At 71.1% G+C, this 55,156-nt stretch carries 56 protein-coding genes and 1 pseudogene (1 of these 57 cut by a window edge); 37 read left to right on the forward strand and 20 right to left on the reverse strand.

Annotated features, from left to right (window positions below; genetic code table 11):
• Window positions 1-420 precede the first annotated feature (420 nt).
• The 5 genes from ACFQSB_RS23880 to ACFQSB_RS23900 all read left to right on the forward strand — a co-directional run bounded on the left by ACFQSB_RS23880 (window position 421) and on the right by ACFQSB_RS23900 (window position 6,648).
• Window positions 421-2,481 carry a glycoside hydrolase family 6 protein gene (locus tag ACFQSB_RS23880; RefSeq protein WP_380829212.1) on the forward strand — a complete coding sequence of 687 codons (2,061 nt, stop codon included), beginning with the start codon at window positions 421-423 and terminating at the stop codon, window positions 2,479-2,481.
• A gap of 250 nt (window positions 2,482-2,731) precedes the next feature.
• Complete coding sequence (locus tag ACFQSB_RS23885) at window positions 2,732-3,421, forward strand: HEAT repeat domain-containing protein (RefSeq protein WP_380829213.1); 690 nt, start codon at window positions 2,732-2,734, stop codon at window positions 3,419-3,421.
• A 6-nt stretch (window positions 3,422-3,427) separates the two neighbouring features.
• Window positions 3,428-4,432 (forward strand): MerR family transcriptional regulator, encoded by a 1,005-nt coding sequence (locus ACFQSB_RS23890; protein ID WP_380829214.1) that lies wholly within the window; start codon window positions 3,428-3,430, stop codon window positions 4,430-4,432.
• 360 nt (window positions 4,433-4,792) lie between these two features.
• The gene (locus ACFQSB_RS23895; RefSeq protein ID WP_354930830.1) at window positions 4,793-6,235 is read left to right on the forward strand and encodes an MFS transporter; all 1,443 of its coding nucleotides are present in this window, start codon (window positions 4,793-4,795) and stop codon (window positions 6,233-6,235) included.
• Window positions 6,232-6,648, forward strand: coding sequence for a MarR family winged helix-turn-helix transcriptional regulator (locus ACFQSB_RS23900; RefSeq protein WP_354840680.1), 417 nt, complete (start codon window positions 6,232-6,234; stop codon window positions 6,646-6,648). Before ACFQSB_RS23895 ends, ACFQSB_RS23900 begins: the two co-directional genes overlap by 4 nt.
• Window positions 6,649-6,802: 154 nt before the next feature.
• Here ACFQSB_RS23900 and ACFQSB_RS23905 read toward each other — a convergent pair whose 3' ends face one another.
• The 5 genes from ACFQSB_RS23905 to ACFQSB_RS23925 form a co-directional block, all read right to left on the reverse strand.
• The gene (locus tag ACFQSB_RS23905; protein ID WP_380829215.1) at window positions 6,803-7,099 is read right to left on the reverse strand and encodes a hypothetical protein; all 297 of its coding nucleotides are present in this window, start codon (window positions 7,097-7,099) and stop codon (window positions 6,803-6,805) included.
• 221 nt (window positions 7,100-7,320) lie between these two features.
• Window positions 7,321-8,697 carry a hypothetical protein gene (locus ACFQSB_RS23910; protein ID WP_380829216.1) on the reverse strand — a complete coding sequence of 459 codons (1,377 nt, stop codon included), beginning with the start codon at window positions 8,695-8,697 and terminating at the stop codon, window positions 7,321-7,323.
• A gap of 343 nt (window positions 8,698-9,040) precedes the next feature.
• The gene (locus ACFQSB_RS23915) at window positions 9,041-9,397 is read right to left on the reverse strand and encodes a dienelactone hydrolase family protein (RefSeq protein WP_380829217.1); all 357 of its coding nucleotides are present in this window, start codon (window positions 9,395-9,397) and stop codon (window positions 9,041-9,043) included.
• Window positions 9,398-9,811: 414 nt separating this feature from the next.
• A complete protein-coding gene (locus ACFQSB_RS23920; protein ID WP_380829218.1) occupies window positions 9,812-10,975 on the reverse strand; it encodes a family 2 encapsulin nanocompartment cargo protein polyprenyl transferase in 1,164 nt (387 codons plus the stop codon).
• 261 nt (window positions 10,976-11,236) lie between these two features.
• On the reverse strand, window positions 11,237-12,646 hold the full coding sequence (locus tag ACFQSB_RS23925) for a family 2B encapsulin nanocompartment shell protein (RefSeq protein WP_380829220.1): 1,410 nt from the start codon (window positions 12,644-12,646) through the stop codon (window positions 11,237-11,239).
• A gap of 739 nt (window positions 12,647-13,385) precedes the next feature.
• Here ACFQSB_RS23925 and ACFQSB_RS23930 point away from each other — a divergent pair.
• The 15 genes from ACFQSB_RS23930 (at window position 13,386) to hypE (ending at window position 27,856) form a co-directional block, all read left to right on the forward strand.
• On the forward strand, window positions 13,386-15,395 hold the full coding sequence (locus tag ACFQSB_RS23930; protein WP_380829221.1) for an erythromycin esterase family protein: 2,010 nt from the start codon (window positions 13,386-13,388) through the stop codon (window positions 15,393-15,395).
• Window positions 15,396-15,489: 94 nt separating this feature from the next.
• Window positions 15,490-16,194 (forward strand): dienelactone hydrolase family protein, encoded by a 705-nt coding sequence (locus ACFQSB_RS23935; protein ID WP_380829223.1) that lies wholly within the window; start codon window positions 15,490-15,492, stop codon window positions 16,192-16,194.
• Between the two features lie 97 nt (window positions 16,195-16,291).
• A complete protein-coding gene (locus ACFQSB_RS23940; protein WP_380829224.1) occupies window positions 16,292-16,903 on the forward strand; it encodes a D-sedoheptulose-7-phosphate isomerase in 612 nt (203 codons plus the stop codon).
• A 63-nt stretch (window positions 16,904-16,966) separates the two neighbouring features.
• Window positions 16,967-17,752, forward strand: a complete 786-nt coding sequence (locus tag ACFQSB_RS23945) for a D-sedoheptulose-7-phosphate isomerase (RefSeq protein ID WP_380829226.1) — start codon at window positions 16,967-16,969, stop codon at window positions 17,750-17,752.
• 10 nt (window positions 17,753-17,762) lie between these two features.
• A complete protein-coding gene (locus tag ACFQSB_RS23950; protein WP_380829227.1) occupies window positions 17,763-18,839 on the forward strand; it encodes an NADH-quinone oxidoreductase subunit B family protein in 1,077 nt (358 codons plus the stop codon).
• A gap of 40 nt (window positions 18,840-18,879) precedes the next feature.
• Window positions 18,880-20,667 carry a nickel-dependent hydrogenase large subunit gene (locus ACFQSB_RS23955; protein ID WP_380829229.1) on the forward strand — a complete coding sequence of 596 codons (1,788 nt, stop codon included), beginning with the start codon at window positions 18,880-18,882 and terminating at the stop codon, window positions 20,665-20,667.
• Window positions 20,654-21,235: a NifU family protein gene (locus ACFQSB_RS23960; RefSeq protein WP_380829230.1), complete on the forward strand. Its 582-nt coding sequence runs from the start codon at window positions 20,654-20,656 to the stop codon at window positions 21,233-21,235. Before ACFQSB_RS23955 ends, ACFQSB_RS23960 begins: the two co-directional genes overlap by 14 nt.
• Window positions 21,232-22,170 (forward strand): DUF5947 family protein, encoded by a 939-nt coding sequence (locus ACFQSB_RS23965; protein ID WP_380829232.1) that lies wholly within the window; start codon window positions 21,232-21,234, stop codon window positions 22,168-22,170. The genes ACFQSB_RS23960 and ACFQSB_RS23965 overlap by 4 nt, the downstream gene beginning before the upstream one ends.
• Window positions 22,163-22,795, forward strand: coding sequence for a DUF6084 family protein (locus tag ACFQSB_RS23970; protein ID WP_380829233.1), 633 nt, complete (start codon window positions 22,163-22,165; stop codon window positions 22,793-22,795). Before ACFQSB_RS23965 ends, ACFQSB_RS23970 begins: the two co-directional genes overlap by 8 nt.
• Entirely contained in the window at window positions 22,792-24,243 is a 1,452-nt protein-coding gene (locus tag ACFQSB_RS23975; protein ID WP_380829235.1) for a hypothetical protein, read from the forward strand. The genes ACFQSB_RS23970 and ACFQSB_RS23975 overlap by 4 nt, the downstream gene beginning before the upstream one ends.
• Window positions 24,240-24,893 (forward strand): hydrogenase maturation protease, encoded by a 654-nt coding sequence (locus tag ACFQSB_RS40485; RefSeq protein ID WP_459117352.1) that lies wholly within the window; start codon window positions 24,240-24,242, stop codon window positions 24,891-24,893. The genes ACFQSB_RS23975 and ACFQSB_RS40485 overlap by 4 nt, the downstream gene beginning before the upstream one ends.
• A 15-nt stretch (window positions 24,894-24,908) precedes the next feature.
• Window positions 24,909-25,301: a hydrogenase maturation nickel metallochaperone HypA/HybF gene (locus tag ACFQSB_RS23990; protein WP_354840723.1), complete on the forward strand. Its 393-nt coding sequence runs from the start codon at window positions 24,909-24,911 to the stop codon at window positions 25,299-25,301.
• Window positions 25,276-25,527, forward strand: a complete 252-nt coding sequence (locus tag ACFQSB_RS23995; protein WP_354840726.1) for a HypC/HybG/HupF family hydrogenase formation chaperone — start codon at window positions 25,276-25,278, stop codon at window positions 25,525-25,527. The genes ACFQSB_RS23990 and ACFQSB_RS23995 overlap by 26 nt, the downstream gene beginning before the upstream one ends.
• A gap of 5 nt (window positions 25,528-25,532) precedes the next feature.
• Window positions 25,533-26,660: a hydrogenase formation protein HypD gene (gene hypD / locus ACFQSB_RS24000; RefSeq protein ID WP_380829236.1), complete on the forward strand. Its 1,128-nt coding sequence runs from the start codon at window positions 25,533-25,535 to the stop codon at window positions 26,658-26,660.
• A complete protein-coding gene (gene hypE / locus ACFQSB_RS24005) occupies window positions 26,657-27,856 on the forward strand; it encodes a hydrogenase expression/formation protein HypE (protein ID WP_380829237.1) in 1,200 nt (399 codons plus the stop codon). The genes hypD and hypE overlap by 4 nt, the downstream gene beginning before the upstream one ends.
• 79 nt (window positions 27,857-27,935) lie before the next feature.
• Here the strand turns inward: hypE and ACFQSB_RS24010 are convergent, their stop codons facing one another.
• Complete coding sequence (locus tag ACFQSB_RS24010; protein WP_380829238.1) at window positions 27,936-28,436, reverse strand: MarR family winged helix-turn-helix transcriptional regulator; 501 nt, start codon at window positions 28,434-28,436, stop codon at window positions 27,936-27,938.
• Window positions 28,437-28,514: 78 nt separating this feature from the next.
• On the opposite strand from ACFQSB_RS24010, the gene ACFQSB_RS24015 reads away from it, so the two are divergent.
• Window positions 28,515-29,045, forward strand: coding sequence for a cupin domain-containing protein (locus ACFQSB_RS24015; protein ID WP_354840737.1), 531 nt, complete (start codon window positions 28,515-28,517; stop codon window positions 29,043-29,045).
• A 156-nt stretch (window positions 29,046-29,201) separates the two neighbouring features.
• Window positions 29,202-29,570, forward strand: coding sequence for a hypothetical protein (locus ACFQSB_RS24020; protein ID WP_380829240.1), 369 nt, complete (start codon window positions 29,202-29,204; stop codon window positions 29,568-29,570).
• 68 nt (window positions 29,571-29,638) lie between these two features.
• Here the strand turns inward: ACFQSB_RS24020 and ACFQSB_RS24025 are convergent, their stop codons facing one another.
• The 4 genes from ACFQSB_RS24025 to ACFQSB_RS24040 form a co-directional block, all read right to left on the reverse strand.
• Complete coding sequence (locus ACFQSB_RS24025; protein ID WP_380829241.1) at window positions 29,639-30,730, reverse strand: hypothetical protein; 1,092 nt, start codon at window positions 30,728-30,730, stop codon at window positions 29,639-29,641.
• A 63-nt stretch (window positions 30,731-30,793) separates the two neighbouring features.
• Window positions 30,794-31,258 (reverse strand): GNAT family N-acetyltransferase, encoded by a 465-nt coding sequence (locus ACFQSB_RS24030; protein ID WP_380829243.1) that lies wholly within the window; start codon window positions 31,256-31,258, stop codon window positions 30,794-30,796.
• 71 nt (window positions 31,259-31,329) lie between these two features.
• Window positions 31,330-32,412, reverse strand: coding sequence for an HD domain-containing protein (locus ACFQSB_RS24035; protein ID WP_380829244.1), 1,083 nt, complete (start codon window positions 32,410-32,412; stop codon window positions 31,330-31,332).
• On the reverse strand, window positions 32,400-32,729 hold the full coding sequence (locus tag ACFQSB_RS24040) for a PadR family transcriptional regulator (RefSeq protein WP_380829246.1): 330 nt from the start codon (window positions 32,727-32,729) through the stop codon (window positions 32,400-32,402). Before ACFQSB_RS24040 ends, ACFQSB_RS24035 begins: the two co-directional genes overlap by 13 nt.
• Window positions 32,730-32,892: 163 nt before the next feature.
• Between ACFQSB_RS24040 and ACFQSB_RS24045 the strand changes: the two genes are divergently transcribed.
• The gene (locus ACFQSB_RS24045) at window positions 32,893-33,567 is read left to right on the forward strand and encodes an SDR family NAD(P)-dependent oxidoreductase (RefSeq protein ID WP_380829247.1); all 675 of its coding nucleotides are present in this window, start codon (window positions 32,893-32,895) and stop codon (window positions 33,565-33,567) included.
• Between the two features lie 74 nt (window positions 33,568-33,641).
• Here the strand turns inward: ACFQSB_RS24045 and ACFQSB_RS24050 are convergent, their stop codons facing one another.
• Window positions 33,642-34,655: a glycoside hydrolase family 11 protein gene (locus ACFQSB_RS24050; RefSeq protein ID WP_380829249.1), complete on the reverse strand. Its 1,014-nt coding sequence runs from the start codon at window positions 34,653-34,655 to the stop codon at window positions 33,642-33,644.
• Window positions 34,656-34,822: 167 nt separating this feature from the next.
• Here ACFQSB_RS24050 and ACFQSB_RS24055 point away from each other — a divergent pair, with 167 nt between their 5' ends.
• On the forward strand, window positions 34,823-35,110 hold the full coding sequence (locus tag ACFQSB_RS24055) for a hypothetical protein (RefSeq protein WP_380829251.1): 288 nt from the start codon (window positions 34,823-34,825) through the stop codon (window positions 35,108-35,110).
• Between the two features lie 131 nt (window positions 35,111-35,241).
• Window positions 35,242-36,273, forward strand: coding sequence for a cellulose binding domain-containing protein (locus ACFQSB_RS24060; protein WP_380829252.1), 1,032 nt, complete (start codon window positions 35,242-35,244; stop codon window positions 36,271-36,273).
• A gap of 46 nt (window positions 36,274-36,319) precedes the next feature.
• On the opposite strand, the gene ACFQSB_RS24065 is transcribed toward ACFQSB_RS24060, so the two are convergent.
• The gene (locus ACFQSB_RS24065; RefSeq protein WP_380829254.1) at window positions 36,320-37,309 is read right to left on the reverse strand and encodes a DUF2332 domain-containing protein; all 990 of its coding nucleotides are present in this window, start codon (window positions 37,307-37,309) and stop codon (window positions 36,320-36,322) included.
• A gap of 34 nt (window positions 37,310-37,343) precedes the next feature.
• Here ACFQSB_RS24065 and ACFQSB_RS24070 point away from each other — a divergent pair, with 34 nt between their 5' ends.
• Window positions 37,344-38,435, forward strand: a complete 1,092-nt coding sequence (locus tag ACFQSB_RS24070; protein ID WP_459117353.1) for an LLM class flavin-dependent oxidoreductase — start codon at window positions 37,344-37,346, stop codon at window positions 38,433-38,435.
• A gap of 12 nt (window positions 38,436-38,447) precedes the next feature.
• On the opposite strand, the gene ACFQSB_RS24075 is transcribed toward ACFQSB_RS24070, so the two are convergent.
• The 3 genes and pseudogenes from ACFQSB_RS24075 to ACFQSB_RS24085 all read right to left on the reverse strand — a co-directional run.
• A complete protein-coding gene (locus tag ACFQSB_RS24075) occupies window positions 38,448-38,672 on the reverse strand; it encodes a DUF397 domain-containing protein (RefSeq protein WP_380829256.1) in 225 nt (74 codons plus the stop codon).
• Window positions 38,660-38,989 carry a DUF5753 domain-containing protein gene (locus ACFQSB_RS24080; RefSeq protein ID WP_380829257.1) on the reverse strand — a complete coding sequence of 110 codons (330 nt, stop codon included), beginning with the start codon at window positions 38,987-38,989 and terminating at the stop codon, window positions 38,660-38,662. Before ACFQSB_RS24080 ends, ACFQSB_RS24075 begins: the two co-directional genes overlap by 13 nt.
• A 16-nt stretch (window positions 38,990-39,005) precedes the next feature.
• Window positions 39,006-39,533: pseudogene (locus ACFQSB_RS24085) on the reverse strand (Scr1 family TA system antitoxin-like transcriptional regulator); the annotation flags it as partial.
• A gap of 213 nt (window positions 39,534-39,746) precedes the next feature.
• On the opposite strand from ACFQSB_RS24085, the gene ACFQSB_RS24090 reads away from it, so the two are divergent.
• From ACFQSB_RS24090 to ACFQSB_RS24105, 4 genes are all read left to right on the forward strand, one after another.
• A complete protein-coding gene (locus ACFQSB_RS24090; protein WP_380829258.1) occupies window positions 39,747-40,157 on the forward strand; it encodes an ATP-binding protein in 411 nt (136 codons plus the stop codon).
• A 38-nt stretch (window positions 40,158-40,195) separates the two neighbouring features.
• Window positions 40,196-40,633: a DUF4328 domain-containing protein gene (locus tag ACFQSB_RS24095; RefSeq protein ID WP_380829259.1), complete on the forward strand. Its 438-nt coding sequence runs from the start codon at window positions 40,196-40,198 to the stop codon at window positions 40,631-40,633.
• 268 nt (window positions 40,634-40,901) lie between these two features.
• Entirely contained in the window at window positions 40,902-42,446 is a 1,545-nt protein-coding gene (locus tag ACFQSB_RS24100; RefSeq protein WP_380829260.1) for a cellulase family glycosylhydrolase, read from the forward strand.
• A 55-nt stretch (window positions 42,447-42,501) separates the two neighbouring features.
• The gene (locus ACFQSB_RS24105; RefSeq protein WP_380829261.1) at window positions 42,502-43,377 is read left to right on the forward strand and encodes an alpha/beta fold hydrolase; all 876 of its coding nucleotides are present in this window, start codon (window positions 42,502-42,504) and stop codon (window positions 43,375-43,377) included.
• Between the two features lie 126 nt (window positions 43,378-43,503).
• On the opposite strand, the gene ACFQSB_RS24110 is transcribed toward ACFQSB_RS24105, so the two are convergent.
• The 3 genes from ACFQSB_RS24110 to ACFQSB_RS24120 form a co-directional block, all read right to left on the reverse strand.
• A complete protein-coding gene (locus ACFQSB_RS24110; RefSeq protein ID WP_354840773.1) occupies window positions 43,504-43,875 on the reverse strand; it encodes a hypothetical protein in 372 nt (123 codons plus the stop codon).
• Between the two features lie 44 nt (window positions 43,876-43,919).
• Complete coding sequence (locus ACFQSB_RS24115) at window positions 43,920-44,300, reverse strand: roadblock/LC7 domain-containing protein (protein ID WP_354840775.1); 381 nt, start codon at window positions 44,298-44,300, stop codon at window positions 43,920-43,922.
• Window positions 44,301-44,373: 73 nt separating this feature from the next.
• Entirely contained in the window at window positions 44,374-45,042 is a 669-nt protein-coding gene (locus ACFQSB_RS24120; protein WP_380829262.1) for a hypothetical protein, read from the reverse strand.
• Between the two features lie 515 nt (window positions 45,043-45,557).
• Between ACFQSB_RS24120 and ACFQSB_RS24125 the strand changes: the two genes are divergently transcribed.
• Window positions 45,558-46,061, forward strand: a complete 504-nt coding sequence (locus ACFQSB_RS24125) for a 2-thiouracil desulfurase family protein (protein WP_380829263.1) — start codon at window positions 45,558-45,560, stop codon at window positions 46,059-46,061.
• Between the two features lie 188 nt (window positions 46,062-46,249).
• Here the strand turns inward: ACFQSB_RS24125 and ACFQSB_RS24130 are convergent, their stop codons facing one another.
• On the reverse strand, window positions 46,250-47,485 hold the full coding sequence (locus ACFQSB_RS24130; RefSeq protein WP_380829264.1) for a DUF4032 domain-containing protein: 1,236 nt from the start codon (window positions 47,483-47,485) through the stop codon (window positions 46,250-46,252).
• Window positions 47,486-48,120: 635 nt separating this feature from the next.
• Here ACFQSB_RS24130 and ngcE point away from each other — a divergent pair.
• From ngcE to ACFQSB_RS24160, 6 genes are all read left to right on the forward strand, one after another.
• Entirely contained in the window at window positions 48,121-49,569 is a 1,449-nt protein-coding gene (gene ngcE / locus ACFQSB_RS24135) for an N-acetylglucosamine/diacetylchitobiose ABC transporter substrate-binding protein (RefSeq protein WP_380829265.1), read from the forward strand.
• Between the two features lie 6 nt (window positions 49,570-49,575).
• The gene (locus ACFQSB_RS24140) at window positions 49,576-50,529 is read left to right on the forward strand and encodes a carbohydrate ABC transporter permease (protein ID WP_380829266.1); all 954 of its coding nucleotides are present in this window, start codon (window positions 49,576-49,578) and stop codon (window positions 50,527-50,529) included.
• A 2-nt stretch (window positions 50,530-50,531) separates the two neighbouring features.
• Window positions 50,532-51,437, forward strand: coding sequence for a carbohydrate ABC transporter permease (locus tag ACFQSB_RS24145; RefSeq protein ID WP_354840793.1), 906 nt, complete (start codon window positions 50,532-50,534; stop codon window positions 51,435-51,437).
• 138 nt (window positions 51,438-51,575) lie between these two features.
• Window positions 51,576-53,684 carry a M6 family metalloprotease domain-containing protein gene (locus tag ACFQSB_RS24150; protein ID WP_380829267.1) on the forward strand — a complete coding sequence of 703 codons (2,109 nt, stop codon included), beginning with the start codon at window positions 51,576-51,578 and terminating at the stop codon, window positions 53,682-53,684.
• 97 nt (window positions 53,685-53,781) lie between these two features.
• On the forward strand, window positions 53,782-54,348 hold the full coding sequence (locus ACFQSB_RS24155; protein WP_380829268.1) for a carboxymuconolactone decarboxylase family protein: 567 nt from the start codon (window positions 53,782-53,784) through the stop codon (window positions 54,346-54,348).
• Between the two features lie 207 nt (window positions 54,349-54,555).
• Window positions 54,556-54,855: a 4a-hydroxytetrahydrobiopterin dehydratase gene (locus ACFQSB_RS24160; protein WP_354840802.1), complete on the forward strand. Its 300-nt coding sequence runs from the start codon at window positions 54,556-54,558 to the stop codon at window positions 54,853-54,855.
• 21 nt (window positions 54,856-54,876) lie between these two features.
• Here ACFQSB_RS24160 and ACFQSB_RS24165 read toward each other — a convergent pair whose 3' ends face one another.
• Window positions 54,877-55,156 carry the 3' end of a PEP/pyruvate-binding domain-containing protein gene (locus ACFQSB_RS24165; protein ID WP_380829269.1) on the reverse strand. The gene runs 2,324 nt beyond the window's last position, so the window shows 280 of its 2,604 coding nt (coding positions 2,325-2,604); its start codon lies beyond the right edge, outside the window; the stop codon is at window positions 54,877-54,879.

A 55,156-nucleotide genomic window follows, 5' to 3' on the forward strand; every position in this document is an offset into this window, starting at 1 on the left:
GGCGGAAGCCGGTTAAACGACGGGTATCAATTGCTTTCAGCGGAGCGTGGGACGGCGGTGGGCGGGGCGAGCTCCGGACCACCGGTCCGTGACCGGCGCGAAAGCGCCCAGAACGCGGTTCCAGATGAATGTTTCATCGGGCTGCCCGGTGATCCACTGTGCTGCGACCCGCGTTTGCCAAGGCCATCGCGGGTCCGGTGGGCCACGCGGGACGGCGGCGGTCGCGGCCGTGCGGGGGCGGTGCGCAATCTGCTGTACATCCTCTCGAAACACTCCGACGATGGGAGCGCTCCCACAGGCGATGTCGAGCTGGGTGCTGCTTGGCCGTCTCAAGAAGGCGGCGAACCCCATCAGTTTCATGAGGGAGACAAACAGACAATGGGACCCCACCAGAGATCCTGGCGACGAGGCTTGACGGCGGTGACAGCGCTAGTGCTCACCGGCATCGGGCTCGCCGCGGCCCCGACCACGGCCCACGCCGCGGTCGCCTGTGATGTCACGTATACCAAGTCGTGGGAGGGCGGTGGCGGGTTCGGTGGCAACCTCGTCATCAAGAACCTCGGCGACGCGCTGTCCAACTGGACGCTGACGTTCACCTTCCCCGGCAACCAGCGGGTGACCAACGGGTGGAGCGCCCAGTGGTCGCAGTCGGGCGCCAACGTGACCGCGCGGAACGAGTCCTACAACGGCAGCCAGGCCAGCGGCGCCTCGTGGACGCTCGGGTTCAACGGCAGCTTCAGCGGCAGCAACAGCAACCCGACGAGCTTCGCCATCAACGGCACGACGTGCAACGGCGGTCCGCAGCCGACTCCCACGCCGACGCGCACGCCGACGCCCACCCCGACGCCGACTCCCACGCCGACCCCCACTCCGACTCCGACCCCGACCCCGACTCCGGGCGTCCAGTCGCTGGTGGTCAGCCCGACGTCGGTGACCGTCCCCGAGGGCAGCACCGCCACCTACGGTGTGCGCCTGGCGCGGCAGCCCAGCTCCAGCGTGACGGTGACCTCGACCGCCGGCAGCGGCGACTCCGACCTCACCATCAGCAGCGGTTCCAGCCTGACCTTCACCACGTCGAACTGGAACACCGCGCAGAACGTCACCCTGGCGGCCGCCGAGGACAGTGACACCACCAGCGGCTCGCGTGCCTTCAGCGTGGCCTCCTCCGGGCTGTCCTCGGTGTCGGTGACCGCCACCGAGTCCGACAACGACGGCGGCACCACCCCGACGCACGTCGACAACCCGTACTCGGGCGCGACCGGTTACGTGAACTCCGACTGGTCCTCCAAGGCCGCGGCCGAGCCGGGCGGCTCCGCCGTCGCCAACCTCTCGACCGGCGTGTGGCTGGACCGCATCGCCGCCATCGAGGGCAGCTCCAGCGTCAAGGGCGTGCGGGCGCACCTCGACGCGGCCGTCCAGCAGGACGCCGCCAACGGCAGCACCCCGCTGACGATCCAGTTCGTCGTCTACGACCTGCCCAACCGTGACTGCTCGGCGCTTGCCTCCAACGGTGAGCTCAAGGTCTCGGAGAACGGCCTCAGCCGCTACAAGAGCGAGTTCATCGACCCGATCGCCGCCATCCTGAGCGACTCGAAGTACTCGAACCTGCGCATCGTGACGGTCATCGAGATCGACTCGCTGCCGAACCTGGTCACCAACACCAGCATCGCGGCGTGCGCCGAGGCCAAGTCCAGCGGCGCCTACGTTCAGGGTATTCAGTACGCGCTGAACAAGCTGCACGCCATCAAGAACGTCTACACCTACATCGACGCCGGGCACCACGGCTGGCTCGGCTGGGACAGCAACTTCCGTCCCTCCGCCCAGCTGTTCGCCGACACCGTGCGCGGCACCACCGCCGGCTTCGCCAGCGTCGACGGCTTCATCACCAACACCGCCAACTACTCGGCCCTGACCGAGCCGTACTTCACCATCAACACCACGGTGGGCGGCCAGTCGGTGCGTCAGTCCAAGTGGGTCGACTGGAACTTCTACGTCGACGAGCTGACCTACGCGCAGGCGTTCCGCCAGGAGCTGGTCTCCCAGGGGTTCAACTCCGGCATCGGAATGCTGATCGACACCTCGCGCAACGGCTGGGGCGGCTCGGCCCGGCCCTCCGGGCCCAGCACCTCGACCAACGTCGACACCTTCGTGAACGCCTCCAAGGTCGACCGGCGCGTCCACGCCGGCAACTGGTGCAACCAGAGCGGCGCCGGCATCGGCGAGCGGCCCAAGGCGGCTCCCGCCACCGGTATCGACGCCTACGTCTGGATCAAGCCTCCGGGTGAGTCCGACGGCTCCAGCAAGGCGATCGACAACAACGAGGGCAAGGGCTTCGACCGGATGTGCGACCCGACCTACGGCGGTAACGAGCGCAACGGCAACAACCCGACCGGCGCCCTGGCGGACTCCCCGATCGCCGGTGCGTGGTTCTCGGCGCAGTTCCGCCAGCTCCTCGCCAACGCCTACCCGCCCATCAACTGACAATCGCGGACTGCGGACCTCGCCCCGGCTGACACGGCCGTGGCGGGGCCCGCCACCACCACCCAGCGTGGTCCCACTCCGGACAGGGGTCCTTCCGGAGCGGGACCACGCTCTTTTGCGTCCACCGCTGCGTCCACCGCTGCGTCCACCGCTGTGTCCCCCGCGCTCGGGGCGGGCGCGGGCCTGAGCTCTCCTGGCGACCTCACGGCGTGATCCCGCTTGACCTTGACACGGTGACAAGGACTTCACTGTGGCCGAGGAGGTGGTCCCGATGACCATGCCGGACCAGGACACCGAGACGATCCGAGCCATCCAGGGGCTGGAGAACGGCGACCCGTCAGTGCGGCTGCGGGCGGCGCTGGCGGTGGGCACGAGCCCCGGCCCGCGGTTCGTCGACGCGCTCGTCGAACGGTGTGCGGTAGAGCCGGAATTCTACGTACGCGACATGCTCACGTGGGCGCTCACCCGCCACGCGGCGGCGATGACGGTTCCCAGGCTCATCGACGAGCTCCGCTCGGAGCGCGCGCAGGCACGAAGCCAGGCGTTGCACACGCTGTCCAAGATCGGCGATCGGCGGGCGTGGCCGGCGATCACCAGGGCGCTGCTGACCGACGCCGACGACGAGGTCGCGCGGAGCGCCTGGCGGGCGGCGGTCGTGCTCGTGCCCGAAGGTGAGCGACCCGAGCTGGCCGGAGTGCTGGCCACACAGCTCGGACGCGGCGAACGTGCGACACAGCTGAGCCTCAGCCGGGCGCTGGTCGCGCTCGATAGTGTGATCACGCCCGCCCTGCGCGCCGCCATGACGCATCCCGACCCCCGTGTGCGTCAGCACGCGATCGCCACGGAGCGGCTGTCACGCGATCCGGATGCCGGATTCGAGTTCGCGATCGAGGAGGCGAAGCGCGTCGTCGCCCTCGGCGGCTCCGGCAAGGAGGAGTGATGGGCAGTGTTGATCGGTGATGTGGCCCGGCGGTCCGGGGTCAGCGCCCGCATGCTCAGGCACTACGACGCGCTCGGCCTGGTGCGGCCGACGGGCCGTACCCGGGCCGGCTATCGCGAGTACTCCGGCGAGGACATCCGGCGGATCTTCCATATCGAGAGCCTGCGGTCGTTGGGGCTGTCGCTGCGTGAGATCGGGCGCGCGCTGGATGACCGTGACTTCACGCCCTCGGAGCTCGTCGACGACCTCATCCGCCAGACGCAGGAACGCATCGCCGCCGAGACGGAGCTGCTTACCCGGCTCCGCCGGATCGGCGCGGCGGAACCCGCGGGCTGGGAGGACGTCCTGCAGATCGTCGCACTCCTGCGGGACCTGGGGGCCACGAGCGCCGGCAGGCGCCAGCGCGCGGCCCTGTCCTCGGCCGGTGAGGTCCCGGTGCCGGTGGAAGCGCTGGTCGAGGCGGCGCTGAGCGAGGCGGACCCGAACGTCGCCGGAGCCCTTCGATGGGCTCTGGCGCAGTCGGGTGATGACGCGCTGGCGCCGCTGGCGCAGGGCCTCGGCTCACCGGCGGCCGAGGTGCGCGTCCGCGCCGTCCGGTCGATCGCCGAGATCCCGGACGGCGGAGCGACCACGCTGCTGCGCGACGCCCTCGCGAGCCCCGACGTCGTGGTCCGCAGGTACGCGGCGCTGGCATTGGGGACACGTGGCGTGGCCGACGCGGTTCCGACGCTCGTCGACATGGTCGTGGAGGGCGTGAACGACGTCGACGCGGCCGACACGCTGAGCGCGCTGGCGAGTCGTCCGGCTTCCGCGGAGGAGATCGCCGCCAGGCTCGTCGGTCGTCTCGCCCTCGGCACCGTCGAAGCGTCCGCCCGTCTACGGGTGACCCAGGCGCTCGCGGAGATCCCGGGAATCACCGCCTCACGAGCCCTCGCGGACCTGTCACAGGACGAAGACCGCGCCGTCGCGCTCACCGCGGCGTACATCCTCCGGATACGCGACGCACGATAACCACCCTTCGCCGTTGGACGCTGCGCCGGACCTCACCCGAGGGCGCGATCGGGGACGGGTGGGGGACAGCCACGTGACCGCGCCATCGTCGCGGCCGGACGAGATCGGCCGCGGCGAGTCGCGGCAGGCCGCTGTCCCCCAGAGCGCGGCGACGGCGGAGCCCGGCCCGAACGCGCTGCGCGGCCCCCGGCGGACGTCCGTGGACGGAGTCCGGCTCAGGAGGCCGGCCGTCGCACGCCCCCACGAAGTCGTCCTTCCCCGGCGTTCGCCATGTATCCGCAGCTCATGGGCATAAATCCGGCTATCGCGGCATTGGTTGTACTATTAAAACCATTGTAGGCCTACAAACATGGGGGCGTCGTGCCGGAGCTCAGCCGCCGCAGGCGAATGCTCATCCTGGTCATCTGCTGCATGAGCCTGTTCATCGTCGGGCTCGACAACACCATCGTGAACGTCGCCCTCCCGGCGATCGAGCGCGACCTGCACGCCCCCGTCTCGGGCATGCAGTGGACCATCGACGCCTACACCCTCGTGCTGGCCAGCCTCCTGCTGCTGGCCGGCTCGACCGGCGACCGCGTCGGACGGCGGCGCACGTTCCAGACCGGCCTGGTGGTCTTCGCGCTCGGCTCCCTGCTGTGCGGGCTCGCGCCGAGCCTCGGCTGGCTGGTGGCCTTCCGCGTCGTGCAGGCCATCGGCGGCTCGATGCTCAACCCCGTCGCCATGTCGATCGTCACCAACATCTTCACCGACCCCCGCGAACGCGCCCGCGCCATCGGCGTGTGGGGAGGCGTGGTCGGCATCAGCATCGGCCTCGGCCCGGTCGTCGGCGGCGCGCTCATCGACTCGATCGGCTGGCGCGCCATCTTCTGGATCAACGTGCCGGTCGCCGCGGCCGCCCTGGTGCTCACCGCCGTCTTCGTCCCCGAGTCGCGGGCCTCGCGCGCCCGCCGCATCGACCCCGTCGGGCAGGTGCTGGTCATCGTGACACTGGCCGCGCTCACCTACGCGATCATCGAGGCGCCGGGGCACGGCTGGGGGTCGCCGCTCATCATCGGGTTCTCCCTCCTCGCGGTCGCCGGGCTCGCCGGCCTGCTCATCTACGAGCCGCGCCGCCGCGAACCCCTCATCGACCTGCGCTTCTTCCGCAGCGTCCCCTTCTCCGGCGCCTCGGTCATCGCGATGAGCGCGTTCGCCGCCTTCGGCGGATTCCTGTTCCTCAACACCCTCTACCTGCAGGACGTCCGCCACCTGTCCCCGTTCCACGCGGGCCTGTGCACGCTGCCGATCGCCGCGATGACCCTGCTCTGCGGCCCGCTGTCCGGACGGCTGGTCGGCGAGCGCGGACCCCGGCCGTCCCTGGTCATCGCCGGTGTCGCCTTCACCGTGAGCGGGCTCATGCTCACCCGGCTGAGCGCCGACACGCCCCTGCTCTGGATCCTGGCCGCCTACACCGTCTTCGGCCTGGGCTCCGGCATCGTCAACGCCCCGATCACCAACACCGCCGTCTCGGGCATGCCGATCTCGCAGGCCGGGGTCGCCGCGGCCGTCGCCTCGACCAGCCGCCAGGTCGGCCAGTCGCTCGGCGTCGCCATCGCCGGCTCGGTGCTCGCCACCGGCCTGTCCGGATCGCTCCGCGACGGCTTCGCCTCCGCCGGGCGGGCCGGCTGGTGGATCACCGTCGCGTACGGGACTGTCGTGCTCGCTCTGGGTATCATCACCACGGGCAGATGGGCGAAGGGCACCGCGGAGCGGACCGCGGCGCACCTCTCCGTCGAGGACACGAGGATTCCCGTCACGTCATGAGCCACGACCCCCAGATGGCCGCCCGAGCCTGGCACGGCATGCGCACGCTCATCCTCGACCGGTACGACCGCCGCAAGGAGGTCACCGCCGCCCTGGACATGAGCTTCATCCGCGTCAAGGCCCTGCGCCACCTCGCGGGGTCACCGATGACCATGCGCCAGCTCGCCACCGAGCTCTCCATAGACGCGCCCTACACCACCCTGGTCGTGGACGACCTGGTCCGCCGCGGCCTGGTGGTGCGCGACGTCCACCCCGACGACCGCCGGCAGAAGATCGTGACCGTCACCCCCGAAGGCGAGAAGGCCGCCGCCCGCGCCGAGGGCATCCTCGACGAGCCCCCGCCCGCCATCCTCGCCCTCGACCCCGCCGACCTCGCCACCCTCGACCGCATCATCGCCACCCTCACCCGCTGACACATGCTCCGCTACAGCCGCCCTGGAAATCGTGCGCCTTCGGCGCCCGTCCTTCACCAGGCGTCCCTGCCTGGCGGACATCCCACCGTCCCGCAGGCACAGGGTTGTTCGACGACCGGGGACGCGATGCGCCCCGGGATCGAGATTGCAGAGGTCAGGACCTTGAAATCGGGGTATCGGCCAAGAGCACGCGGAAATCGGCCACCGACGGCAGAGCCTGCCGGTCATGTGGCACGGCGCGCAGGACCATGCGACCGGTTTCGATGATGTTCCCACTGCGGTAGGTGAGTGGGAGCGATTCGATCGTCGCCGTCGCCTGGCGCAGACCTTTGCCGACGTCGCCCTGAACGACCGTACACAGCGCTCCGTGCAGATGGACGTTGGTTCGGTACTGGTACTCCGGGGCGAACGTGAGCACCGCCTCGCGTGCCGTGTCCGCTGCGGACTCCATACCCGCAGCGGCATACGCCCAGCTCTCCGCGAAATGAATCTGATCCGGTTTCCAGAAGCCGTACCGTGAGAACCCTGCTCAAGCCAAGCACCCGTCGCGACCCTCGACCGTCGTGTGGTGCTTGAGGGGCGCCTGGAGATGGTGCGCCTTTTCTCTTGGCGCCCCTGGCTGCTGGTCGTCTCGCCGTTTCGCGGGTTGGGGCGTTCGTGTGGGGAGGGGGCTCAGGTGGGGAGCAGGGCCAGCAGGTTGGCGGGGAAGTTGGTGAAGTCGTCCGGGCGGATGGCGCGCAGGACGGTCGCCGCGAGTACCGGGTCGCGCTGGATCATGAGGGTGGCGGTGTCGGGCCGGCTGAAGAACTGCACGGTCATGGACAGCAGTTCGGTGTCGCCGGAGACGTACAGCTTGGCGGGATAGTACTTGCCGCTTCTCTGCGCATCCGGGTTGGTGTAGTACGCCTCGAACGCCGGCATGGCGCTGACGTCGAAGGCCGGTTCGGCCTTCTCCGACTTGGGATAGATGTTGACGAGCTGAGCGCCCACCATGCGCATTCTGATGATCTGGTGCAGGCGCATCCATTCGACCGCGGGAAGGTAGAACTCGACCTGGTGCCCGATCTCGTGCACGACCGTGGAGACGTCGTCCATCACCGACAGACGCACCTTGTTGCCCACGCGCGCGGCGTTCGCCCGGTACTGCGTCACGCGGGTGCCGAGCCAGAACCGGCCGGGCTCGACGGTGTCCTCGGTGACCTCGATGTTCGACACGTGCCTCGCGGGAGGCCTGCGCGACGGCTGCACGAGTGCGGCATAGATCACCATGCCGGTCGGCGCGTTCTTGAAGAACTGGTCGGCGTACTTGCCGAAGTGCTTCTGGGCCTTGCAGGCGGCGGTCACCACGATGGTGGGCAGAGAACCGCCCTCGGCCCCGGCGCCGACGGCGAGCTTGCCGTTGTACATGGCCTGGACCACCGGGAGGGCCTCCAGGGCCTGGACCAGCGCGGCCTTCTCGGCGTTGGTGGGATCGGCGGGCGTGTGCGCCGCCTGCAGGATCTGCTCGGCGGCCTCCACCAGGGGATCCTTGACCGAGCCCATGGCGTGGTTCTGGATGAGGACCTTCAGGTCGGCGGGGACGTCCGCGTGGTTGAGGTACAGCTGCCGCTCACAGGCGACCACGTACGGGTCGAAGCGCGCGCGAACCGCCAGGCCCACCTGCGCGACCAGGTGCTCGTCGGCGGCGACGTTGGTGGCCGACGCGTAGGTGTTGGTCGCCTTGGAGGTGACCATGGACGCGTAGGAGGAGACCGAGGCTCCGGGGGCCATCAGCGAGCACGCGTGCATCGCCGCGTCGATGTGATTGCTCAGAATGCCCAGCGCGGGCATGGCGAGGGTGTCGATCCCCGGGTCCTGGATCGCCGCGAGATAGCTTCGGACCGCGCCGTCGCACACCGCGTTCTGGGTGATCCCGGCCTCCTTGACGTGGTCCTCCAGGCGCGTCAGCAGCAACGGGAAGGCGGTCGGAGCCACCGCGCCGGGATCGGAGTTCGTCTTGGAACGGTCCTCGCGCATGCCGCTGTCGGGGGACGGTTGAGCGGGAAACATGGTGGGCCTCTTTCGGGAGAGGAACGCTGAACCTGGTGCGAGCACGCCGAACAGGCGCGGTGCTCAGCGGAAGAGGTGGCTTGTGCAGCGTAAGCCGGGCACGTCGCCCCGGCAATCGCCAACCGTCCCGTGTCCGCATCAGGCCAGCGGACCGCAATGTCCCACCTCGACCGCACCTCGATGTCCCCCGTGTCCCCGGACCGGACCCCGGACATGGTCTGTGGGCGTACGAGGAGAGCGACCCGGCTACAGCGCAGAGCCAGGTCGGCTTCACATCGAGCGCATCCGATGGTCCATTCGTCCTCTCCTCCCGCCTCGGCGCCGGCGTTCCCCCATCGGCGGGTCAGAGGTGGCGGAGGAAGTCCATGCTGCGGTGCCAGGTGAGGGCGGTGGCCTCCTCATCGTGTTCGTGCAGAGTCGCGTCCGTGTAGAAGTGCCCTACTCCCGGATAGGTGAAGACCTGTACGACGGCGCCGGCGTCCGTCGCGGCGCTTTCCCATGCGGCGACGGCGGCGGGAGGCGCGAACGCGTCCGGGTCGGCGACGTGCAGTTGCACGGGCAGGCCGGCCCGAGCCGAGGCGGGGATCTCGGCTATGCCGTGCACGAGCAGCACACCGGCCGTGTCGCGCCGATCCGCCAGCAGGTCGCCGATGACCCCGGCGCCCATCGAGACGCCGGCGAGGACCGTGCCGGCGGGCATCTTCCGTACCGCGTCGCGCGCCCGTTCGACGATGACCTCCCAGCCGATCCGTTTCTGCAGGACGAACCCGTGTCGATCGTCGTCGCGCTCTCACCTGCGTACAGGTCGGGCGTGACGACCTCGTGCCCGGCGGCGCGGAAGCGGTCGGCGGCGGCGCGTTCGACGTCGCGCAGCCCGTAAACGGAATGGAACAGAGCGATGTGAGCCATCCCGCCATCCTCCCCGACCGCCACCACCACCTTCGGCCGTCCAGACCCGGCCGCGCACGTCTTCCCTGGTGACAGAGGCCGACCCGGTTGCGGCGTGTATCGATTCCTCCGCCTCCAGGGGGTGGAGGGGGAGGAATTGATACACGCGTCTCGCCGAGACCGTGCCTCGCCGCCGGCTCGGACATGGAGCGGGCAGGCCGGTGGGTCAGTGGTCGCGCTTGGCGAGGAGGTGGGCCAGGGCGTGGAGTTCGGCGGCGGGGCGGGGGGCGGGGTCGGCGGAGGCGAGGTGGGCGAGCGCCTCGGCCAATAGGTCGTCCGCCCGGGCCTGGGTCCAGGCGCGGCCGCCGGCGGCCTCGATGAGCGAGGCCATGCGCGCCAGTTCGGGCGTCCCGGGCGCCTGTTCGGCGGGGGCGAGAACGGACGAGGCGGACGAGGCGGGCGGTTGACCCGCCGGGGAGATCCCCGGTGCGGCTGCGGCGTGCTCGGATCCGGCGGGGGTGGATGGCCGTGCCGGTGAGGTGGGGGGGTGGGGGTGGCGGTAGAAGGCGGTCAGTTGCTTGCCGGGTGGGGTGGCGGAGGTGAGGGCGGCGACGACGGGGAGGGACTTCTTGCGGTTGCGCAGGTCGGAGAAGACCGGTTTGCCGGTCACCGACGGGTCGCCCCAGATGCCGAGCAGGTCGTCGACCATCTGGAAGGCGAGCCCGAGACGCGAGCCGAACGCGCGCAGGGCTTCGATGACCTCGGGACCGCCGTCGCCGGACAGGGCGCCGAGGGCGCAGGAGGCGGCGAGCAGGGCCGCGGTCTTCCCCTCGGCCATGCTCACGCACTCGGCCAGAGTGACCTCGTCGCGGGTCTCGAAGGAGGTGTCGGCGCTCTGGCCCTCCACCAGGTCGAGCACCGCCGCGCCGAGGACCCGCGTCGCCTCGTCGGCGACCGGGCCGCCGCCGGCCCGCAGGACCTCGAACGCGAGCGTCAGCAGGGCGTCCCCGGCGAGGATCGCCCCGCTGACCCCGAACACGCTCCAGGCGGTCGGACGGTGGCGCCGGGTCGCGTCGCCGTCCATGACGTCGTCGTGCAGGAGCGAGAAGTTGTGCACCAGTTCCACCGCCACCGCCGCGGGCACGGCCGAGGCCGCCGAGCCCCCGGCCGCCTCGGCGGCCAGCAGGACCAGCGCGGGTCGCACGGCCTTGCCCGCGTTGCCCGACGCGGGACGGCCCTGCTCGTCCAGCCAGCCGAAGTGGTAGGCGGCGATGCGCCGCATGGAGGGCGGCAGCGACTCCACCGCGGACCGCAGCGGCGGCCCGGTCAGCTCGCGGCTCCACGCGAGCACCTCCCCGGGCGGCCGCCCGGTGGTCACCGTCTTCGCCATGAGCACGGCTCCTTCCCGCTCGCTCATCGTGCCGGCCATGCGCGTCACGCCCTTTCACCGGCCCTCGGGGCGTCCCGGCGCCCGGCCGGTGGGCGCGCGGGACGTGCGACGACCGCCGGGCGCGGCCGGGGTCGTTCGCGCGGCCCTGGCGTCACCCGGTTCGTTCCCCGGGTGGTGCGCCGGCCGCCGGTCCGTCAGTGACCCCGACGGTGGTCGGCCGCCCGTTGGTTTGTTCCCCGAACGGCGTGTCCGACCGCGGTTTCAGTGACCGATCTCGACGTGTTCGAGCACGCCCAGTGCGTCCGGCACCAGGACCGCGGCGGAGTAGTAGGCGCTGACCAGGTAGGAGATGATGGCCTGCTCGTCGATGCCCATGAAGCGCACCGACAGGCTCGGCTCGTACTCGTCGGGCAGGCCGGTCTGGTGCAGGCCGATGACGCCCTGGTCGTCCTCGCCGGTGCGCAGCACCAGGATCGAGCTGGTGCGGGTCTTGGTGATCGGGATCTTGTTGCAGGGCAGCAGCGGTACGCCCCGCCAGGCCGGCACGGCGTGGTCGAACAGCTGCACGGTGTCGGGGTACAGGCCGCGGCGGCTGCACTCCCTGCCGAACGCCGCGATCGTCTGCGGGTGGGCCAGGAAGAAGTGGGACTTGCGGCGCCTGCACAGCAGCTCGTCGAGGTCGTCGGGGGTGGGCGGGCCGGTGCGGGTCTGGACGCGCTGCCGCAGGTCGGCGTTGGGCAGCAGCCCGAACTCGGAATTGTTGATCAGCTCGTGCTCCTGGCGCTCGCGCAGGGCCTCGATGGTGAGGCGCAACTGCTCGTGCGTCTGGTTCATCGGCTGGTTGTACAGGTCGGCGACGCGGGTGTGGATGCGCAGGATGGTCTGCGCGACGCTGAGCTCGTACTCGCGGGGGCTGGCCTCGTAGTCGACGAAGGTGGTCGACAGCGACGGCTCGCCGGAGTGGCCGGAGGTGATGTCGATGGCGGCCTCGCCGTGCTTGTTGTGCGGGGGCCGAGGGTGCCGTTCGTGCTCCTCCACGTGGTCGCGCAGCGCCGGCGACTGGTCGAGCAGCTCCTGGAACGCGTGGCGGGAGAGGGTGAGGACGGTGGTCGGGGTGACCGCCTTGATCGTGTGCTCCCACGTGGCCGGGGTGGCCGCGGACAGGGAACGGTCGCCGTAGTACTCGCCGTCGGCCAGGACGGCCAGGGTGGTCTGGTCGCCGTACTCGCCGGCGCCGATCTTGTTGACCTTGCCGTGCGCGATGAGGATGAGCCGGTCGGCCGGGTCGCCGATCTGCGCGATGGTGCTGCCGGGCTCGTGCTGGTGCTGGGTGAAGCGGCTCGCCAGCGCCTCCAGCACGCCGTCGTCGCCGAAGTGGCGCAGCAGCGGAAGCTCGCGCAGCTCGGGCGGGACGACGCGCACGTCGTTGCCCTGGTTGGTGAAGCTCAGCCGCCCGTCGCCGACGGCGTAGGTGAGGCGGCGGTTGACGCGGTAGGCGCCGCCGGGCGTGTTGACCCAGGGCAGCATGCGCAGCAGCCATCGTGAGGTGATGTTCTGCATCTGTGGCTGCGACTTGGTGGTCGTGGCCAGGTTGCGTGCCGCCGTGGTGGCCAGGCTCTGCTGCGGCCTGCCGTTTTCCGTGCCTGTCATCTCGCTGGTCGTCTCGGTCACGACCACACCACCAATCCCTATCGCATCGAACGGAGGAGACGCTGAAACAGGAGCGAGGTCTTCCCGGATGACTCCGGGTCGTACGGTGCGCAGTGATCGGGTGTTCGCCAGGTGTATTTGAAGGAATAACCGTGGAAACCCGCGCCGGCCCTGGCGGCCGGGGGTCCGGTGATTTCCGGGGCGGAGGCGGAAACGCCGGGAACGCGGGGCGAAGCGCTGTGATGCCGTTCGTCTTTCATGGTGCCGGTCGAATGCGCGATGGTGCGCTCTTCGCCGTGGTCGGGGGATCGTCGCTGAGTCGGGAACGGGGGGCTCTGGCCACGTGTCGCTTTCCGCGGCCTGCTCGGACGCAATGATTATGGAGCCTTGATCTTCGGTGTGTCAATTACCGTTTTCCCTGGCCATTGCCCGTGGGGTGAACCGGATATCACTGGCGAGAAGACGTGCTGGTCGATATTTCATAAAGTGCCGCGTTTATTAATTGAATGTGGTTTGGCGGGTTTGGTGGTCTTCATCGGATGTCCGCCGCGGGCCGGGCGCTCGAGCTCGCGCCCGCCCGATCGCCCGCCCGATCGCCGGCCCGCCGGCGGCTGCGTCACCCGTGCCCGAAGGCCGCCGCGGGAGAAGGCGTAGGCTCGGCGATATGGCCCAGGACCACCCGTCCGAGGCCCGTGCCGCCGGCTCGGCCGGCGCGTCGTGCGGCCGGGTGGCCCGCCGCCGAGCACGATAGGGGGCCTCGATGCCCGACCGCCTCTTCTCGGACCGCAGGGATGCCGGGCGCGCGCTCGCCGGTCTCCTCGACCACCATCGGGGGCGGCCGGACCTGCTGGTGCTGGCGCTGCCGCGCGGTGGCGCCCCGGTGGGGTACGAGGTGGCGCGGGCCCTCGGCGCGGACCTGGACGTCTTCGTCACCCGCAGCCTCGGCGTGCCCGGCCAGGAGGACCTGGCGATGGGCGCCATCGCGGGCGACGGCGTCATCGCCCTCAGCGACGACGTGGTCAGGGGACTGGCCATCCCTCCCGGAGTGGTCGAGCACGTCGCCGGCCTGGAAGGACGGGAGATCACCCGCTGGGAGCGGCACTTCCGCCAGTGTCGTCCCGCGCAGCCGGTCGAGGGCCGGGAGGTGATCGTCGTGGACGACGGCCTGGCCACCGGCGCCGCCATGACCGCCGCGCTGAAAGCCCTGCGGCGGCAGCGCCCCGCGCGCGTCGTCGTCGCCCTGCCCGCCTGCTCGGCCGCCACCTACGAGGAACTGCGGATGACGGCGGACGAGGTCGTCGTCGCCACCACGCCCTCGCCGTACTTCGTCGTCGACCCCTCTTACTGGGACTTCGTGGAGGTGACCCTGGAGGACGTGCGCGACCTGCTGCGGGCCTCGGCCACCTCGGCGCAGGCCAGGGCGGCCGGACAAGGGCCCGGGGCCGTCGCGGGCCTGCGTGCGGAGGCGATTCCGCTCGACAACGGCGTGCCGTCGCCGGACGTGCTGTTCGACCTGGTAGGTGAGGCCAGGTTCGTGCTCATCGGCGGCGCTTCCCACGGCACCCACGAGTTCTACGCGGCGCGCGCCGCCATGACCCGGCGCCTCATCGAGGAGCGCGACTTCCGCGCCGTAGCCGTGCAGGCCGACTGGCCCGACGCCTACCGGGTGAACCTGTACGTCCACGGCCGCGGCCACGACGCCGCCGCCGAGCAGGCGCTGGGCGGCTTCGAGCGGTTCCCGTCGTGGATGTGGCGCAACGCGGTCGTGCTGGACTTCGTCACCTGGCTGCGCGACCACAACGACGGCGTCCTCGCCGGGCTCTGCGGCCAGGCCGGCTTCTACGGGCTCGACGTCTACGGCGCGCACCGGACGATGCGGCGGGTCGTCGACTTCCTCCAGGAGACCGACCCGGTCGCCGCCGCCCGCGCCCGCGACCGGTACGCCTGCTTCGACCACCTCGGTCCCGAGGACCGGCCGTACGGGCTGAGCCCGGCCTGCGGCGCCGGCGAGAGCAGCGAGGAGGCGATGATCGCCCGGCTCGTCGCCCTGCGGCGCGAGGCGATGAGCTCCGCCCGCGAGGAGGGCCTGCTGCCCGAGGACGAACTGTTCTACGCCGAGCTCAACGCCGCGGCCACGCGGAACGCCGACGAGCACTACCGGTCCATGCTCGGCGGCCGCATCTGCGCCTGGAACCATCGCGACCGCCACATGGCCGACACGCTGGACGCGCTGTCGGAGCACCTCGCCCGGCGGCGCGGCGGCCCCGCCAAGATCGTCGTATGGGCGCACGACGCCCATGTGGGGGACGCTCGGGCGACGGAGGCGGCGTGCCGGGGCGAGATCAACCTCGGCATGCTCGTGCGCGAACGGCACGGGGACGCCTGCCGCAGCATCGGAATGACCACCTACACCGGCACGGTCACCGCCGCCGACCAGTGGGGCACGCGGCCCGAACGCAAGTGGCTGCGCCCCGCCCTGTCCGACAGCGCCGAGGAACTGTTCCACGAGGTCGGGGAGAAGCAGTTCCTCACCTGGTTCGCGGCGGCGCCCCGCAGCGCCGACGTGCTGCGCTCGGCCCGTCTGCAGCGCATGATCTCGGCGGTGTACCGCGCCAGGTCCGAGCGCCGGTGCCACTACTTCCGCGCCCGCCTGAGCGACGAGTTCGACGCCGTCCTGCACATGGACGAGACCCGCGCGGTGGAGCCGCTCGACCGGACGCCCGAATGGGATCACGACCGGCTTCCCCGTGCCTGTCCCCCCGGGGGGTGATCGCCGGCGCGGTCCTCACGACGCCGTGGGCCGCGCCGGCCGGGCAGGGCCGGAGGACACCGGCCGTTTCCCACCGACCAGGAAGGAGGAGGTGATGGCCGAACCGCGGAGCCTGGCCGTTCCGGCGGGGGACGTCTCGCTCGGGGCGGACGTGGCCGTGCCGCCGGACGCCCGGGGTGTGGTGGTGTTCGCCCACGGCAGCGGCAGCGGGCGGCACAGCCCCCGCAACCGGCACGTCGCCGCCGAGCTGAACGAGGCCGGGCTGGCCACCGTGCTGATGGACCTGCTGACCCGCGAAGAGGAGGAGATGGACGCCTTCACCGGCGCCCTCCGCTTCGACATCGGCCTGCTCGCCGAGCGGGTGGTCGCGGTCACCGACTGGGTGGCGCGGCAGGAGCGGCTGTCGGCCCTCGGCATCGGGATCTTCGGCGCCAGCACGGGCGCGGCGGCGGCCCTGGTGGCCGCGGCCCGGCGTCCGGACACGGTGCGGGCGGTCGTGTCGCGCGGCGGGCGGCCGGACCTGGCCGGCGACCACCTGCGCGAGGTGCGTCAGCCGACCCTGCTCATCGTGGGCGGCGACGACCCGATGGTGATCGTGCTGAACCGGGAGGCCATGGAGCGGATGCCCGGCCCGACCGGGTTCGCGGTCATCCCCGGCGCCACCCACCTGTTCGAGGAGCCCGGCACGCTCGACGAGGTGGCCCGCCTGGCCGGAGAGTGGTTCGTCCGCCACCTGAGCGGCGCGCACCCCGGCGGCGCGTACCCCTTTCCTGAGCGGCGCTCAGGGCCCCCAAGGTAGGAGATCAAGCCTTTACTCCGGGTTGTCCGCCTTGGGGTGTCGGCACCGTGTGTACGCATCGTAGCCTGACGACTACGGTACATAACGGAGCGTGAACATGCCTGTGACGTCGACCACGCGCGAGGCGGTCAGCGAAGCCTTCTCCCGGCGGGAGTCCGCGGGGCGCCGGCTCACCGAGGACTCCGAGCGCATCACGCGCGCGTGCCGTGCCATGGCCGTGCGGTTCCACCGCGGCGGCAAGCTGATCGTCTTCGGCAACGGCGGCGCGGGCACCGACGCCTCCCACATCGCCGTCGAGTTCATGCACCCCGTCGTCGTCGGCAAGCGGGCCCTGCCCGCGATGGCGCTCGGCAACGACGCCGCCACCGTCTCCGCGGTCGGCGCCCGCGACGGCCTGGCCGAGGTCTTCGCCCACCAGGTGCGCCACTGGGGCGCTCCGGCCGACATGGCCCTCGGCGTCTCGCCCGACGGGTGGTGCGCCAACGTCCTGAAGGGGCTGGAGGCCGCCCGCGAACAGGGCCTGTTCACGATGGCCCTGCTCGGCGGCGACGGCGGCGCGATCGCCCGCAGCGCGGCGGTGGACCACGCGCTCATCGCCGGCGCCGAGGACCCCGCGGTGGTCAAGGAGATCCACGTCACGATGTACCACGTCCTGTGGGAGCTGGTCCACGTCTTCCACGCCCGCACCCGCCCGGACATGGCCCGATGACCCCTCGCGAGGGCACGCCCGCGCCCGTCCGCCGCGCCGCCGCGCGCGCGGGGAGGAGCGCCGATGGGCGCCGGTGACGAGGCGGCCGCGGAGGGGACGGACGGCCTGTACCCCTTCCTGCGCGGACGCGGACGCGGACGCGGACGCGGCCACGGGCCCGGCGGCGAGCACGGCCGGCGCGGCGAGCTGGAGGAGCACGCCGTCCGCTCGACCGCGGCCAAGGCGGAGGAGATCCTGCGGCTGCGCGCGCAGGTGGGCGAGCTGCACGCCGAGCGGCTCGCCGTGTGCGCGCAGGACATGGCGGACCGGTTCGCCGCGGGCGGGCGGCTGTTCACCTTCGGCAACGGCGGCAGCAGCACCGACGCCCAGGAGGTCGCCACCCTCCACCTGCGGCCCCGGCACGGACCGCCGCTGCCCGCCCTGTGCCTGACCTCCGACGTCGCCGTCGTCACGGCCCTGTCCAACGACGTCGGGTTCGACGTCGTCTTCGCCCGGCAGATCGCGGCCCTGGCCCGTCCCGGCGACATCGCCCTCGGCCTGTCCACCAGCGGCGGCTCCGCCAACCTCGTCCAGGCCTTCGAGGAGGCGTGGGGGCGCGGGCTGCTCACCGTGGGCCTGGCCGGCTACCAGGGCGGACGGCTCGCCGAGCTGGCGGAGCTGGACGTCCTGGACCACCTGTTCGTCATCCCGTCCACGTCCGTGCACCGCATCCAGGAGGCGCAGACGACGCTCTACCACGTGCTCTGGGAGGTCACCCGGCACCTGCTGCAAGACGCGCCCACCGGCCGCGGCGACGGGCGGGGGCGCGTCCCGACGCTCACCGACACCGGCCAGGAGTGCCAGGAGTAATGGAGGCGGTATGGGCACCATGACAGAGTCCGCGCAGGACAGGGCACGGGAGCAGAAGGAACCCGTCGTCCACATCCTCTGGATCAACGCCGGCATGAGCTGCGACGGCGACTCGGTCTCGCTCACCGCGGCGACGCAGCCGAGCATCGAGGACATCGTGCTGGGCGGCCTTCCGGGCCTGCCGGCCGTGGAGGTCCACTGGCCGCTGATCGACTTCCACAGCGGGCCGATGCAGGGCGCCGACGCCATGATCGAGTGGTACTTCCTCGCGGCGCGCGGCGCGCTGGAGCCGTTCGTCCTGGTCGTCGAGGGCTCGATCCCCAACGAGTCGATCAAGCAGGAGGGCTACTGGTCGGGGTTCGGCAACAACCCCGAGACCGGCCAGCCGATGACCCTGCCCGAATGGCTGGACATCCTGGCCCCCAAGGCGACCGCCGTCGTCGCGACCGGCACCTGCGCCACCTACGGCGGCATCCACGCCATGGCCGGCAACCCGACCGGGTGCATGGGGCTGGCCGACTATCTCGGCTGGGAGTGGCGGTCCAAGGCCGGCGTCCCGATCGTGAACGTCCCCGGCTGCCCGGTGCAGCCCGACAACATGTCGGAGACGCTCCTGTACCTGCTCTACCAGCTCAACGGGCAGGCGCCGATGATCCCGCTGGACGAGGCGCTGCGCCCCACGTGGCTGTTCGGCCAGACCGTCCACGAGGGCTGCGACCGGGCCGGGTACTACGAGCAGGGGCAGTTCGCCGTCGAGTACGGCTCGCCGAAGTGCCTGGTGAAGATCGGCTGCTGGGGGCCGGTCGTGAAGTGCAACGTGCCGAAGCGGGGCTGGATGGCCGGCCTCGGCGGCTGCCCGAACGTCGGCGGCATCTGCATCGCCTGCACGATGCCCGGCTTCCCCGACAAGTTCATGCCGTTCATGGACGAGCCGCCCGGGGCGATGGTGTCCTCCTCGATCAGCACGGTGTACGGCGGGGTCGTGCGCAGACTGCGCGGGATCACGCTGCACACGGTCGACAAGGAGCCGAAGTGGCGGGCCAAGGGCCGCGCCCTGCTCACCGGGTACCGGGCGCCGTGGAGCTGACACATGACCGCCCGAACCGCACGGCGCCCTGGGAGCTGACATGACCACCGCCAAGGACGAGAACCGCGACCTGGTCGAGATGGCCTGGGACCCGATCACCCGCATCGTGGGCAGCCTGGGCATCTACGCCAAGATCGACTTCAAGGCCCGCGAGGTCGTCGAGTGCCACAGCACCTCGTCGATCTTCCGCGGCTACAGCGTGTTCATGAAGGGCAAGGACCCGCGGGACGCGCACTTCATCACCAGCCGCATCTGCGGGATCTGCGGCGACAACCACGCCACCTGCTCGGTCTACAACCAGAACATGGCCTACGGCGTGCGCCCGCCCGCGCTCGCCGAATGGATCATCAACCTGGGCGAGGCGGCCGAGTACATGTTCGACCACAACATCTACCAGGAGAACCTGGTGGGGGTCGACTACTGCGAGAAGATGGTGCGCGAGACCAACCCCGGCGTGCTCGACCTCGCCGAGCGCACCGAGTGCCCCAACGCCGGCGCGCACGGCTTTCGCACCATCGCCGACATCATGCGCTCGCTGAACCCGCTGGAAGGCGAGTTCTACCGTGAAGCGCTGGTCATGAGCCGCGTCACGCGCGAGATGTTCTGCCTCATGGAGGGCCGGCACGTCCACCCCTCCACCCTGTACCCCGGCGGGGTCGGCACGGTCGCCACCGTTCAGCTCTTCACCGACTACCTGACCCGCCTCATGAGGTACGTCGAGTTCATGAAGAAGGTCGTGCCGATGCACGACGACCTGTTCGACTTCTTCTACGAGGCGCTGCCCGGGTACGAGCAGGTCGGGCGGCGGCGGGTGATGCTCGGCTGCTGGGGAAGCCTGAACAACCCCGAGCACTGCGACTTCACCTACGAGAACATGAGCTCCTGGGGCCGGGAGATGTTCGTGACGCCCGGCGTCATCGTCGACGGCGAGCTGATCACCAACGATCTGGTGGACATCAACCTCGGCATGCGCATCCTGCTCGGCAGCTCCTACTACGAGGACTGGGCCGACCAGGAGCCGTTCGTCACCCACGACCCGCTCGGCAACCCCGTCGACATGCGGCACCCGTGGAACCAGCACACCATCCCGCGGCCGCAGAAACGCGACTTCGCCGACAAGTACAGCTGGGTCATGTCGCCCCGCTGGTACGACGGCACGGACATGCTCCCGCTGGACACCGGCGGCGGGCCCATCGCCCGGCTCTGGTCGACGGCGCTGTCCGGCCGGGTGGACATCGGCGGCGTCGAGGCCACCGGGCACAGCGTGATCATCCGGCTGCCGAAGACCGCCACCAAGCCCGAGACCACGTTCGAGTGGAAGATCCCCGAACGCGACGGAGAGCTGCTGTCCAACGCGATCGAACGCAACCGGGCGCGCACCTACTTCCAGGCGTACTCCGCCGCCTGCGCCCTGTACTTCGCCGAGAGGGGGCTGGACGAGGTGCGGCGGGGGCGCACCCAGACCTGGGAGCCGTTCGAGGTGCCGGAGGAGGCGATCAGCTGCGGCTTCACCGAGGCGGTGCGCGGCCTGCTGTCCCACCACATGGTGATCAGGAACGGCAAGATCGCCAACTACCACCCGTACCCGCCGACGCCCTGGAACGCCAGCGTCCGCGACAGTTACGGAACGCCCGGCCCGTACGAGGACGCCGTGCAGAACACGCCCATCTTCGAGGAGAACCCGCCGGAGAGGTTCAAGGGCATCGACATCATGCGGACCGTCCGCAGCTTCGACCCGTGCCTGCCGTGCGGGGTGCACATGTACCTCGGCGGGGGCCAGGAGCTCCGCAAGCTGCACAGCCCCCACGCCTTCAATGCCGGCACCTGAGCGGACGCGCCCGGCGCGGGACGTGCGGGCCGCCGGGGAGCGCGTCGAGACGCTGATCGACCAGCTCGGCGCGCTCGCCGACCCCGCCGCCCGCGCCCGCGCCGAGGAGCTCGTCCGCACCCTGGTCGGCCTCTACGGAGCCGGGCTGGAGCGGGTCATGGCCATCGTGGTCGAGAGCGAGGCCGCCGAGGTGCTGCGGCGGCTGGCCGGCGACGAGCTGGTCTCCGGGCTGCTCGTCCTGCACGACCTGCACCCGCTCGGCACCGAGGAGCGCGTCCGCGCCGCACTGGACGCCGTGCGCCCCTCCCTCGGCCTGCACGAGGGAGGGGTGGAACTGCTCGGCGTCGACGAGGCGGGGGTGGTGCGGCTGCGGCTGTCCGGCAACTGCCACGGGTGCGCCTCCTCGCGGGTCACCGTGACCCAGGCCATCGAGCGGGCCGTGCTCGGTGCGGCCCCCGAGGTGACCCGGCTGGAGGTGGACGGGATGACGCAGGACGCCCCGCCGCTCATGCAGATCGGGCGCCGCCCGCCCGGCCCGTGCCCGGTCCCCGAGGAGGCCGCGCCATGACCGCGTCCGGCTCCCCGGTGCCGCCCTGCCCCGGTGGAGCCCGCGGGTCCGGAGCGGTGGCCGGTGCGGGTGCGCCGTCGACGCCGGAAGCGGTGGCCGGTGCCGGTGTGCCGTCCGCGCCGGCGGCGGTCGCGGGTCACGGCCGGGGCGGCGTGGGGCTGCGCCGGTTCCGGGAGCCCGTCGAGTCACGGGGGCCCGTGGCGGAGGTGTGCGAGATGTGCGCCGAGCCGCTGGGCGACCGGCACGGCCACGCGGTCGACACCGGCACCCGCGCGCTGCTGTGCGTCTGCGCGGCCTGCCGCCTGCTGCTCTCGCGCGGCGGCACCGTCGCCCGGGGCCGCTACCAGGCGGTGCCCGAACGCTACCTGTACCTGCCGCGGATGCGGCTGTCGGCGGCCGACTGGGAGGAGCTGCAGATCCCGGTGCGCACCGCGTTCCTGTTCCACAACTCCGCGCTCGGCCGGTTCGCGGCGTTCTACCCGAGCCCCGGCGGGGCGACGGAGTCGCTGCTCGACCTGTCCACCTGGGAGCGCGTCCTGGCCGCCAACCCGGAGCTGCCTCCGGCCGAGCCGGACGTCGAGGCGTATCTGATCGACCGCCGCCCAGACGGCTTCGCCTGCCACCTCGTCCCGATCGACGCCTGCTACGAGCTGGTCGGCCTGGTCCGGGTGCACTGGAAGGGCTTCCACGGCGGACAGGAGGCGCAGGAGGCCATCGCCGCCTTCTTCGACGGGCTCCGCCGCCGCGCCGAGACGATCCCGGCGGACGTCCAGGGGGATGCGGCCCCGGCCGATGACCCGGCGGACGACCCGGCGGAGGCAGCCCCGGTGGAGGCAGCTCCGGTGGACGCGGCTTCGGTGGACCCGCCGTCGGGCGCCGGCTGCGGTGGCGGGCCGGTGGCGGCGGCGCGGGAGGAGGGACGCGGGCATGGCTGAGATCGGGTTCCGGTGCCTGGGCGTGCGCCCCGACCCGTACGGGGTCTTCCCGACCCTGCTGTTCCGGCTCGGCATCACCGCGCCGGACGACGGCGCCGTCCACGCCATCGCGCTGCGCTGCCAGATCCGCGTCGAGCCGCGGCGGCGGACCTACGGCGCCGCCGAGAGCGAACTGCTCGCGGACCTGTTCGGCGACCCCTCCCGGTGGGACGAGACGGTGCGCCCGTTGCAGTTCGCCAACGTGTCGGTCATGGTCCCGAGGTTCACCGGCGCCACCGAGATCGACCTGCCGGTGCCGTGCGGCTACGACCTGGAGGTCGCCGCGGGCAAGTACTTCGCCTCGCTGGACGACGGCGAGGTGCCGCTGCTGCTGCTGTTCAGCGGCACGGTCTTCGCCAGGGTGGGGGAGGGGTTCACCGTCCGGCAGGTGCCGTGGGACCGCGAGGCCCGCCAAGGGCTGCCGGTCTCGACGTGGCGGGAGATGATCGACCGCTACTTCCCCGGCGGCGGCTGGCTGCGCCTGTCCACCGACACGCTGCGGGCGCTGCAGCGGTACAAGTCCGAGCGCGCCCTGCCCACATGGGACGAGGCCATGGAGGCCCTGCTCAAGGAGGCCCGCCGATGAGCGCGCCGATGGACGTCGCCCGCAAGGTGGCCGACGCCGTGCTGTACGAGGGCTACCTGCTCTACCCCTACCGGGCCTCCGCCGCCAAGAACCGGCTGCGCTGGCAGTTCGGCGTGCTCGTGCCCCCCGCGTACACCGCCACCGCCGAGCCGTCCGCGAGCGTGACCGAATGCCTGGCGGACGGCGCCGCGCACGCCCTGCTGCGTCTTCGCCTGCGGTTCCTGCACGTCAAGGAGCGCAGGGTCGAACGCCTCCGGCGGGGCCGGTTCGTGCCGGTCGCCGAGCTGGACTGCGACGGCGTCACCCATCTGACCTTCGACGAGGCCACCGCCCGCGAGGTCGAGGCCGTCGTGCCGATGCCCGGACTGGTCGGCGCCGAGCGGGCGGTCCGCGTGCGCCTGCCCGGCGACCGCGCCGAGCGGCCCATCACGGCGGCGTCCGGCGAGGTGCTGGGCCGCGTGGTCACCGCGCACCGGCCGGTGCGGGCGGTGCTGCGGATCGCGGCCGAGCGGCAGGACGGCCCGTACGGGCTGCTGAAGGTGCGGGTCAGGGTGGAGAACGCGGCCGAGGCGCCGCCCGCCGCCACCCGCGAGGAGGCGTTGCGGCACTCGCTGGTCGCCGCCCACCTGCTGCTCGCGGTCACCTCCGGCGCGTTCCTGTCGCTGACCGACCCGCCGGAGTGGGCACGCCCGGCCGCCCGGGGCTGCCGCAACGTCAACACCTGGCCGGTCCTGGTCGGCGAGCCGGGGCGGCGCGACGTCGTGCTGTCCTCCCCGATCATCCTGGACGACCATCCCGGCATCGCGCCCGAGAGCCCCGGCGACCTGTTCGACGCGACCGAGATCGACGAGATCCTCCACCTGCGGACGCTCACGCTGACCGAGGAGGAGAAGCGCGAGGCGCGGGCCACCGACCCGCGGGCGGCGGAGATCATCGACCGGGCCGGCGACCTGCCGCCCGAACTGCTGGAACGCCTCCACGGCGCGATCCGCCGCCTCGGCCCGCCCGCCACGCCTCCGTCCTCGTCGCCATCGCCACCGTCCTGGTCGGCGTCGCGGCCGTCCTCGTCAGGGCCGTCGCCCGGACCCCGCCGGCGGGGATCGTCGTCCGGACCTTCCGGACCTTCCAGACCGTCCGAGGCGGAGGAGGACGGGAGGGTGACCGTGGCCGGGGTGGAGATCGGCCGGGGCGCGCGCGTCCGGCTCACTCCCGGCGCCCGGCGCGCGGACGCGCACGACATGTTCCTGACGGGCAGGACCGCCCAGGTGGAGGCGGTGCTCCGCGACGTGGACGGCACCCGCTACCTCGCCGTCACGCTGGACGACGACCCCGGCGCCGACCTGCACCGCTCCCACGGCCGCTTCCTGTACTTCGCCCCCGACGAGGTGGAGCCGGTCGTCGCGGACGGGGTGGGGCCGGTCGTCCCGGACGGGGAGGCGGGGACGTGAGGACGCTGGTCGCGGGCGTGGGCAACGTCTTCCTCGGCGACGACGGCTTCGGCGTCGCCGTGGCCCGGCACCTGGCCTCGGCCGGCGTGCCGGAGGGCGTCGTGGTGTCCGACTTCGGCATCCGTGGCGTCCACCTGGCCTACGAGCTCACCGGCGGCGGGTACGACCTGGCGATCCTGGTCGACACCGTCGCCCGGGACGATCCGCCCGGCACCCTGTACGTCCTGCGTCCCGCGTCGGAGCAGGTGCCCGGCACGTTCGTGGACGCCCACGACATGACCCCCGAGGCGGTCCTGGCGCTGGCCGGGACACTCGGCGGGGACCTCGTCCCCGTCCTGCTCGTGGGATGCCGGCCGGCGGACCTGTCGCCCGGCATGGAACTGAGCCCGCCGGTCGCCGGCGCCGTCGGCCGGGCGGCGGACCTCGTCCTCGAGATCGTCGAGGACCACAGAAGGGAGACCGATGACGAAGCGACTGATCATGCTGACGGCCGTGGTGGCGGTCGGCGTCATGGTGTACCGGTCGATTCCGGACCTCAAGCGGTACATGAAGATCCGCCAGATGTGACCCGCGCGCCGGCGGGCGAGGTCGCCCGCGACCGGCCGGCCGGTGCCCGCACAGGAAGTCGGACACCGACCTTCCAGATCTGAGAGATGAGGTGGACCGTGCACGAATACGGGATCGCGGAGTCGATCCTCGCCGCGGTGGAGGGACGGGCGGACGGCCGTCGGGTGCGCCGGGCCCGGGTGCAGGTGGGCGCGTTGCTGCGCGTCGCCGAGCCGTCGATCAACGACGCGTGGAGCCTGGTCACCGAGGGGACGCTGGCCGAGGGCGCGCGCCTGGACCTGGTCACGCTCCCGGTACGGCTCACCTGCCGTGACTGCGGGAACGCCACCACCTCGGTGGACCCCTATGCGGTGTGCCCCGCCTGCGGGACCACCGACGTCGACACCGAGGGCGGCGACGATCTCGTCCTCGAATCCATCCAGCTCGCGGAGGCGACTCATGTGCCTGGGGATCCCCGGGGAGATCGTGGAAATCCTGTCGGATCGTCCTGACCTGGCCAAGGTGGACGTCAGCGGCGTGCGGCGGGCCGTCAACATCGGCCTGCTTGAGGGCGAGGCGCTCGCGCCGGGCGACTGGATCCTCATCCACGTCGGCTTCGCCCTGTCCAAGATCGACCAGGTGGAGGCGCGGGCGGCGCTCGACTTCCTGGAGAGCATCGGCCAGGCGTACGAGGACGAGATGGCCGCCCTGCGCGACTCCGTGATCGAGCAGGGGTGAGGCCGATGCGGTTCGTCGACGAGTACCGCGACGCCGGCAAGGCCCGGGCCCTGGCGGCGCGCATCGCCGCGCTGTGCGAGCCCGGCCGGGCGTACAAGTTCATGGAGGTGTGCGGCGGGCACACCCACACCATCTACAAGCACGGGCTGGAGGACTACCTGCCCGCGTGCGTCTCGCTGGTCCACGGCCCGGGATGCCCGGTCTGCGTCATCCCGATGGGACGGGTGGACGACGCGATCGCCATCGCCGAGCAGCCGGATGTGATCATGACGTCGTTCGGCGACATGATGCGCGTCCCGGGCGGCAACGGCTCCTTCCTGGACGCCAAGGCGCGCGGCGCGGACATCCGCATGGTGTACTCACCGCTGGACGCCCTCAAGATCGCGCGCGACAATCCGGACAGGCGCGTGGTCTTCCTGGCCATCGGGTTCGAGACCACCGCCCCGTCCACCGCGATGACCGTCATGCGCGCCGCGGCCGAGCGCATCGGCAACTTCTCGGTCTTCTGCAACCACGTGACGATCATCCCGGCCATCAAGGCGATCCTGGACTCGCCCGATCTGCGGCTCGACGGCTTCATCGGCCCCGGTCACGTCTCGACGGTGATCGGCTGCAGGCCGTACGCGTTCATCGCCCACGACTACGGCAAGCCGCTCGTGGTCGCCGGGTTCGAGCCGCTGGACGTGCTGCAGGCGGTCCACCGCAACCTCGTCCAGCTCGCCGAGGGACGGGTGGAGATCGAGAACCAGTACGGCCGCGTGGTGCCCTGGAACGGCAACCCCAAGGCCCTCGCGGTGATCAACGAGGTGATGGAGCTGCGTCCCACCTTCGAATGGCGGGGCCTGGGCTTCATCTCCGACTCCGCGCTGTGCGTGCGCGAGCGGTACGCCGAGTTCGACGCCGAGCGCGTCTTCCACGTCCCCGGCTTCCGGGTGGCCGACCCGAAGGCCTGCCAGTGCGGCGAGGTGCTCAAGGGCGTGCTCAAGCCGTGGGAGTGCAAGGTGTTCGGCACCGCCTGCACGCCCGAGACCCCGATCGGCACCTGCATGGTGTCCTCGGAGGGGGCCTGCGCGGCGTACTACAACTTCGGCCGCTTCTCGCGCGACCGGGTCAAGGAGGCGACGCGCGCATGAACCGCGACGAGCAGGTGCTGAACCCGGCTCCGCCCGAAGCCCGGGACCGCGAGCGGCTCGTCCTCGCGCGCATCGAGCGGGCGCGCCGCGCCCGGCCGCGGCTGCGCGAGGAACTGGTCACCCTCGCCCACGGCGCGGGCGGCAAGGCCGGCCGCACCCTGGTCGAGGCGGTCTTCCTCGAGGCCTTCCGCAACCCCCTGCTGGAGCCGCTGGCCGACGGCGCCATCCTCGCGCCCGGGACGTCCCGCGAACGGCCGGACGCCGAACGGCCGGTCGAGCGGTCCGCCGATGGGCGGGTCGACCAGGCGGCGAGCGCCCCGGCGCTGGCCTTCACCACCGACTCCTACGTGGTGACCCCGCTGTTCTTCCCCGGCGGCGACATCGGGGACCTCGCCGTCAACGGCACCGTCAACGACCTGGCCATGTGCGGGGCGCGGCCGGAGCACCTGTCGGCGGCGTTCATCCTTGAGGAGGGGTTCCCGATCGCCGACCTGCGCAGGATCGCCGCCACGATGGCCGAGGCGGCGCGGGCGGCCGGGGTGACGATCGTCACCGGGGACACCAAGGTCGTGCAGCGCGGCAAGGCCGACGGCTGCTACATCACCACGGCCGGCGTCGGCACCGTGGCGCCGGGGGTGCGGCTCGGCGCGTCCGAGGTCCGGCCGGGGGACGCGGTCATCGTCTCCGGGCCCATCGGCGAGCACGGCGTCACGGTGATGCTCGCGCGCGGCGGGCTGGACATCGAGGCCGACGACCTGGTCTCCGACACCGCGCCGCTCAACGGCCTGACCGCCCGTCTGCTCGACGCCTGCCCCGGCCGGCAGGTGCGGTGCCTGAGGGACGCCACCCGGGGCGGGGTGGCCACCGTGCTCAACGAGGTGGCGCAGACGGCGGAGGTGGCCGTGGTCGTGGAGGAGGAGGCGGTCCCGGTGCGCCCGTCCGTGCGCGGCGCGTGCGAACTGCTCGGCATCGACCCGCTGTACGTCGCCTGCGAGGGCCGCATGGTCGCCGTGGTCGCCGGCGACCGCGCCGACGCGGCCCTCGCGGCCCTGCGCGGGCATCCGCTGGGGGAGGGCGCCGCCGTCGTGGGCCGCATCGGGGAGGACCCGCCTGGCCTGGTCCTGCTCAAGACCGGCTTCGGCGGCACCCGCATCGTCGACCTCCTCGTCGGCGACCCGCTGCCCCGCATCTGCTGATCGACGGGGTGGACATCATGACCCGGGGCCTCGCCGGTCAGGACGCCGGTGAGAAGCAGGCCGGTCGGTTTCCGCGCCGTCAGCCGAGCGTGTGGAGAAGGGTCCGCAGGGCTCGGTCGAGGGTGCCGGCCTCGCCGGGCGGGAGGGAGGAGACGAGCCGCCGCAGGTTGGCGGCGTGGTCGGTCATCGTCGCGTCGATCACCTCGCGTCCCCGGGGAGTGAGCGCGACCAGGAAACTACGGCGGTCGGCCGGGTCGAGCCGGCGTTCCACCAGACCGGCCTCCTCCAGCCGGTCCAGCCGGTTGGTCATGCCCGCGCGCGACATCATCAGCATGTCGGCCAGCTCGGACGGGATGAGTGTGTAGGGCTCGCCGGCGCGCCTGAGCGCCGCGAGCACGTCGAACTCGCCGCGCCGCAGCCCGTGCCGGGTGAAGACCTCCTCCACGAGCGGCCGCAGCACCTCGGCCAGCAGCCAGAGCCGGCCGAGCGTGCCCATGGCCGACAGGTCCAGGTCGGGACGCTCGCGCCGCCACTGCCCGAGGATCACGTCGGTCAGGTCGTGCTCATCCTGCTCGCTCATGGCGGCAGCATATTTGACGCAAGATAGTTAGCCTTCGTACTATTCGGATCATAACTATCAGCGAGCGAAGGATGAACGATGTCCTCTACCGATGGCCGCGCGACCGAGCCGGTCCTGACGCGTGCGGGTGAGGCCGAGCACCTCGGCGGGTCGCCCAACGGCACCTGGCTGCTGGCCGACGCCGGCGATACGGGCGGCGTCATGAACGCCGTCCGCACCACCTTGGGCCCGGGCACCGACGGCCCGCCGCCGCACTTCCACAAGCGGGCGCCCGAGCTGTTCTTCATGCTGGACGGCGCGCTGCGCGTCCTGACCGGCGAGCGCGTCGTCACGATCGAGAAGGGCGACTTCCTGCTGGTGCCCCCGCTGATGACGCACGCGTGGGGCACGCCGGACGGCGTGGGCGCCGACGTGCTGATCATCAAGGCGCCGGGCGACGACCGGTTCGACTACTTCCGGCTGGCCGACCGCGTCCGCCGGGGCGAGGCCGGCCCGGGGGAGATCTTCCAGACCCAGGAACGCTTCGACAACCACTTCGTCGACAGTCCCGTCTGGCGACAGGCGACCGGCGCGGGCGGCCAGGCCCGGGCCAGGCTGGTGGACCTCTGACCGCGCCGGAACACCGCCGCGGCGGCGGCGGATCCGGGCGATGCCCAGGTGGGTGGGTATGTACATGGACGGCGGCGCATGTGCGATGACGTCGCCGGCCGAACGGGGGTGGAGATCATGACTGAGCCACGAGGGCCTGGCGGTGCCGCCGGGAGCATGCCTGACATCGAGGAGATCCGCCGGCAGGTCCACCGGGACGTCGCCATGGCCGGCGACCGCGCGTTCGACAGCCCGCCGCGCGGCGGCGTCCGTCCGCCGCGGGTGATGACCGAGGTGGAACGGCACGGCGTGTCCCCGATCGACAGCCAGGCCAGTTCACCGCTGGGAGTGGGCACGAGCAGCACCGCCCGCGCCGAGCGCATCGCGCACCGCAAGGAGGAGCCCGGGCGCAGGAAGGCCGGCGTCGAGCACCGGGCCCGCCGCCCGTACGGCGTCTCCACCCCCGAACACGGCACCGGCGTCGGCCCCTCGGGGCCCGTGGACGAGGAAAGCCCCTACATGCCCCCCGGCGACCAGGCCGGCTGACCGGCGACGGCCGAGCCGGCCCGGGCCCCGCGCACCGGAGCCCGGGCCGGCTCACCTGGCCGCCGGCGTCAGCCGCCGCAGGCGGCGAAGACGAAGGTGTTCCTGACCCGGTAGGTGTCGCGGACCCGGACGGCGCCGGTCCCTGGGTCCACCTGGAGAATGTGCATCGTGCCGTTGCCGGCATCGCCGGTGAGGACGTGCAGGGTGACCTGGCGGGCGCCGGTCCAGTCGACCATGTCCGGCGCCCCGCCCCCGGGGAGCTTCACCCGCACGCTGTTCACCACGGCGTTGGAGCGCAGGTCGAACAGCTTCAGAGCCCGGGAGCCCTCCGAGTAGAAGGCGACCAGGTCGCCGTCCGCGTGCAGCGCCATCGGCACGTCCTGCGCCGCGATCTGCGGCGGCACCTGCCGCGTCGCCTCCGCGCCGCTCAGGTCATAGGTGATGATCTCCGTGGTGTTCTCGTCGGTCCGCCTCCTGGTGAGCACCTGGTCCTCGTCGCCGCTGAACCCCAGCAGTTCGTCCCCCGCCGGCAGGGAGCCGAGCCGCCGGCCGGACGCCACGTCGTAGAGCCACAGGAACTTCTCGTTCGCGCCGTCGTGTACCGCCAGCGTGCTCCCGTCGAGCGACAGGGCCAGGTCGAGGCCCATCATGTTCGTCTTCGCGGGCAGCGCGGCCGCCGGCATGACGCGGACCTTCCCGGTGAGCTCCCGTACCACCAGGCGGTCGTCGCGTTCGCGCACGTACGCGATGTGCCCGCCGTTCCCGCTGACCGCGATCGGGGCCGGCGAGTCCTTGTGCACCTTGCGATGCCCGTCGCGGGGGAACACCCGCGCGTCGGGCAGTTCCCTGACCTTGCCGCTGTGCAGCATGAGCCGCCAGGGCCCGCAGGGCCTGTCCTCCTTCTTGTTGTTCGTGCACGTCCTCAGCGCGGCATAGCGCACCGCGTCTCCGGTGTCTCCCGCGTGCTCGTGCCCGGACATCCCCCGTCCGGTCGTGCCCGTCCCGGCGGCGCTCCGGGGGCCGGCGGCGGCCATGGTGGTGGCCGCGCCGAGGCCCGCGGCGGTGGCCGGGCCGCCGTGGCCGGGCGCGGCGGCGGCCGACGCCGGTGCGGCGACCATGAGCCCCCCGAGGACCAGCGCGGCCAGTGTGCGTATTCTCATGACTTCTCCCTTCGCACTGGTTAGAGCGCCGGCCGGGGAGGAAAGTTCGCGCAGGAAAAGGGTTCAGAGCGTCCGGGTCATGTAGACGCTGTTGGGGTCGTGCCCGTAGTCCGCGAACGGCTCGCAGTAGGCGAAGCCGAGCTTCTCGTACAGCCTCCTGGCGGGCAGGAAGAACTCCTGCGACCCGGTCTCCAGGCTCAGCCGGGTGAACCCCTCGCGCCTGGCCTCGCCGATGATGTGCTCCAGCAGCAGGGTGGCGACGCCGCTCCGCTTGCGCCGCGGCGCCGTGCGCATGGACTTCACCTCGGCGTGCTCGGCGTCCAGCCTCTTGATCGCGCCGCAGCCCACCAGGATGCCGCCGTCCATGACCGACCAGAAGGTGACGTCGGGCTTGCGGAGGGCGTCGAGGTCGAGGGCGTGCACGCTCTCGGGAGGGGTGATGGACCGCATCTCCGCGAGGTGCGCCCGGAGGAACTCGGCGATCGGCGGACCGGAGAGGTCGTCGACCACGATCTCGATGCTGCTCACTCTGTCTCCGGGGGCTCGGCTTCGGCGGGTGCGTTCCCAGCGTAGGCGGCTTCGGGCGAGGTCTCCCGTCGTCAGCAGCGGTCCTTGGAGGGGCGGGGATGGGGCACGCCGAGCCGCGAGCGCAGCGTGCGCACCCCCGCCTGCAGCACCGGAGGAAGGGACAGCAGCATGGCCAGGGCGTCGCCGAGGCCGGTCGCCGCCGTCTTGACGACCACCCACCCCACCGGCGGCGCGAGCAGCGTCCACGCGCGGACGTCGCTCGCGATGGCCCAGCGGACGACGCGGGCGCCGCGTTCCAGCAGCCGCCGGACCGGGACGGGCGTCGTCCGCCGGAGCGCGAGCGCCATCCGCGGCATGCCCGCGAGAAGCTGCGCGGTGAAACGGGCACGGGCCCGCCCGCCGGGCAGCGCGTGCAGCTCGCCGCGCCACTCCACCAGCCAGCGGGCACGGGCCGAAGCGGGAAGCAGGGCCGCGCCCAGCGAGATCGCCCCGAAGGACATGCGCATCCCGCTCTGGTCGTCCGCGGAAGGTCGCGCCCCCGGGACGGCCTCGCCGTGGCCGGTCTGGGCGGTCTGGGCGGCGATCGTGGCGGTCGCCAGCTCCTCGATCTCTCTTTCGATGTCCGCCATGCCCAGCCGCCGGGCGACGGGCACGAACACCTCCAGGGACTGCCGCGACTTCAGGCGCTGCTTGGCGGGGCTGAGGAACCGCAGCGTCCGCAGGTTGTGCAGCCGGTCGGCGAGCTTGAGCATGAGCACGCGCGTGTCGGTGGAGGTCGGCCAGCCGTCAGGCGGTCCCGCGGGGTCCTCCAGGCGCCGCAGGACCGCGAGCAGGCCGGTGACGCCGGCGCCGAACTCCCCGGCAAGCTCGGCCTCGGAGCAGCCGGTGTCCTCCAGCACGTCGTGCAGCAACGCCGCGCACACCACCTCGTGATCCATGCCCGCCTCGGCGAGGATGACGGCGACCGCCACAGGATGGGTGATGTAGGGGTCGCCGCTGCGGCGTCTCTGATCACGATGCCAGTACGCGGCCACCGCGTACGCGCGCTCGACCAGCTCGGCGTGTTCGCCGGTGGGAGCCTCGCGGAACGCGCGCAGCACCGCGCCGGCGCCGCGGGCGCCTTCGGCGGGCGCGCGCCGGGTCACGACGCCCATCCCGTCGTCCCGGGGCCGGCGAGCCAGGCCGGGACGGGCTGCCGACGGGAGCGGTAGGCCCGTGCGATGGCGTCGCGGCCGAGGGCCGCGCCGTCCGCCGTGATCGTGTAGTAGCGGCGCCGCGGACGGCCCTCGCTGACATGCGCGGCGGGATCCTCCCACCGGCTCTCCACCCAGCCGATCTGCTCCAGCCGGGCCAGTATGGGGTAGACCGTGCCGCTCGGCAGGCCGGTCGCCTCGCACACCTCCAGCCCGTAGCGCTGTGTGCCGGGCTCGTCGAGAAGCGCCCGGAGCACCCCCTGCACCTGCGTCGTCATCCGGGGACCACCTGGCATACTGGAACTCTACATAGGTAGAGATAGCCCGCCAGATCTCCCGGCGGCGACAGTGTGCTCACCTGGGCGACGCCCCTCCGGGCGTCCGGGTCTCCCGTCGCGGCGGCGTCTCGCCGTTCGTCGAGCGAGGCCGAAGGAGGCGCAGGTGTCCGGAGCTGTGATCATCGGAGTCGGCCCCGGCATCGGGCAGGCGGTCGCGCGCCGGTTCGCGCGCGAGGGGCTGCCCATCGCCGTCATCGCGCGAGGGGAGGCGACGGTGCGGGAGGCGGTCGACTCTCTGGCGTTCAGCGGGGTGCCGGTCGAGGGCCTGGTGGCCGACGCCACCGACGAGGACGCATTGCGGGACGCCCTCGACGCGGCGGCCGACCGGCTCGGCCCGCCCGACGTCGTGGTCTACAACGCGGCTCTGGTCAGGGCCGACCGGCTGGGAGAGCTGACGGCGAAGACCCTCCTGGACACCTGGGCGGTCAACGTGGCCGGAGCGTTCACCGCCGCCATGCACGTCCTGCCCGCGATGGCCGAGCGCGGCGCCGGCACGTTCGTCATCACCGGGGGGATGCCCGAGCCGGAGCGGCGGTACGCCAGCCTCTCGCTCGGCAAGACCGGTGTGCGCACGCTGATCGCGCTGCTGGACCAGGAGTACGGGTCCTCCGGCGTGCACGTGGCCGGCGTCACCGTGGGCGGGGTCGTCGGGCCGGGCACCGCCTTCGACCCCGACGAGATCGCCGAGCACTACTGGCGGCTGCACACCCAGCCACGCGACCGGTGGGAGCGGGAGGTGCTGTACAGCGGTCGCGAACCGGCCGCGAGCGAGGACTGAGGCCCCACGGTGGTGTGGCGCGGCGGCCGGGGGCCGCCGCGCCACGCGGTGCGTCGTTCGGGTTCCTACGCCGGTCAGCCTGCGCTGCAGGAGACCGAGGGCCAGTTGTAGTTGCCGTTGTGCTGGATGGTGACGCCGAAGTTGTTGCCGCTGCCGTTGGGCTTGGCGGTCAGCACCTGGGCGCTGGGGTAGCTCGCGCTGATGTTCCAGGTGGAGAGGATCTTGGCGGGCGAGGGCACGTTCATCGTGACGGTCCAGTTGCTGGAGCCGGAGACCGCGACGTTGAGGTTGTAGCGGTCGCTCCACGACTGGCCGGCCGACAGGGTCGCGGTGCAACCGCTGCCGCCGCCACCGCCGCCACCGCCACCGCCACCGCCACCGCCACCACCGCCGCCGGAGCCGCCCAGGGTGATGTTGGAGTTGCCGCTGCTCTGGTAGCCCTCGGTGGCCAGGATCATGTAGTCGTGGGAGCCGAGGTTCATGCCGTAGCGGGCCCAGGCGTCGAAGTGGTTGCCGGTGGTGATGGTGCCGCCGGTCTTCTTGGACTGGCGGACGCTCCAGTACTGGTTGAAGGTGCTGCTGTTGCCCTCGATGGAGGGGGCGTTGTACCGGGTGGTCATGTAGATGTCATAGGTGCCGCCGTCGCTGGTGACGGTGCCCTTGTAGGTCCCGGTGGGCCGGTAGGTGCCCCAGTTGTCCAGGATGTAGTACTCCACCAGCGGGTTCCTGGTCCAGCCGTACAGCGCCAGGTAGGCGTTGCCGGAGGGGTTGAAGCTGCCGGAGTAGTTCACCGACATGCGGCCGCCGTTCCTCCAGCCCTTGCCGGCGACGAAGTTGCCGACGTTGCTCCAGGAGGTGCTGTAGTTCCCGCCGCCGCCCAGGGTCATGGACGACGATCCACCGCCGTCACTCCAGAAGGAGTAGAAGTAACCGCCGTCGGTGCCGGTCTGGTTGCTGGTGATGGCCGCGTGGGCGGTGCCGGGGAGCATCGTGATGATCGCGACCAGGGCTATGACCCAGGCGCGGCCGATGAGCGCCCAAGGACGGCCAGGTCTGCGGATCTTCGGAAGGATGGGGACGTCGTTCATGTGCGCGCTTCCTCCTCGTGAAAGCTGGCGGTGCCAGGCGGCGTGGCACGATCCGGCGGGGCGCTTGCCGGTGACCGGGTGAGGGCCACGGCACGCCGGCGTCGTGCGACGCGGCGGAGGTGTCCGGCCGTCTTCCGGTGGACGGCCGGAGGACCAGGTCGCGGCTGGTGACCTGGATCGACAGCTTCATGCCTGCCGATGGCCGCCAGTGTTCGCCCGGTTTCCTGAAAGTGTCAATCAGATGCCGAAAGATTGCGACTGCCTCACCTTTACGGATGACGCGTTCAAACTGCTCACGGGCGGCGCACGGCGGGTTTCCGTGGATGAGGCGTGATGAAAGTTTCGGCTATCCGCCGAAATATACGGAAGCGCAGGCGGCCGAACCGGTGACGTCGGCCGCGCTCCTCGGCGCCGACCAGGTTCGGCGGGCTGAAATTTCCATCCGCGACCTGTGACTTCGCGGACCCGCCTGGCCGCGGTGTCGACATGCTGCGACACGCGGTCCTACCGTCGGCGTAGCGCGTCGATCGGTATTGGCGGGGCCGGCAGGCCACCGCCCCCACCTCCTGGCCGCCAGGGAGTCACCATGCAACGGCGAGTCATCTCCATCGTTCTCGCGGCGCTCACCGCACTGGCCGGGCTCGGGGTGACCGCGCCCGCGTTCTCGGCGACGGCTCGCGTGCGGGTCACGGCGCTCGCCGACACCACCCCGCCGACGGTTCCGGCCGGGCTGAGCACCACGGTCAGATGCAATCCGCTGTCGGTGACGCTGACCTGGACCGCCTCCACCGACAACGTGGGGGTCACCGGCTACGACGTGTACGGCGCGCCCTACAGCGGTGGCACGTTCGTCCCGGTCGGGACGACCACGGCGACCTCGTTCACCCAGCCCATCAACGGGCTGTACCAGTACGAGGTGCGGGCACGCGACGCGGCCGGCAACACCTCCGCCTTCACCGAGCCGGTGCGGGTCGTGCCGCCCCCCTGCCCGACGATGCCGCCGGACCCGCAGCCGCCCACGACGCCGGGTACGCCGACCGCGACCGTCACCTGCGGCTCGGTGACGCTGACCTGGACCGCCTCGACGGACAACGTGGGCGTCATCGGATACGAGATCTGGCGTGCGCCCGGCGCCACCGGCGGCACGTTCGCCCTGGTCGGCACCACGACGACCACGTCGTTCACCCAGTCCGGTGTGGGGGTCTACCGTTTCCAGGTGCGGGCGCGTGACGCGACGGGCAACTACTCCGCCTTCACCTCACCGGTCACCGTCTACGTCCCGGCCTGCCCGACCAGGGGCTGTACGGCCGTGTACAGCCCGGCCGGTGACTGGCCCGGCGCGTTCCAGGGGAAAGTGGTCGTGACCAACACCGGCACCACCGCGACCACCGGCTGGACGGTCACCCTCACCTTCTCCGGCGGCCAGCAGATCACGCGGACCTGGAATGCCGCCATGAGCAACACCGCCAACCCGTACACGATCACGAATTTGAGCTTCAACGGAGCGCTGCCCCCCAACGGCTCCACCACGTTCGGCTTCCAGGCGACCACCACCAGCGGCGCCGACAACACCCCCACGACCAGCTGCATCCGAACACCGTCCGGCACGATCGGGTGATGGAGGGAACCGTCGAGGGACACCTACATGGAGGAGCTGATCTCCCTCACGGTGCCTCGCCCAGATCGTGGCCGTCGTTGAGCCAGCGCAGGTGGCCGCCGTGGATGGCGGAGAACGCGACGGGGCGCCCGTCGAGCGCGACGGTGTAGGTGAGGGTGTCCGCCGGGGGCCGCCGCCCGAGGCGAGCGGCGACGTCCGGCAGGATCTCGGCATCTTCCTGGGAGATCCAGTGCCCGTCGAGCCGCCGCACCCGGTCCACGAACGTTGCCCGGCCGGCTTCGGGCACGTAGTAGAGCACCGCGGTGTGGAAGACGACGAGCGTGGCCGACGGGGGCGCCTGGGCCGCCACCTCGCCGAGGCGCGCGTTGAGATCTCCCCGCACCACGCGGGGAGGGTCCTGCCGGGCCAGCTCGATCGCGGCGTCCAGGCGCCGCAACCGTTCGTGGTGTTCGGGCCAGACCAGCGTCCGCAGCCATCGGACGTCGTCGGGGTCGGTGACGTCGAGCGGGTTCAGGTCGATGCCGGCCCGCCACGCGACGGTGACCGCTCCCGGTCCGGGCAGGGGCGGCTCGCCCTCGACCTGGCACCGCACCCGCAACGGGCTGTCCACCGCGCCGGCCAGGGTGCCGTCGTAGTCGTACCCGTAGCGGTCGGGGAGCAGGCACAGCCCGGCCGACGCCCCGGCCTCCAGCAGCGCCAGCGGCTGCGGCAGTGAGGCGAGCAGGGGGTACAGCGCGGCGCACCGCGCCGGCTCGTTGGTCTGCGTGCGCCGGGACAGCATCGTGGCCACGACCGCGTCCCGGTGGTCAAGGACGGCCTCGCGGAACGCCCGGTAGCCGTCCGGAGTCCCGCTGACATGCCGGGCGGCGGCGAACAGCAGGTTCGGCTGCCGCTTGGCCGCCGGAAGGCCGGACAGCAGGCCGAGCAGGTCACGGTCGTCCGCCACCCCGAGGGCGAGTTCCTCGTAGAGCGGCGAGCTGCCCCGCGCCTCCATGGACGCGAACCGCCGGTACAGCTCCGCGGTCGCCGGTGCCATGACCGAACCCTAACCCGGTGGGAAAGTGGGGGGCATGGGCGGTGGAGTGCGGATCGGAGTCTTCCTGCCGGCCGCGGGGTTTCCCGGGATGGACCCCGGTGAGGTCCTCGGCGCGGCGGTGCGGGCGGCGGTGGCCGCCGAGCGGGCCGGGTTCGACGACGTGTGGATCGCCGAGCACCACTTCATGACGTACGGGATGTGCCCTTCGGCCGTGACGCTCGCCGGGTACGTGCTCGGCCGCACAGATCGCGTGACGGTCGGCACGGCGGTGAGCGTGCTGTCCACCTGCCACCCGGTGGCGCTGGCCGAGCAGGCCGCGATCCTCGACCGCGTGTCGGCGGGCCGGTTCCGGCTCGGCGTCGGGCGCGGCGGCCCGTGGGTCGACCTGGAGGTCTTCGGCACCGGGCTCGACCGGTACGAGCACGGCTTCGAGGAGAGCCTGGACCTGCTGCTCGCCGCCCTCGGCCGCGAGCGGGTCTCCGGCGAGGGCGAGCGGTTCCGCTTCCGCGAGGTGACCATGGTGCCCCGGCCGGCCCGGCCGGTGCTCCCGGTGGTCGCGGCGACCTCGGCGGGCACCGTCCGGCTGGCGGCGGCGCGCGGGCTGCCCATGCTGCTCGGCATGCACATCGGCGACGCCGACAAGGCCGCGATGGTACGGGCGTACGCCGCCGCGGCGTCCCCTGGCCGCCACGCGTCCGGCACGGCGGATCCGCTTGACGCGGATGGCCCGCCGGCGGTGGCAGGCCATCCCGCGCAGACGGACGCCCCGGCGGTGGGGCATATGGCGGCGGGGGTCGCCTATGTCGCGGACACGACGCGGGAGGCGGTCGGGGCGCTGCGGGAGTCGCTGCCGCGCTGGCTCGGGCCTGGCCTGGCGGGGTATCGGCCGGTGGACGGCAGGGCGTACGTCCCGAAGGATCCGGTCGAGTACGCGCGCCTGCTCTGCCGCCTCCACCCGGTCGGCTCGCCCGAGCACTGCGCCGACACGATGCTCGCCACGATCGAGCGCACCGGCGTCCGCCACCTGGTGCTCCTGGTCGAGGGAGCGGGCGACCCGGCGCTCACCTGCCGGAACATCGCCCGCCTCGGCGCCGAGGTCCTTCCCCGGGTACGCGCCCACGCCTGACCCCGGGAGGATTCAGAGTGCGATCGGGTGATGCCCGACCACGCTCTTGAACGACCGCCAGGCCGCTGGAGAGCAGACCAGGGCGGGTCCGTCGGGTCGCTTGCTGTCGCGCACGGCGACGGCCTCGGACAGGTTGAGGGCGACTTCCACGCAATTTCCGCCGGTGTTCCCGCTACGAGAACTCTTCTGCCATGTCGCCCTGGAGAGATCCACGACAGTCGAATCTAGTCGTTCCACTGGGTTCTCGCTTTCTTGAGCTTCTCTAGAGAATCAGTCGGACGAAATGCCTGCGCTCTCAGCCTGTCATACTGCGCCCAGATGTCACTGACAAGATCGTGCTCGGCGGACACCTCACCCCTCCCAGCCGACTCTATGGATACCGCCGTCGGCGCGTCCGATAGTTCGGCAATGGTGAAACTCGACAGTAGGCCGTCGGTGCAGGGGTTGTCGTAGGGGACGATCTGCACAGTGATGTGGCGGTGTTCGCTGATATCGAGGAGATGGTCGAGTTGGTCGCGCATCACCTTGGCGTTTCCAAGGGGGCGCTTGAGCACCCCACTCGTCGATGAGCACCCAGAGCTCCGGCGGCCTGACCCGTTCGAGGATCTTCTTGCGTCCCATGCGTGCCAGGACTCGTTGCTCGATCTCCTCCGGCGGGACGGCGCGGCCTCCGTTGAAGACCGCTCTCGCGTACTCCTCGGTCTGCAGGAGGCCGGGGACGAGGAGCGGGTCCCAGCTGCGTAGCGCTCGCGCTCGGGGCTCGATCTCCTCCAGCCACCTGACAAACCATATCGGGCCAGACGGAGAGCTGACATTCCGGCTGAGCCGGGAGAAAAGGTCGCCGGTTCTCAGCAACTCGTCGCATCGTGCCGCCAGGTCCGCGCTCGGATTCCGGTCGCCTATCTCGATATGGCCGACGAGTGATGACGATACGCCGAGATGTGCGGCCAGGCGCGCCTGAGAGAGACGCGCCTCTCTGCGAACTCGCGCAAGCTCACGGCCGAAGCGCTGAGCTGGAGAAAGGCGTGGATCGAGATCGCTTCCCATGATCGCCTCCGGGGGTTCTCCTGCCGTTCGGGTGACTTTCGATGACGCCATTGATGACGTGGGGCCACGCCGTCCGGGGTTTTCCGTCAGTCGATTGTCGGCGGAACTTCTCCGCGCCGCCAGGTTATATCTCGGCACTCTGAAAGCTGAAGACTTTGTCCGGGTGATGCCGCGATATCGAAGCGACAATTCACTCCGTCAATGGAGTAATCCGGACAGTCGATTTCATGGTCCGTGTATTACTGGGAGAACGGTGATGCGCTGATGAGCGCTGAGGTGGTACGTGCGGCGACCCTCGTGGGGCGGACGAGCCTGCCCGCGGCGACGGAGTCGGTCCCGCGCGCCCGGAGGTACGTCGGCGAACTGCTGCGAAAGTCCGGCATGAAGGACCCGGGCGAGGCCGAGCTACTGGTCAGCGAGCTGGTGACGAACGCGGTCGCACATGCGGACTCGGTGTCCGGCGGCGTGAGTGTGGCCGTCTTCCGTCGCGGGAGCGACTTCCATATCGAGGTGTCAGATGGGGGATCCACGACATCCACCCCTCAGGTGCCCGTCGAGCTGTACGAGGACAGCGAGGGAGGACGTGGGCTCTGGCTCGTCCGGGAACTGGCCTCGTCCTGGGGCTGGCACGAGACCGAGTCAGGGCGGGTGGTCTGGTTCCGGGTGGCCGGATGACGAGCGCAGCCGATACGCGAGGTGGTGCGAGCGGCCCGATGGACGACGAGCCGACCCGCACGCACGAGGCCCTTCTCCTCACCCTCGGGCATGCGCTGGCCGCGAGCGGAGTCGCCGCACGGCTGGCCGGTCCGCCGCGCCTGTCCGGCCACATCGGCTTCGTGAACTTCATCGTCCCCAAACAGATCATCGACGACATCCGGCTGGCCAGCCGGCCCGCGACGCCAGGGGAGCGTGAGCACCGCTCATGGCTGGTGCGGTCCTGGTGGGCCGGCTATCTGCTCTCCATGTACGGCATCCGGTTCGCTCAGCGGGCGATGGAGTTGGGGACGGACGGAGACCCGGTCGTGGTCGTCACGTGGCTGGAGGTCATCGCCACGCCGATCGGCATCGCCGCGGCGGTCCTCGCGGCCATGGTCGTCTGGCGGATCAGCGCCTTCCAGGAACTGCGTCGCGGCGTGGGTGCCGGGGGCTGAACCTTTCAATGGATCTGTGCCGCGTCGCGACGGTGATTAATCGGTTCAATTTCCGTGGGGTGTGCGCGTTTGTCCTGGCCGGGATGGGCTGCGGCGCCTGCGGTGCCCGCATGGCGCCTGACCGGTGATGACCAGCGGCCACGCGGAGCGTCCGCCGTAGCGGTGGAGGGTCGCGATCGCCGACTTAATCGATTAACTTCGGGACGCTTCAGTCGGCGGTCCATCGCGTGCCGTACCGGTGGCCGTTCATTTGCGGAAAGGACGCCTGATGAGACGAAGTCTCGCCACTTTCGCGGCGGCCGCGCTGGTCGCCGCGGGTGGGATCGCAGCGGTGATGGCGCCGGCCGCCGGCGCCGCCGCAGGGTGCACGGTGGCCTACAAGATCACCAATCAGTGGGGCGGCGGATTCCAGGGCGACGTGGCCATCACCAACCTCGGTGACCCGCTGACCGGCTGGAAGCTGGAGTTCGACTTCCCCGACTCCGGCCAGAAGATCGCCTCGGGGTGGAACGCCACCTGGACGCAGTCCGGCGCGCACGTCACGGCCGTCGGCATGTCGTACAACGGCTCCATCGCCACGAACGCCACCGTCTCCGGCATCGGGTTCACCGGCACCTTCGGCGGCGCCAACCCCGTCCCCACCGCCTTCTCGGTCAACGGTGTGGCCTGCACCGGAGTGCCGACCGCGTCCCCGACGCCCACCCGGACGCCCACGCCGACGCCCACTCCCACAAGGACGCCGACCCCGACCCCCACGCCGACCCCGACGCCCACGCCCACGCCCACGCCGAGCGTGCCGCCGGGTTCGGCGCCCAAGCTGCACGTCTCAGGCAACAAGCTCGTCAACCAGGCAGGGCAGGCGGTCCGGCTTCTCGGCGCCAACCGCTCGGGCGGGGAGTTCGCCTGCATCCAGGGCAACGGCATCTGGAACGGGCCGATGGACGACGCGTCCATCAACGCCATGGCCGCCTGGAAGATCAGGACCGTCCGCGTTCCGCTCAACGAGGAGTGCTGGCTCGGCACCGGCAATGTCCAGCCGCAGTACGCCGGCACGACCTACCAGAACGAGGTGAAGGGGTACGTCTCCAGGCTGCTGGCGCACGGCATCACCCCGATCGTGGAGATGCACTGGAGTTACGGCGCCTACACCGGAAACTCCTCCGCCTGCACCGACGTGCACGCTTCGTGCCAGAAGCCCATGCCGGACGCGCAGTACGCGCCGAGCTTCTGGACCTCGGTCGCCAACACCTTCAAGAACGACACCGCGATCGTGTTCGACCTGTTCAACGAGCCCTACCCTGAGCGGGCCACCGGCAGCGCGGCCTCCGGCTGGGCGTGCTGGAAGAACGGCGGCACCTGCGCGGGCATCGGCTACCAGGTGGCGGGCATGCAGACCCTGGTCAACGCCGTGCGCGCGACCGGGGCGCAGAACGTGATCCTGCTCGGCGGGCTCGCCTACTCCAACGACCTGACCCAGTGGCTGTCGTACAAGCCGTCCGACCCGGCCGGCAACCTCGTCGCCGCCTGGCACTCCTACAACTTCAACGTCTGCGCCAACCAGAGCTGCTGGGACAGCCAGCTCGCCCCGGTGGCCGCCCAGGTGCCGCTCGTGGCGGGGGAGATCGGCGAGAACGACTGCGCCCACGGGTACATCGACCAGCTGATGAGCTGGCTGGACCAGAAGGGCTTGTCCTACCTGGCGTGGACGTGGAACAACTGGGACTGCTCCAGCGGGCCGTCCTTGATCACCGACTGGAACGGCACGGCCACGAACTACGGGGCCGGCTTCAAGGCCCACCTCGCCACCCAGTGACCGCCTCCGGCGGGGGGTCTTGTCGCCGAGCGAAACAGAATGGAATTCTGTCGGCATGAACCGCGCGACGACCAACGGCGTCGAGATCGCCTACGAGGCCTTCGGGCCCCCCGCCGGCCGGCCGCTACTGCTGATCATGGGTCTCGGCTCGCAATTGATCAACTGGGACGTGGAGCTCTGCGAGCTGTTCGCCGACAGGGGGCACCGCGTCGTCCGCTTCGACAACCGGGACGCCGGCCTGTCCACCCACTTCCACGAGGCGGGCGTGCCCCATTTCAATCCGGGGCCGGACGGCGTGCTCGCGCCGCCGCCGTACCTGCTGGAGGACATGGCCGACGACACCGCCGGCCTGCTGGACGCGCTGGGCTGGGACGCCGCCCACGTGCTCGGCGCGTCGATGGGCGGGATGATCGCGCAGAGCTTCGCCATCCGCCATCCGTCCAGGACGCTCAGCCTCACCTCCATCATGTCCACGCCGTCTCCGCACATCGGCTCGCCCACCCCTGAGGCCATGGCGGTGCTGGTCACCAGGTCGGCCCCCGAGCGCGACGCCGTCGTCCGCCGGGCGATCGAGTCGCGCCGGGTCATCGGCTCGCCCGGCTACCCGGCGGACGACGAGCGCGTCGCCCGGCTGGCCGGCGAGAGCTTCGACCGCGCCTACGACCCGGCCGGGTTCGCCCGCCAGCTCGCCGCCATCCGCGGGTCGGGCGACCGCACCGCCGGGCTCAGGGAACTGTCGGTCCCCGCCCTGGTCATCCACGGTGAGGCCGATACGTTGGTGCAACTCCCCGGCGGCCAGGCCACGGCGGACGCCATCCCCGGGGCCAAGCTGCTGACCTTCCCGGGGATGGGACACGACCTGCCGCGTGAACTGTGGCCGGACATCGTCGCCGCCGTCACCGACCTCACCGAGCGCGCCCACCGCCCCTGAACGAGGACGCGCCCGCCGCCCTGAACACGCGTGCCCTGCATGCGCGCGCCCTGAACGCGCGTGCCATGATCTGGGGCGCGGTCGTCGCTGTGGACGCGCCTCCTGTGTCGCGGGGCGCGTCCACCGTCAGATGTCGAGCTTCTCGTCGATCGCGCGGAGCGAGTGCCGCGCCATCGCGAGATTGGCGCGACCCCGGTCCAGCGCCAGGTACAGGAACAGGCCCTTGCCGCCCCGGCCCGACAGCGGGCGGATGATGTGGTACTGGTTGCTCAGCGTGATCAGGATGTCCTCGATGCCCTCCTTGAGGCCAAGGGCGTCCATCGTGCGCAGTTTGGCCTTGATGACCTCGGTGTTCCCGGCGGCCGCGACCTGAAGGTCGAGATCCTTGGAGCCGCCCAGCGTGCCGAGCGCCATGCCGCTGTTGTAGTCGACCACCGCGGCGCCGACCGCGCCGTCGACGGCCATCATCTCCTTGAGGGAGACATCAATGCCGGCCATGTTCGTCGTTGTTCCTCTCGTGGGTGCGAGCGCGCCGGCCGCCGCTATCCGGCCGCCGGCGCGCGTTCGACGATGGCGGCGAGCCGCGCCGCCGTCCTGCGTCCCTCCATCCGCAGCAGCCCGAGGTTGGCTCCCCTGGCCGCCAGGACGGTGAGAACGAGCTTGGGGCCCGCGGCGTAGCAGGCCGCGTGGCCGCCGGCGCCGGAGATCAGCGTCTCCTCCAGGGCGCCGGCGTGGATCAGGCCGGTCATGCGGTGGCTCAGCGCGTGCAGCGCGGAGGTCAACGCCGCCGCCTGTTCGGCCTCGGCCCGGATCTGCGCCGTCACGAGCATCCCGTCCACCGTGCACACCAGGGCGCCGGTCACCTCGTCCATGCGCTCGCGCAGGAGGAGCATCTCTTCGTGCACGTCGCGGCGTAGATCCATCGGTAGCCTCTTTCCGGCCCGCTTGAGCGACTGCAGCCTCATCACGCCGTCGCGTCCTGGTCGTCGGCACCGTTCACGGCAGCTTCTCCAGGGCGTCGCGCAGCCTGAGCAGCATGCCGACGTCGCCTGGATCGCCGCTGACCCGCGGCGGCCCCGGCGCCTCCGGGGCTCCGGGCGGGGGAGTGGCCGCGGACGGGACGGCGTCCAGACGGATTCCCGCGTGCCCGGCCCGCTTCGGCAGCACGAACGCCGAGCCGGCCGGAGCGGCCGATCCCGGAGACGGGCCTGCTGGAGCGGCTGATCCCCGGGACGGGGCGGGCGCGGATCGGGCGGGGGTGGACGGGCCGGGTGGGGACTGCGTGACCAGGCGGCCGGAGATGGCGCGCAGGCGGTGGCGCGCGAGCGCGAGGTTCGCGCGCTCCAGGTCCAGCCGCAGGTAGAGCAGGATCGGGCCGGTGAGCGCCGTCTCCAGAGGCCTCAGCAGGTGGTGGCCGGTGTCGGCGGTGATGATCACGTCCTCCACCCGCACGGTGCCATCGGGCGAGGTGAGGGCCAGCCCGTCCAGCGTCGCGCGCAGGGTGCGGCGCAGCGCGGCGGCCGACACCTGTGGATCGAGGTCGGCGACCGTCCGTCCCGCCGCGACGGCCTTGCTGTCGGTGCCGCCGGTGTCCTCGATGACGAGGGCGTCCAGCGCACCCGGAATGGCCAGGATGTCGGTGAGACAGTCCTCGATGTCGAGCATGGTCGACTCCTCGCCGGTCGATCCAAATCGCATGTGGCGGCCAACTCTAGGGAAATGACCAGGGGATTCCATTCGGCGTAAATAGCTGTGAAAGATATGAGATAGAAGGATGTCTCACCAAGTAGAAGGATCGATCCCCCAAGTGGCAGGCGCTGGTTCGAATACCACTCGGTGTGACGGGAAAATGTCTGGCTGGCGCTATTTGTCCCACAATGAAGGGGAGAGGTGGGGGTTTATTACCCTGATCGTCTCCCCCGCTCGGAGCGTCCTGCGCCGCTACCGCGAGCGACTCGGCGCTGCTGCGAGGGTCCCGGGGCTGCTGCCACGGGACCAGGGACTCGCCATCAGGGAACCAGGGACCACTGCCACGGGACCGGAGGATCCCGGGGAGCGTTGCCAGGGGACCGGAGGACCCGGGGAGCGCTGCTACGGACCGGAGGACCCGGGGAGCGGTCCCGGGGGAACCGGCCGTTGCCGGGAGACCCTGGGGCCGCGGCGGTGGCTACCGTGGAGGGATGGAGAGGATCCTGGTCAGTGCGTGTCTGATCGGCCGTCGGGTGCGGTTCGACGGCCGCGCCAAGACTCTCGACGACGCGCTGCTCGCCCGGTGGCACGCCGAGGGGCGACTGGTGCCGTTCTGCCCCGAGGTGGAGGGCGGGCTGCCGGTGCCGAGACCGCCCGCCGAGATCGAGGGCGGAGTCGGCGGCGCCGCCGTGCTGTCCGGGGTCGCGCGCATCCTCACCCCTGACGGCGCCGACGTCACCCGGCACTTCCTGGCCGGGGCGCAGGCTGCGCTCGCGGTCGCGCTGTCGATGGGCGTCAGGCTCGCCATCCTCAAGGACGGCAGCCCGTCATGCGGCAGTCTGCGCGTCCATGACGGCACCTTCCGCGGGCGGACGACCCCCGGCGCCGGCGTGACGGCCGCCCTGCTCGAGGCCAACGGCATCCGCGTCTTCACCGAATCCCACCTCCCCGACGCCGCCGCCCACCTCCACCACCTGGAATCCACCCCGACTTGACCCTGGGGCCCGGAGGGCCGCCGTACGAGTGGCGCCGGCATCGCCGTACCGCGTCCCACTGTCGCGGCGCCATTCAGGGGCTCGTTGTGGGAGAGGAGTCGGGGCGTTGTGGAGAGGGCGGTGGCCTTCGCACGCGCATTTCGGGGGGCCGGAGGTTGTGCTGTTCAGGGGTGGTTTTGGTGGCGGGGTCAGGGGTTGAGGGGGTCGGATGGGTGGGCGTCGCCTATTACGGCTTTTTCGTCGGGTTTGAAGACCAGGACGGTGTCGATGTAGGACTGCACGGCCGCTTCCAGGCCGACGTCGCGGCCGGCGGCCTCGGACATGAACCAGCGGTGGTCGAGCACCTCGTGGAAGAGCTGGGCGGGTTCCAGCTTGCCGCGCAGCTCGACGGGGATGGCGTTGACGGTCGGCTGGAAGGTCTCGGCCAGCCAGCGGTGCGCGACGATCGCCTCGTCCTCGTGGCGCAGCCCTTTGGCGACCCGGAAGGCGTCCAGGTCGTTCAGCAGCCGCCTGGCCTGGTTCTCCTCGACGTCCAACCCGGTCAGGCGCAGCAGGCGGCGCTGGTGGTGACCGGCGTCCACGACCTTCGGCCGCACGATCAGCCGGGCGGTGCCGGCCTTGCGCCTGACCATCATCTCGGCGACGTCGAAGCCCAGGGAGTTGAGCCGCCGGATGCGCTGGTCGACGCGGTGCCATTCCACGTCCTCGACGATCTCCTCCTGGGTGAGCTCGTCCCATAGCCGGTGGTAGCGCTCGATGAGCTGTTCGGCGAAGGCCAGCGGGTCGATCGAGGGGTGGAGCAGGCCGCCGGCCTCCAGGTCGAGCATCTCGCCGTAGATGTTCACGTGGGCGACGTCGATGTCGTGGGAGCGCTGGCCCTGGGTGAGCACCGGGTGCAGTTCGCCGGTCTCGGCGTCCACCAGGTAGGCGGCGAACGCGCCCGCGTCCCGGCGGAACAGCGTGTTGCTCAGCGAGCAGTCACCCCAGAAGAAGCCGGCCAGGTGCAGGCGCACCAGGAGCACCGCGAGGGCGTCGAGCAGGCGGATCAGCGTGTCGGGGCGCAGCGTTCCCGACAGCACGGCCCGGTAGGGCAGCGAGAACTGCAGGTGACGGGTGATCAGCGCGGAGTCCAGCGGCTCCCCGTCGGCCGAGGTCCTGCCGGTGACCACGGCCACCGGCTCGACGGAGGGGGTGTCCAGGCGGCTCAGGTCCCACAGGAGCTGGTACTCGCGTTTGGCGTACCGCTGGCTGATCTCCTTGATCGCGTAGACCCGCCCGGACAGCCGGGCGAACCGGACGACGTGCCGGGAGATGCCGCGCGGCAGCGTCACCAGGTAGTGCTCGGGCCACTGTTCCAGCGGTAGGTCCCATGGCAGGCGGATCAGGTCGGGATCGCTGGGGGCGCCGGTCATCTGGAGCGGCAAGCTCGTGCTCCTCGGAGATCGATGGGTTCGAGGGGATCGGGCGGGATCAGGGGGGATCGGGGGGATCGGTGTATCGGTGGTGCGGGCCGGGTCGCGGGGACGGGCGGGGGCGACAGGCTCGATCGTGGACAAAGGGTCGTATAAGCCTATTCGTTCCGTTCCTTCCGGCTCCGACGCTAGCCGTTCCGCGCGCGTGACGCCGGACCGGTCCGCCTGGCGGACACCAGGCCCCACCGGAGGGAGGCGGCCGGACGCCGGCCGCGCCTGCGGCGGTGCCAGGCCTGGCGCGTGGCCGGCGTTATCGGATCGTGACGATCGGGCTGGGTGGGCGGGAAGGCGACCGGACCTGTGAGGGCGTGCGGCGGGGTCGGCGGGCATCTGGTCTAGACCGGGTATGGGGGGTGTCGAATTACCGGCTGTTTGTGCCATCATCGGCCCATGACCTGTGCCGTTGTGAGATTACGCCGGGGTTTCCTCACGCCTCCGGTGTGCCTCTCTGTCGCGGGTCGAATGCTGGTCGGCCACAGCTCGATCACGGGTTGGCCCATACCACTTGACGGTGTAGGGGGATGGACGTACGTTCCTCCAAACGTTTAGGAAACTTTCCTAATTGATAGCCCATTCTGGAGGGTTGCATGTCCAACTCCGCCGGCACGCCCCGAGAGATCACCCGGCGGCAGATGCTCCGCCGGATCGGCCTCACCGCACTCGTCGCAGGACCGGCGGCCGGCGTGCTCAGCGCCTGCGCGACCAGCGGCACCGGCACCGCCGCCCCCAGCGCCACCGCGAGCGGCGCCGCGACCTCGGCGGCCAACCCCTTCGGGGTCAAGGCGGACGCCCCGCTCGAAGTCGTCATCTTCAAGGGCGGCCTGGGTGACAGCTACGCCACCGACGTGCACGAGCCGCTGTACAAGAAGGAGTTCCCGAAGGCCTCGGTCAAGCACGTCGCCACGCAGCAGATCTCCCAGACGCTGCAGCCCCGCTTCGCCAGCGGCGACGTCCCGGACTTCATCGCCAACTCCGGCTCCGACCTGATGGACAACGGCGCCCTGCAGTCCGAGGGCCAGCTCCTCGACCTCACCCCGTTGTTCGACGCGCCCTCCATCGACGACCCGAGCAAGAAGGTCAAGGACACGCTGATCCCCGGCACCTACGAGTCGGGCCTGGTCGCCGGCAAGCCCTACATCCTGAACTACGTCTCCAGCGGCTACGGCCTCTGGTACAACGCCAAGCTGTTCCAGGAGAAGGGCTGGGCTCCGCCGAAGACCTTCGACGAGTTCAAGACGCTCTGCGAGACGATCAAGAAGGCCGGCCTCACGCCGTACGCCTACGCCGGCAAGAACGCCTCCTACTACCAGTACTGGATGATCCTGATCACGGCCGCCAAGGTCGAGGGGAACCAGGTGCTGATGGACATCGACAACCTCGTGGACGGCGTCTGGAACCGTGACTCGATCAAGCAGTCCGCCGCCGCGTGGGCCGAGATCGGCAAGTTCATGGACAAGAGCTACGAGGGCCTGATTCACACCGAGGTCCAGACCAGGCAGAACCAGGACAAGGTCGCGCTGTACCCGTCCGGATCGTGGCTGGAGAACGAGCAGAAGTCCAACACCCCGGCCTCGTTCGAGTACGCCGTCACGCCGACCCCGAGCCTGACCACGGCCGACAAGTTGCCGTTCGAGGCGATCCGCTCGGCCGCGGGCGAGCCGTACATCATCCCGGCCAAGGGCAAGAACACCGCCGGCGCGCTTGAGTACGCCCGCATCATGCTCTCCAAGGAGGGGGCGAAGGGCTTCACCGAGAAGTCCGGCAGCCTCACCGTCGTCTCCGGCGCCGCCGAGGGGCTCTCGCTCAGCCCGGGCCTGAAGAGCGTCAACGACGCCCTCACGGCCGCGGGCAGCAACATCGTCACCTACAGCAGCTTCGAGAACTGGTACAAGGAGCTGGAGACCGAGCTGCGCAAGCAGACCAACTCGCTGATGTTCGGCCGCATCTCGGCCGAGGAGTTCTGCGCCAACATGCAGAAGAAGGCCGACTCGGTGAAGGCCGACTCCTCCATCACCAAGCAGAACCGGACGGTGTAGTCGATCATGCGGCATGGCGACGGCGGGCTGGCCGGGTGGCTGCTCTCTGCCAAGATGCGGACATACGGGTTCATCGTGTCCTTCCTGGCGATCCCGGTGGTCCTGTACGTGGTCTTCGTGATCAGCCCGTACATCCAGGCGTTCTACATCTCGCTGACCAACTGGAAGGGCATCTCGGCCAACCCGCAGTACATCGGCTTCGAGAACTTCGGCCGGCTGCTGGGCGACGAGGTGTTCTGGGCGGCGGTGCGCCACCACGCCCTCCTGCTGCTCGCCATGCCGCTGATCACCATCGCGATCGCGCTCTTCTTCGCGTTCCTGCTGAACGTCGGGGGCGGCGGCGGGAGCGGGAAGACCAAGGGCGTCTGGGGGTCGCAGTTCTACCGGGTGGTGTACTTCTTCCCCCAGGTGCTGGCCGTCGCCGTCGTCGGCGTCCTGTTCCAGGCGATCTACCGCCCCGACGGCACCGGCGTGCTGAACGGCCTGCTGGCCACCGTCGGGCTCGGCCCGGTCGGCTGGCTGATCAACACCAACCTCGCCCTCTGGGCGATCATGGCCGTGGTCGTCTGGCAGTCGGTCGGGTTCTACGTCGTGCTGTTCTCCGCCGGCATGTCGGCCATCCCGCGCGACGTGTTCGAGGCGGCGGCCCTGGACGGCGCCGGCCGGTTCCGGCTGTTCTTCAGCATCACGCTCCCGCTCATCTGGGACACCATCCAGGTCGGCTGGGTGTACCTCGGCATCGCCGCCTTCGACTGCTTCGCGCTGGTGCAGGTGCTGTCGGTGGACCGGGGCGGCCCGGACAACGCCACCACGGTGCTGCCTCTGGAGATCTGGCGCACGGCGTTCACCTTCTCCAAGTTCGGCTACGCCTCGGCGATGGGTGTGGCGCTGTTCTTCCTGACCATCACGTTCGCGGCGCTCAGCCTGCGCGTGACGCGGCGCGAGAGGATCGAGTTCTAGTCATGGCGCTTCAGACCGATGCGGTGCGGGTGGCCAAGGCGCCGCGCGCGGCCACGACCCGGCGCCGGCAGAACCCGGTGGGCGTGTTCGGCGCCCTGTCGCACGTCGCCCTGATCGTGTGGACCATCCTGGTCGTCGGCCCGATCCTGTGGACGTTCCTCGCCTCGTTCAAGACCAACCCCGAGATCGTCGGGGACGCGCCCCTCGCGCTGCCGCACGACTACAGCTGGGCGGCCTGGGGCCGGGCCTGGGACAAGGCCCACGTCGGCAGGTACATGCTGAACACCGTCTTCGTGGTGGGCGTGAGCACGTTCTTCACGATGCTGTTCGGCTCGATGGCCGCGTACGTGCTGGCGCGCTACCGCTTCTGGGGCAACCGGGCGATCTACTTCCTGTTCGTGTCCGGGCTGTCCTTCCCGGTGTTCCTGGCGCTGGTGCCGCTGTTCTTCGTCGTGCGGAGCTTCGGCCTGACCGACACCTTCACCGGCGTGATCCTGGTCTACATCGCCTACTCGCTGCCGTTCACGGTGTTCTTCCTGACCGCCTTCTTCAAGACGCTGCCCACGTCGGTGGCCGAGGCGGCCATGATGGACGGCTGCTCGCACACCCGCACGTTCTTCCAGATCATGATGCCGATGGCCAGGCCGGGCCTGATCAGCATCACGATCTTCAACATCCTCGGCCAGTGGAACCAGTATCTGCTCCCGATCGTGCTGCTGTCGGGCAACGTCGAGGACAAGTGGCTGATCACGCAGGGCATCGCCAACATCAACACCAGCGCCGGGTACGAGGCCGACTGGCCGGGGCTGTTCGCGGCCCTGAGCATGGCGATCCTGCCGATGCTGATCGTCTACATCGTCTTCCAGCGGCAGATCCAGTCCGGTCTCACCGCGGGCGCCGTCAAGTAGCGCCGCACACCCCTCTGCCATCTCTTTCGCTATTTGTCGGATAAAGACTCTTTCGTACTTCCGGCAACTGGTGGAAGATCTCCGGCAAAGACGTCTGTCACGTCCTGGGCCGGCCGGCCCGGGCGGAGGGGTGAGGCCGTGAGCGAGTCGTCGACCCATCGCAGGAAGAGACGACTGACCGTACTGTTCATCGCCGCCGTGCTGGCCCCCGTGGGGCTGGGGGCGGCTCCGGCCCTGGCGGAGCCGCCGCCCGCGCCGGCCCATCCGTGGCAGGCCGACCTGTGGCCGCAGCGGCAACCGTGGCAGGAGGGGGAGCCCGCCGCCCTGCTCCGGGGCAGACCCGGCGGCCCGGCCGTGATCGACCCGCAGAACTGGAAGAACCCCGACCACATGACCTGGGAGGACTACAAGCCCGTCCCGGGCACCGACTGGTCGGACCCGGCGGGCGCCGCCTCCAAGCGCACCTTCAAGGGCGCGCTCGTCCTGCTCGACTACCCCGGCCAGTCGTTCGTGGTGACCCGCCCGCAGCACTCCACGGTCTTCGGCAACCCGAGCACCGAGGCGCACGACATCCCCCGCGACAAGGTCGCCCAGTTCTACAAGGACTTCCTCAACACCCCGAACCAGCTCAACCGTGGCCACACCATCAACGAGTACTGGATGGAGGACTCCGGCGGCCGGTACGGGGTCGACCTCACCGCCTTCGGCCCGTACGAGATGCCCGGCAAGTCCCACGAGTACGCGATGGAGTTCCAGAGCGGCACCGCCTGCCCGGCCGGGGACACCTGTAACCGCAACATCCGCACCGACGGACGCGCGGCCTGGGCCGCCGACGCGGGCGAGACGACGATCGGCCAGTACGACTTCGTGTTCTACCTGAGCGCCGGCCAGGACGAGTCGTCCACCTGGCAGGAGTTCGGGCCGATCAAGTTCCCCACCAAGGAGCAGGTCACCGACCCCTTCGGGCCGCCCGACCCGGCCCTGCCCAACTGGGCGAGGACCCGGTACGTCGAGTGGACCTCCTGGGCCTCGGCGTCCACCATCTGGCCGAACGCGGGCGGCGGCTCCTCCACCCAGGCCGAGAGCTCCGGTCAGGGCGTCTACGCCCACGAGTTCAGCCACATCCTGGGCATCGGCGACAACTACAACAACCCGTTCGGGGTCCCGCCGCGCCGCGCGTACACCGGCATCTGGGAGATGCTCAGCCGGGGCAGCTTCAACGGCCCCGGCGGCCCGCACAGCCGCTGGACCATCCCGCCGACGGGCGGCGGCTCGATGGGCGCCCAGCACATGCTCCGCAACAAGATCAAGCTGGAGATGGTGGACGAGAAGAACGTCCTGCGGCTGTCGCGGGAGGCGCTGGCCGCCTCCGGCCTGGTCGTCGCCCGGGTGAAGGCCCGCGAGGCGCAGCCGGGCGACAGCGAGCTGTCCGGGGTCAACATCGCTCTCGGCACCGGCGACCTCAGCCCCAAGTGCGACGTCACCACCGACCCGCTGTGCGACGGCGGCGGCTACCAGAACTACACGGTCGAGGTGGTCGACCGCATGGGCGCCGACTCCTTCACCCCCGACTCCGGCGTGCTGCTCGCCAAGACCAAGAACCAGGACCAGGCGCCGTTCGAGTGGGTGATCGACGCCAACCCGCAGGACATCGGCATGACCGACTACGTCCTGCCGGACGGCACGCGGGTCCCGATCACCATCGGTGACTACCGGCAGCTCTCCGACGCCCTGTTCCACGCGGGCACCGACTCCGGCAGCGAGTACGAGTACGTGGACCAGGCCAACCGCCTGCACTTCTACGTGCTCGGCCTGCAGCGCGACAAGAAGGGCATCCTCTCCTACACGGTCGCGATCCGCTCGCTGGACGGCGCGGGGCCGCAGCGGCACGGCGTCAGGGTCCTGCCCAGCGCGGCGGTCACCACGGGCACGCAGTGGGCGGCCTGCCGCTTCCCGCTCGCCAACACCGGCAAGGCCGCGGCGCCCCAGGGGCAGCACCCGGAGGACATCAGCGCGTACCTGAAGTCCGACGTCTACCGCCTGTCGGCGAGCGTGGAGGGCAAGGGCTGGTCGGCCTGGACGCCGAACACGCTGGCCGCCGTCGGGTTCGGCGACTCCACCCTCGTGCCCGTCTACGCCCAGCGGGCCAAGGGCGGCGACCACCTCGGCCGGCTGAAGCTGACCGCGACCTCCGAGAGCGACCCCGCCAAGACCTCGACGGCGACCTGCCGGCTGGTCGGCGTCTGACCGCACCGTCCGTACCACCGGCGCCCGCGGGCCCGGTGGTACGGCGTCGCCGCGCCCGCGGGCGGGCATCCGTCACCGACACACATGAGAGAGAGCCATGCCGCACATCGAATTAGGGAACGACGCGCCCGGCATCGTCGGACTGATGCTGTACCGGCCGGACACCGCCAAGGTGCTCAACGAGCTCGCCGAGATCCTGCTGCGGGGCGAGAACACGCTGACCAGGGGCGAGCGCGAGCTCATCGCCTCCTACGTGTCCGACCTGAACCGCTGCCGGTTCTGCCACGGCTCGCACGCCGCGTTCGCCGCGGCGCAGCTCCCCGGCGGCGCCGAGACCGTCGCCCAGGCCTGCGCCGACCTCGACACCGCCGACATCTCGGCGAAGATGAAGGCGCTGCTGCGCGTCGCCGGCGCGGTCCAGCGCATCGGCACCGACGTCACCGCCGCCCTGGTCGAGGCGGCGCGCGAGAACGGCGCCACCGACCGGGAGATCCACGACACCGTGCTCATCGCCGCGGCGTTCTGCATGTACAACCGGTACGTCGACGGCCTGGGCACCTACGCCCCGGAGGATCCCAAGGCGTACGAGGAGATGGCCGGCCTGATCGTCGAACGCGGCTACGGCGCCTCGGTGGCGGCCAGGCAGGAGGCCTCCGCCGGGTGACCCGCTGACGAATGTTCGCCGGGCCGGCCGCCGTTAGGGTGGCGCCGGTTTCGCCGTACCCATGACCGGCCGCTGCGGCGCCGGAGAACGCATCCACTGGGGCGGTGAATATCCCCGGCCCGGTCGAAGTAAGTGGACACCGCGCTCTGTGAGCCGGGCCGCCGGGCCCGCGCGACAACCCTTCCCGCCGCGTGCGAGACTCCTGGCATGAACAGGTTGGACGAAGCGGCGATCGCCACCCGGCTGAGCACGGTGCCCGACTGGAAGCGCGAGGGCGACGAGATCCGGCGCACGATCGTCGCCCCCGACTTCCGCACGGCCATCGCCATCGTCAACGACGTGGCCGAGCAGGCGGAGGCCATGAACCACCACCCGGACGTCGACATCCGGTGGCGGCGGCTCCACCTGGCCCTGACCACCCACGACGCCGGCGGCCTGACCGAGAAGGACTTCACCCTCGCCGCCCGCGTGGACGCCATCGCCGCCGACCACGGCGCCACGTCCTGACCCTCGGCCCGCACGGCGCCGCTACGAGGGCGGGGCCGTCGTGAGGATCTCCACGGTGCCGTGCTCGCCGTCCACGCGCAGCAGGTCGCCGGTGCGCACCCGGTCGGTGGCGTTGCCGCAGCCGACGACGGCCGGGATGCCGAGCTCGCGGGCGACGATCGCCGCGTGTGACAGGGGAGCGCCCACGTCGGTGACGACGGCCGCGGCCCGCGGGAACAGCGGCGTCCATCCCACGTTGGTGACGGTCGTGACCAGGATCTCGCCCGGCATGAGAGCTTCGCCCTCCTCCACGCTCGCGATG

This window comes from Sphaerisporangium rhizosphaerae (assembly GCF_042665155.1).
GTDB lineage: Bacteria > Actinomycetota > Actinomycetes > Streptosporangiales > Streptosporangiaceae > Sphaerisporangium > Sphaerisporangium rhizosphaerae.

Excerpts from the sequence above, each read along its gene's own strand:
- ACFQSB_RS24065 (WP_380829254.1), bottom strand. The coding sequence starts at position 37,309 with ATGGCACCGGCGACCGCGGAGCTGTACCGGCGGTTCGCGTCCATGGAG.
- ACFQSB_RS24100 (WP_380829260.1), top strand. The coding sequence starts at position 40,902 with ATGAGACGAAGTCTCGCCACTTTCGCGGCGGCCGCGCTGGTCGCCGCG.
- hypD (WP_380829236.1), top strand. The coding sequence starts at position 25,533 with ATGCGGTTCGTCGACGAGTACCGCGACGCCGGCAAGGCCCGGGCCCTG.
- ACFQSB_RS23915 (WP_380829217.1), bottom strand. The coding sequence starts at position 9,397 with ATGCCCGCCGGCACGGTCCTCGCCGGCGTCTCGATGGGCGCCGGGGTC.
- ACFQSB_RS24090 (WP_380829258.1), top strand. The coding sequence starts at position 39,747 with ATGAGCGCTGAGGTGGTACGTGCGGCGACCCTCGTGGGGCGGACGAGC.
- ACFQSB_RS24015 (WP_354840737.1), top strand. The coding sequence starts at position 28,515 with ATGTCCTCTACCGATGGCCGCGCGACCGAGCCGGTCCTGACGCGTGCG.
- ACFQSB_RS23930 (WP_380829221.1), top strand. The coding sequence starts at position 13,386 with ATGCCCGACCGCCTCTTCTCGGACCGCAGGGATGCCGGGCGCGCGCTC.
- ACFQSB_RS24140 (WP_380829266.1), top strand. The coding sequence starts at position 49,576 with ATGCGGCATGGCGACGGCGGGCTGGCCGGGTGGCTGCTCTCTGCCAAG.
- ACFQSB_RS23920 (WP_380829218.1), bottom strand. The coding sequence starts at position 10,975 with ATGGCGAAGACGGTGACCACCGGGCGGCCGCCCGGGGAGGTGCTCGCG.
- ACFQSB_RS23940 (WP_380829224.1), top strand. The coding sequence starts at position 16,292 with ATGCCTGTGACGTCGACCACGCGCGAGGCGGTCAGCGAAGCCTTCTCC.
- ACFQSB_RS23960 (WP_380829230.1), top strand. The coding sequence starts at position 20,654 with ATGCCGGCACCTGAGCGGACGCGCCCGGCGCGGGACGTGCGGGCCGCC.
- ACFQSB_RS23910 (WP_380829216.1), bottom strand. The coding sequence starts at position 8,697 with ATGTTTCCCGCTCAACCGTCCCCCGACAGCGGCATGCGCGAGGACCGT.
- ACFQSB_RS23955 (WP_380829229.1), top strand. The coding sequence starts at position 18,880 with ATGACCACCGCCAAGGACGAGAACCGCGACCTGGTCGAGATGGCCTGG.
- ngcE (WP_380829265.1), top strand. The coding sequence starts at position 48,121 with ATGTCCAACTCCGCCGGCACGCCCCGAGAGATCACCCGGCGGCAGATG.
- ACFQSB_RS24050 (WP_380829249.1), bottom strand. The coding sequence starts at position 34,655 with ATGAACGACGTCCCCATCCTTCCGAAGATCCGCAGACCTGGCCGTCCT.
- ACFQSB_RS24095 (WP_380829259.1), top strand. The coding sequence starts at position 40,196 with ATGGACGACGAGCCGACCCGCACGCACGAGGCCCTTCTCCTCACCCTC.
- hypE (WP_380829237.1), top strand. The coding sequence starts at position 26,657 with ATGAACCGCGACGAGCAGGTGCTGAACCCGGCTCCGCCCGAAGCCCGG.
- ACFQSB_RS23905 (WP_380829215.1), bottom strand. The coding sequence starts at position 7,099 with ATGGAGTCCGCAGCGGACACGGCACGCGAGGCGGTGCTCACGTTCGCC.
- ACFQSB_RS23975 (WP_380829235.1), top strand. The coding sequence starts at position 22,792 with ATGAGCGCGCCGATGGACGTCGCCCGCAAGGTGGCCGACGCCGTGCTG.
- ACFQSB_RS24115 (WP_354840775.1), bottom strand. The coding sequence starts at position 44,300 with ATGGATCTACGCCGCGACGTGCACGAAGAGATGCTCCTCCTGCGCGAG.
- ACFQSB_RS24105 (WP_380829261.1), top strand. The coding sequence starts at position 42,502 with ATGAACCGCGCGACGACCAACGGCGTCGAGATCGCCTACGAGGCCTTC.
- ACFQSB_RS24120 (WP_380829262.1), bottom strand. The coding sequence starts at position 45,042 with ATGCTCGACATCGAGGACTGTCTCACCGACATCCTGGCCATTCCGGGT.
- ACFQSB_RS24125 (WP_380829263.1), top strand. The coding sequence starts at position 45,558 with ATGGAGAGGATCCTGGTCAGTGCGTGTCTGATCGGCCGTCGGGTGCGG.
- ACFQSB_RS24025 (WP_380829241.1), bottom strand. The coding sequence starts at position 30,730 with ATGAGAATACGCACACTGGCCGCGCTGGTCCTCGGGGGGCTCATGGTC.
- ACFQSB_RS23965 (WP_380829232.1), top strand. The coding sequence starts at position 21,232 with ATGACCGCGTCCGGCTCCCCGGTGCCGCCCTGCCCCGGTGGAGCCCGC.
- ACFQSB_RS23935 (WP_380829223.1), top strand. The coding sequence starts at position 15,490 with ATGGCCGAACCGCGGAGCCTGGCCGTTCCGGCGGGGGACGTCTCGCTC.
- ACFQSB_RS24020 (WP_380829240.1), top strand. The coding sequence starts at position 29,202 with ATGCCTGACATCGAGGAGATCCGCCGGCAGGTCCACCGGGACGTCGCC.
- ACFQSB_RS23945 (WP_380829226.1), top strand. The coding sequence starts at position 16,967 with ATGGGCGCCGGTGACGAGGCGGCCGCGGAGGGGACGGACGGCCTGTAC.
- ACFQSB_RS24110 (WP_354840773.1), bottom strand. The coding sequence starts at position 43,875 with ATGGCCGGCATTGATGTCTCCCTCAAGGAGATGATGGCCGTCGACGGC.
- ACFQSB_RS23950 (WP_380829227.1), top strand. The coding sequence starts at position 17,763 with ATGGGCACCATGACAGAGTCCGCGCAGGACAGGGCACGGGAGCAGAAG.
- ACFQSB_RS24070 (WP_459117353.1), top strand. The coding sequence starts at position 37,344 with ATGGGCGGTGGAGTGCGGATCGGAGTCTTCCTGCCGGCCGCGGGGTTT.
- ACFQSB_RS24155 (WP_380829268.1), top strand. The coding sequence starts at position 53,782 with ATGCCGCACATCGAATTAGGGAACGACGCGCCCGGCATCGTCGGACTG.
- ACFQSB_RS24145 (WP_354840793.1), top strand. The coding sequence starts at position 50,532 with ATGGCGCTTCAGACCGATGCGGTGCGGGTGGCCAAGGCGCCGCGCGCG.
- ACFQSB_RS23900 (WP_354840680.1), top strand. The coding sequence starts at position 6,232 with ATGAGCCACGACCCCCAGATGGCCGCCCGAGCCTGGCACGGCATGCGC.
- ACFQSB_RS24040 (WP_380829246.1), bottom strand. The coding sequence starts at position 32,729 with ATGACGACGCAGGTGCAGGGGGTGCTCCGGGCGCTTCTCGACGAGCCC.
- ACFQSB_RS24160 (WP_354840802.1), top strand. The coding sequence starts at position 54,556 with ATGAACAGGTTGGACGAAGCGGCGATCGCCACCCGGCTGAGCACGGTG.
- ACFQSB_RS24060 (WP_380829252.1), top strand. The coding sequence starts at position 35,242 with ATGCAACGGCGAGTCATCTCCATCGTTCTCGCGGCGCTCACCGCACTG.
- ACFQSB_RS23970 (WP_380829233.1), top strand. The coding sequence starts at position 22,163 with ATGGCTGAGATCGGGTTCCGGTGCCTGGGCGTGCGCCCCGACCCGTAC.
- ACFQSB_RS24035 (WP_380829244.1), bottom strand. The coding sequence starts at position 32,412 with ATGGGCGTCGTGACCCGGCGCGCGCCCGCCGAAGGCGCCCGCGGCGCC.
- ACFQSB_RS24010 (WP_380829238.1), bottom strand. The coding sequence starts at position 28,436 with ATGAGCGAGCAGGATGAGCACGACCTGACCGACGTGATCCTCGGGCAG.